The following is a 54,927-nucleotide window of genomic DNA, read 5'->3' as shown; positions in this document are numbered from 1 at the left end:
GCCGCAGCGACGGGAACCGCTCCCCCGACAGGACGGGCGCCAGGTCGTCCATCGACACGTCGCCGCCGTAGGCGTTCACGCCGATCCACAGGTCGAGACGCCGCAGGTTCGGCAGGCCGCACGCCGCCACCGTCCGGACGGTCGACGCGGGCAGCCCGCCGGATTCGAACCGCAGCACCTCCAGTGCGTCGCTCTCGAACGGTTCGAAGACGAGCCCGTCGGAGCCTCGGACGTCCAGGCGCCGCAGGCCCGGGAAGGCGCGCACGATCGGCGAGATGTCCCCGTGCACGATCCAGGAGATCTCCGATTCCCCGGCCGTGATCTCGCCGAAGAACAGGGAGTCGAGCTTGGGGAAGGAGGCGGCGGCCTCGGCCAGGAGCAGCGCCGGGTAGGTGACGTCGTCGGACTCGCCCCAGTAGCCGATGAGCAGCGCCGTGACCTCGGTCGTGTCGACGGACGCGCGGAACATCTCCCACACGTCGTCGAACCGTTCCTCGTCGAAATCGGACGTCACGCGCCAGGCCGCCGCACCGGCGGCGGGCAGGTCGGGGAGGTCCGCCGCGTCGGCACCGAGCCGCTCCTGGTCGAACCGGAACACCGGCAGCCCCGCGTACTCTTCCCGCTCGTCCCAGATGCCCATCTTCGCTCCTCAGCCGCTCACGGGGTCATTCCGACACTTCGATGTAGGGCTCGTCGCGGCTCGCCGCCTCCAGGTGGATCTCGACGCCCGGCAGCGCCGCCTTGATCCGCGTCTGGATCGGCTCGGAGATGAAGTGGTGGTGCAGGTCGAGTTCCCGCAGGTGGGTGAGGGGCTGGCCCGCGAGCAGCGCCTCCGCGCCGCGGTCGGTGAGGGTCCCCATGGCCAGGCTCAGCGACTCCAGCCGCGCCACCACCGGCGCGCCCGCGACCGCCTCGGCGATCTCGTCCTGCATCTCCGAGTCCTCCAGGCCGAGGCGCCGCAGCGACGGGAAGCGGTCGCCGGACAGGATGGGCGCGAGGTCGGCGACGGTCGCGTCACCGCCGTAGTTCTCGGTCCCGAGCCACAGGTCGAGGTGCGCGAGGTTCGGCAGGTCGCTCGCCGCCACCGCCCGGACGATGCCCGCGGGCAGCCCGCCGGACTCGAACCGCAGCGTCCGCAGCGACTCGCTCTCGATCGAGTCCAGCGAGAGCCCGCTCTCGCCCTGGCCCACCGCGCCCCGGACTTCCAGGCGTTCCAGGTCCGGGAACGCCCGGAACAGCGGCGAGATGTCCTCGTGCTCGATCCAGGAGATCTCGGCTTCCTCGAATGTCATGTCGCCGAGGAAGAGCGACCGCAGGTTGGGGAACGACGCGGCCGCCTCGGCGAGGAGCGGCACCGGGTAGTCATAGTTCTCGTCGTAGCTCGCACCCCAGTAGCCGATGACGAGCGCGGTCACGGCGGACGTGTCGACGGTCGCGCAGAAGCGCTTCCACACGTCGGCGAACGGTTCCTCGTCGAACGCGGTCGCCACCCGCCACGCCACCGGCCCGGCGGGCGCGCCCGCGTCGTCGTCCTCCCCGAACACGACCACCGGAAGGCCGACGTACTCGTCCAGGTTTTCGCCGATCATGCTGTCCCTGCCTTCTTTTCGTTCCGTCCGCCATGTCCTACCAGGCGGGACGGACAGTTCACGACTCGTCCGATCATTCCGACACCGCGACGTAGGGCGCGGCCTCGTCGTCGTCCGGGTCGTCGTACGGGTCCTCGTCGTCCTGGTCCTCTCCGGCGGACAGGTCGACCTCGACGTCCGGCAGTGCGGCCCGCACGCGCGCCGTCATCGCCTCGGACAGGAAATGATGATGCAGGTCGAGTTTCCGCAGATGGGTGAGCGGCTGCCCCGCCAGCAACGCCTCCGCGCCACGATCGGTGAGCGTCCCCATCGCCAGGCTCAGCGACTCCAGCCGCGCCACCACCGGCGCGGCCGCGACCGCCTCGGCGATGTCGTCCTGGATCTCCGCGTCCTCCAAGCCCAGATGCCGCAACGACGGAAACCGCTCCCCCGACAGGAACGGCGCCAGATCGTCCACGGTCGCGTCGCCGCCGTACCAGTCGATGCCCAGCCACAGGTCGAGATGCTCCAGGTTCGGCAGGTCGCTCGCCGCCACGGCCCGCACGACCTTCCCGGGCAGCCCGCCGGACTCGAACCGCAGCGTCTTCAGCGACGCGCTCTCGAACGGATCGATCTCGAGGCCGGCGGCGCCGCGGACCTCGAACCGCTCCAGGCTCGGCAACGCCTTGAAGATCGGCGCGAAGTTCGCGTGCTCGATCCAGGAGATCTCGGCTTCCTCGAACGTGAGGTCGCCGACGAACAGGGCCTTGAGGCGGGGGAACTCCGCCGCCTCGGTCATGAACGTCGGGCTCATGGCGCAGCCGCCGCCCCAGTCTCCGATGACCACCGCGGCGACCCGGGCGGGGTCCACCAGCTCCGCGAACCGCGGGAAGATCTCGCTGCCTTTCAGGCCGTAATCGCCCTCGATGCGCCAGGCGACCTCGTCCGGCGCCGCCGTTCCGGCGCCCGCACCGGGCGCCTCCGGATCGAACCGCACCACCGGCAGGCCGGCGAAGACTCGCAGATGGTCACCGACGGTCATTCGGACACTTCCACGTAATACCAGTTCTCGCCGTCGTAGTTCTCTGCTTCCTGCCGGTCGCTCAGGTCGACCTGGACGCCGCGCAGCGCCGCTTCGACCCGCCGCGTCATGTCCTCGGACAGGAAGTGGTGGTGCAGGTCGAGTTCCCGCAGGTGGGTGAGGGGCTGCCCCGCGAGGAGCGCCTCGGCGCCGCGGTCGGTCAGCGCGCCCCTCGCCAGGCTCAGCGACTCCAGCCGCGCGACGACCGGCGCGGCCGCGAGCGCCTCGGCGAAGTCGTCCTGCTCCTCGCTGTTCTCCAGGCCGAGGCGCCGCAGCGCGGGGAACCGCTCCCCCGACAGGACGGGCGCGAGATCGTCGGCGGACACGTGGGTCGCCCCGAACCACACGTCCAGGTGTTCCAGGTTCGGCAGGTCGCCCGCCATCACCGCCCGGACGATCGCGGCGGGCAGCTCGCTCGACTCGAACCGCAGGACCTTCAGCGACCCGTGCCCGACCGGATCGAGGGCGAGGCCGTCGGAGCCGCGGACGTCCAGGCGTTCCAGCGCAGGGAACGCCGGGAGCAGCGCCGACATGTCCTCGTGCTGGATCCACGACATCTCGGCGAGGTCGTAGGTGATGTCGCCGAAGAACAGGGACCGCAGGTTCGGGAACGCTTCGGCGGACTCCAGCAGCATCGGCAGCGGGTAACTGAACGTGCCGGGCCCCCAGTGGCCGATCACCAGGGCGGTGACCCCGGCCGGGTCGACGGTGCGGAGGAACTTCTCCCATTCCTCCGGGAAAATGTCGTCGTGGCCGGTTCCCACTTTCCACGCCACCGGCCCGGTGGGCGGATCGTCATCGGCCGTGACGACGGGCAGGCCCGCGTACTCGGTCAGGGACTCGGAGATCACTCTCCGACCTCGACGTAGAACTCGCCCTCGTCCGACTCCTGCCGGTCGTCCACGTCGACTTCGACGCCCGGCAGCGCCGCACGCACGCGCGCCATCATCGGCTCGGACAGGTAGTGGTAGCTCAGGTTGAGTTTCCGCAGGTGGGTGAGGGGCTGGCCGGACAGGAGCGCCTCGGCGCCGCGGTCGGTGAGCGTGCCCATCGCCAGGCTCAGCGACTCCAGCCGCGCCACGACCGGCGCGGCCGCGACCGCCTCGGCGATCTCGTCCTGGAGTTCGGAGTCCTCCAGGCCGAGGTGCCGCAGCGACGGCAGGCGTTCGCCGGACAGGATCCCGGCGAGGTCGTCGACGGCCGCGTCACCGCCGTACGCCTCCTCGCCGAGCCACAGGTTCAGGTGCGCGAGGTTCGGCAGGTCGCTCGCCGCCAGCGCCCGGACGACGCCCGCGGGGAACCCGCCGGACTCGAACTGCAGCGCCGTCAGCGACGCGTGCCCGACCGGCTCCATGACCAGGCCGTCCGCACCCCGTACCTTGAGCCGCTCCAGGTTCGGGAACGCTTCGAGGAGCGGGGTGATGTCGCCGTGGTTGATCCAGGAGATCTCCGACTGCTCGGCCGGGATGTCACCGAGGAAGAGGGAGTGCAGCTTGGGGAAGGACGCGGCGGCCTCCACCAGCAGCGGCACCGGGTACTCGTAGATGGTGTCGTAGTCGGCACCCCAGTAACCGATGGTCAGCGCGCGACCCGCGTGGTGTCGACCGATTCGCAGAAGCGCTTCCACACCTCGCCGAACGGATCGCCCTCGAACACGGTGGCCACCGTCTCGTGCGTGCCGTCGCCGCGCCGGAACGCGGAGAAGTCCGCGGCGTCAATCTCCTGCATGTTCTGGGGTTCCCCTCGATGAATGCGCTGGTTCGCTCTATCAAGACGGCGAGACGATCAAGCCGGTTCCGTCCGTTCCGGATCGCGCGCGTCACTCCGACACCGAGACGAAGAACTCGCCTTCGTCCGGCTCGTGCCGGTCGGAGAGGTCGATCGGGACGCCGGGCAGCGCGTCTCGTACGCGCGCCATCATCGGCTCGGACAGGTAGTGGTGGCTCAGGTCGAGTTCCTGCAAGTGGGTGAGGGGCTGGCCGGACAGGAGCGCCTCGGCGCCGCGGTCGGTGAGGACGCCCATCGCCAGGCTGAGCGTGGCCAGCCGCGCGACGATCGGCGCGCCCGCGACCGCCGTCGGCGATCTCGTCCTGGAGTTCGGAGTCCTCCAGGCCGAGGTGGATCAGCGCGGGCAGCCGTTCGCCGGACAGGACGGGCGCGAGGTCGGCGACGGTCGCGTCGCCGCCGTAGCGCTGCTCGCCGAGCCACAGGTCCAACTGCTCCAGGTTCGGCAGGTCACTGGCGGCCACCGCCCGGACGACGCCCGCCGGGAGCCCGCCGGTCTCGAACCGCAGCAGCTTCAGCGACGCGTGCTCGACCGGCTCCATTTCGAGCCCGTCCGCACCGCGGACCTCGAGGTTCTCCAGGTTCGGGAGTGCCCGGAGGAGCGGCGTGAGGTCGCGGTGGTCGATCCAGGAGATCTCGGATTCCTCGGGCGTGATGTCGCCGAGGAAGATCGACCGCAGCTTCGGGAACGAGGCGGCGGCCTCCGCGAGCAGCGGTACCGGGTAGGTGAAGTCGGCGTCGTACTCGACGCCCCAGAAACCGAAGACGAGCGCCGCGATCTCCGTGGTGTCGACGGACGCGCGGAACGCCTCCCACAGGTCGCGGAACGGCGTCTTGGTGCAGCCGGTCGAAAGGCGCCACGCCACGTCGCCGGGGGCGGGCAGGTCGGGAAGCTCCGTCGCGCCGTCGTCGAGACGGTCCGGCCCGAACTCGAATACGGGCAGGCCCTCGTAGTCGCCCAGATGCTCCCAGAGCGCCATCGAACCCCCTTGAACGAATTTGTCCGCCCTGTCCTATCAGGACGGGCGGACAAATCGCGGCGCTTCAGGAGAACGCGGATTCAGGATCGGATGATCAGGAGGTGGCGGCCGTTTCCCCGGTCGCGATCAGGACCGAGCCGTTGTACTTGCCCTCCACGAACTCGGCGACCTCCGGCCCCTGCAGCAGCTCGACGAGCTTCTTGACGCGCGGGTCGTCCTTGTCCTCCGGCAGCGTGACGACACCGTTGGCGTACGGGTTGCCCTCGGCCTTCTCGGCGGCGAGCGCGTCGTTCTTCGGCGTCAGCCCCGCCTCGATGGCGTAGTTGCCGTTGATGACGGACAGGTCGACGTCCGGCAGGGAGCGGGGCAGCTGCGCGGCCTCCAGCGGCTTGATCTCGAGCTTCTTCGGGTTGTCGGCGATGTCCTGCTCGGTCGCGCTCGTCGGGGCGTCCGGCTTCAGGGTGAGCAGGCCGTTGTCGGCGAGCAGCTTCAGCGCGCGGCCCTGGTTGGCCGGGTCGTTCGGGACGGCGACGGTCGCGCCCTCCTTCACGGCGTTCAGGTCCTTGACCTTCTCGGAGTAGATCCCGAGCGGCTCAAGGTGGACCGGCGCGATCCACTCCAGGTCGTCGCCCGCCTTCTTCTCGAACTCCTCCATGAAGGGGACGGTCTGGAAGTAGTTGGCGGTGACCTGCTGCTCGACCAGCGCGGTGTTGGGCTGGTTGTAGTCGTTGAAGGTGACGATCTCCAGTTCGAGCCCGGCGTCGGCGGCCAGCTCGTCCTTGACGTACTGGAGGATCTCACCGTGCGGGACGGGGTTGACCGCGACCTTCAGCGGCGCGTTCGGGTCGTCGGACGCGCCGGACGAGCCGCAGGCGGTCAGGCCCGCGAGCAGCCCGAGGGAGGCGACGGCGACGGAAATCTTGCGAAGCACGACGAGTGCCTTTCTCTAGCGGTGGGTGAGGCGGCGGGCGACGAAGTCCCCGACCGCCTGGATGATGAGGACCAGCACGATCAGCAGCACCACGGTCGCGACCATCACGTTGGTCTCGAAGCGCTGGTAGCCGTAGACGACGGCGAGGTTGCCGAGGCCGCCGCCGCCGACCGTCCCGGCCATGGCGGTGTAGCCGATCAGCGCGATCACGGTGACGGTCAGCCCCGACACCAGCCCGGGGCGCGCCTCGCGCAGCATCACCTTGCGGACGATCTCGCGGCGCGTCGCGCCCATCGCGTCCGCCGCGGCGATCACCCCGGGGTCGACCTCGCGGAGCGCGATCTCGACGAGCCGCGCGTAGAACGGGATGGCGCCGATGGTGAGCGGGACGATCGCCGCCTCGTTGCCGATGCTGGTGCCGACCACGATCCGGGTGAACGGGATGATCGCCACCATCAGGATCAGGAACGGCAGCGACCGCCCGATGTTGACGATGACGCCGAGCACCTTGTTGACCGGCGGCGCGGGCAGCAGGCCGCCGCGTTCGGTGACGACCAGCAGGACGCCGAGCAGCAGCCCGAACACGGCCGTGAACAGGGTGGCGACGCCCGTCATGTAGAGCGTCTCCCAGGTGGCCGGCCACAGCAGCGGCATGACCTCGTCCCAGCTCATCGGGCGTCCTCCTCGGCGGTCGGGGACTCGGCGGTCGGGGACTCGGTGGCCGGGGACTCGGGAGCGGCGGGTTCGCGGACTTCGACCGACAGGCCCGCCTCGCGCAGGAACGCGAGCTGCGCCGCGTTCGCCGACGGTTCGCCGGGCAGTTCGAGCTGCAGGCGGCCGACGCGTTCCCCGGCGACCGTCTCGACGGCGCCGCCGAGGATGTTGACGTCCAGCGAGTACTTGCGGGCCAGCGCGGACACGAACGGCTCCTCGGTGGCGCCGCCGACGAACGTGACCTCGACGACGGTCGACCCGGCGCGGGGCTCGGCGGGCGGCAGCGGGAACAGGCCCCGGGCCAGCTCCGAGCCCGGACGGGCGAGCAGTTCGGTGACCGGGCCGGACTCGGTGAACCGGCCCGCGTGCATGACGGCGGCCGAGTCGCAGATCCGCTTGACGACCTCCATCTCGTGGGTGATCAGCAGGACGGTGAGGCCGAGCCGCCGGTTGAGGTCGCGCAGCAGTTCCAGGATCGAGGCGGTGGTCTCGGGGTCGAGCGCCGAGGTCGCCTCGTCCGACAGCAGCACCTTCGGGCGTCCGGCGAGTGCGCGGGCGATGCCGACGCGCTGCTTCTGCCCGCCGGAGATCTGCGCCGGGTACGCCTTGGCGTGCTCGGTGAGCCCGACGAGGTCGAGCAGCTCGGCGACGCGCGCCGTCCGCTCGGCGCGCGGGACGCCCATGACCTCCAGCGGGAACGCGACGTTCCCGGCGACCGTGCGGCTGCCGAGCAGGCCGAAGTGCTGGTGGATCATGCCGATGCCCTGGCGGGCGCGGCGCAGCCCGGCGCCGCGCAGGGCGAGCAGGTCCGCGCCGTCGATCAGGACGCGGCCCGAGTCGGGACGCTCCAGCAGGTTGACGCAGCGCAGCAGGGTGCTCTTCCCGGCGCCGCTGCGGCCGAGCACGCCGAACACCTCGCCTTCGCGGACGGTGAGGTCGACGCCGTCGACGGCGGTCACCTCGCGTCCTCGGGCGCGGTAGACCTTTCGGAGTTCTTCGATCTGGATCACAGAGAATCAACCCGTGCGGACAGGCGCCGCCGGTGGGCGGCGGGTGCGTGCGGATGGGGCGTGCTGATCGGGGCCTGCTGGCCTGGGCGTGTCGGCCTGGGCGTGTCGGCCGGGCCTGTTCGACCGGACGGCGGGCGCGCGAGGTTCCCGGAGCCCGCGGCGGACGCTCGTCCGCTCGTCCGGCCCGGTCAGGCGAGGCCGGGCGGGTACGGGGCGTGGCTCAGCAGGTGGCGTTCGATGATCATGCGTGACTCGGGGTCGGAGTTCGCTCGCTTCGGGGCGCGAGGCTCAGGCGGGGGCCCTCAGCGGTCACACATTCGACGGCAGCGCGCACACCGCGGGGCCCGCGACATCTGCGGGCGGTGCTCTCGGCACGGGCGTACGGCGGTCATGTCAGCAGTTAATCCGGGAAACGCGGATGACGCAAATCAACCAGAAAGCACCACGAACCAGCTATCCGCCGGACATCCCACTATCGAGCCGCCATCGAGGGACACTCCACGTGAGCACCATCACAGCAGGAGAGGATCGTCACAAACCCCCACATCGACACCCGAACAACGATTTGGTGACGGACGGCTTGCGAAGCGCTGACGGGAGTGGGCCAGACGGATGAAACCAGACGAGCCGGACCTCTAGAGTGATGCAGGCGCGGGAGCCCGCTCGCACGCGGACCCCCGGGCCCTGCTCGCAACTGCCTTGCCTGCAGCCCCCACCTGCAAGAACGCCACGCCCGCACGATCAGAGGTCCCCCACATGTACGACCACAAGGTGCACGAGGAGTGCCTGCGGCTCCTGCGGGACGGCCTGCCCGACCCCGCCCCCCAGTCCGTCGACGACGGACTGGACTTCCTTCCGCTCGGGGTCGACCGCGACGGCGACGTCGCCGTCGTCACGTTCCTGCAGTGGGGCGACGGCGGGACCGTTCCACTCATCGAGGGCTGGACCTTCCACCAGCGCGACGGCGAGTGGATGGAGATCGGCGGCGCCGCCGGCTCGGCCCCCGACGAGCCCCTCGCCCGCCGCTCGTCCGGTGAGATGGGCCGCCACCTGCAGAAGTACGGGACGGGACGGACGGTCCGCAACGCCAACCGGCTGCTGCCGTGGGGCGCCAAGTGGGTGAGCGAGGCCCGGCTGCGCGCGTCCGCCGACGTCGTGCGGGTGCGGGTCGGCAAGCGGCTCCTGGACGTGCCGCCGCACGGGCACGTCGCCGTGGTGTGGGGCGCCCGCCGCGCGCCGGTCGCCGAGGCGCTCGCCGACGACGGCTCGGCGCTCGTCACGCTCGACCTCGCCCCGCGCCCGCCCCCGCCCGCGCGCAGTCCTGAGCCGGGCGCGCGCACCCCGTCCCCGCGCACCCCGTCCCCGCGCACGCCGTCCCGACGCACGCCGTCCCGACGGCGCGGCGACGCTTCCCCGCGCCCCGGGCCGGGCAGACTTCCGGCATGGCCGTGGACGCCGACTACGACGCCGATCCCGAGCGCTTCCGCCTCGCCGCGCGGGTGACCCGCCGGTACCTGATCGGCGCGCGCAGCCTGCACGATCACGTCGCCGCGAAGCTGCGGGCGGCGGCCCCGTCGCGCGTCCTGGACGTCGGCTGCGGGGAGGGCGCGCTGAACGGCGCGCTGCCCGGTTCGCCGCCGTTCCGGCTCGTCGGCCTGGACGCGTCGGCGGAACTGCTGCGCGCCCATCCCGGCCCGGCGGTGCGCGGCGACGCGGCGCGACTGCCGTTCGGCGACGGGACGTTCGACGCGGTCACGGCCGTGAACATGCTGTACCACCTGGACGATCCGGTCCCGGCGCTGCGCGAGGCGCGGCGCGTGCTCGCGCCCGGCGGGCTGCTACTGCGTCCGCGATCAGCCGCGCCGACAGCCCGAGCTGGCGCCCGTCTGGTGCCCGCCGCGCACCCCGTTCGACGCCGAGGACGCGCCCGCGCTCGTGTGCGCGGTGTTCGAGGAGGTCGAGGTCGAACGCTGGGACGCGCCGCTGATCACGCTGCCGCACCGCGCCGCCGTCCGCGACTACCTGATCGCGCGGCAGGTCGCGCGCCCGGACGCGGAGGCGGCCGCGGCGCGGGTGCCGACGCCGCGGCCGGTCACCAAGCGCGGCGCGCTGATCGTCGCGCCGGGGTTGAGCGGCCCGCGAGAGCCTCCGGACGTCAGAGCCAGCCGAGGTCGCGGGCGGCGCGCACGGCGGCGTGCCGGTTGTCGGCGCCGAGCTTGGTGACCGCCGCCGACAGGTAGTTGCGGACCGTCCCCTCCGACAGGCCGAGGCTCCGCGCGATCTTCGACACCGGGGCGCCGTCCGCCGCCGCGCGCAGCGCGTCCAGCTCGCGCGGGGTCAGCGGGCACTCCTCGGCGGCGAGCGCGTCCACGGCGAGCTGCGGGTCGATGTACCGGGCGCCGTCCGCGACCTGCCGGATCACCTCCGCGAGCCGCGCGCCCGGCGCGTCCTTGCCGAGGAACCCGCGCACCCCGGCGGCCATCGCGCGCCGCAGGTTGCCCGGCCGGCCGTGCGCGGTGACGATCACCAGCCTGCAGGCGGGCAGGTCGCGGGCCAGCCGCTCGGCGGCGGCGAGCCCGTCCAGCCCCGGCATGTCGATGTCGAGGACGGCGGCCGTCCGGTTTCAGCGCGAGCGCCCGGTCGACGGCCTCGTCGCCGCGGCCGACGTCGGAGACGACCTCGATGCCGTCCTCGGTCTCCAGCAGCAGGACGAGCGCCTCCCTGATCAGCAGGTGGTCGTCGGCCAGCAGGACCCGGATCACGCGTCTCCCTCCACCGGCGCGGCGGGCAGCGCGGCCGTCACGCGGAACGTGCCGTCCCCGGCCGGGCCCGCGCGGAACTCGCCGCCCGCCGGCGCGCGATCCGCTCGGCGAGGCCGGGCAGGCCGCTGCCCGCGTCCCCGGTGGAGCGGCGCGCGGCGCCGTCGTGACGATCTCGACGTGGACGCCGCCGCCGTCCGCGCGCACGCTGATCTCGCACCAGCTCGCGGTGGAGTGCCGCAGGACGTTCGTGGCGGCCTCCCGCGCCACCCACCCGAGCGGTTCGTGCACGTGGGCGGGCAGCGCGGGCGACACCTCCGGCGGCTCGCACCGGATGCCCGCCGCGCGCAGCACCGCCGACATGCCGTCCAGCTCGGCGGCCAGCGACGTCGCCCGGTAGCCGCGGACGACCTCGCGCACGTCGCGCACCGAGTCGCGCGCCATCCGCTGGATCTCGGCGAGTTCCTTGCGGACGCGCCCGCCGTCGCGGTCGAGGTACCGTTCGGCGACCTCGGCGCGCAGCGCCACCGCCTGCAGGCTGTGGCCGAGCACGTCGTGCAGGTCGCGGGCGAACCGCTGCCGCTCCGCGCCGACCGCCGACCGGGCCAGCTCGCAGCGCGCCTCGCGGAGTTCCTGCACGACATGGAACAGCCAGACCGTGACGTATCCGGAGAAAGCGGCGAGCGGCACGCCCAGTGCCTCGTACAGCAGCGCCAGCGCGGGCATGCCCAGCAGCAGCCCGTAGACCGGCGTCAGGACGGTCGCCGCCGCGGCCACCGGGACCGCCTCGCGCACCGGCAGCACCACCGCGATCAGCCCGGACGGGACGAGCAGCGCGTTGCCCCACCCCTGGTCGACGCCCAGCAGCGGGGCCGTCCAGCACGCCAGGACGATCGCGGCGAAGCCGGCCCGGTGCGCGGGACGGGTGCGGCGCATCAGGTTCAGCCACAGCAACCGGGCGTATCCGGCGAAAACCGCCGCGACCCCCACGAGACCGGCGGTGAACCCGGCGGCGTCGCGCGCGCCGACCGCCTCGTCCCACAGCGCTGGCGCCATGAAGCCGCTCAGCGTGAGCACCGTCATCCCCACGATCGTCGCGGCGATCACCGTGGGCCGCGGAATCCAGGGCTGCACGCGCCCAGCGTACGTGCCCGCCACGCGACCGGGTCAGGCCGCGCGCGGGCGGGCGGCGAGCCGGGCGGAGTCGCGGCCGGTCACCAGCCGTCCCTCGGCGAGGACGCGACCCGATCGGCGCGGCACGCCTCGCCGGGGTCGCGGGTGGTGAGCACGACGGTGGTGCCGTGCGCGGCCAGGCGGCGCAGCACCGACCGCACCTCGCGGGCCGCACCGGCGTCGAGGCCGGCCGTCGGCTCGTCCAGAAGCAGCGGGTCGGAGCGGCCGACGAGGGCGAGCGCCAGGTCGAGCCGCCGCCGCTCCCCCGGCGCCAGCCGCTCGAACGGCATGTCGGCGGCGTCCGCGAGACCGACGCGGGCGAGCGCGTCCGCGCGGTCAGCTGGGTCGAGCGTCCAGCGCCGCCACGTGTCGACGATCTCGGCGACCGTCAGCCCCGGGAACAGTCCGCCGTCGCGCCAGACGGCCCCGCCGCGCGCCGCGCCACGGTCGGCGTACGGGTCGGCGCCGTGCACGCGGACGGTCCCGGCCGTGGGCCGCCGCAGGCCCGCGAGCAGTTCGAGCAGCTCGGTCTTGCCCGCGCCGTACCGGCCGAGCACCGCGTAGACCTCGCCGGACGCCACGGTGAAGGCCACGTCACGCGGGCTCCGGTGGGCGGCGTCGCTCAGTTCCAGTCCGCGTACCTCGATCACGGGTGCCTTCATGCCGTCCATGCTTCCCGCGCGGGACGCGGGCGGCAGTCACGGGCATCAGGAATCGCCGGTGAGGAACCCACGGGCGACCCGTGACATTTGTCAGGGTCCGGCGAGGATCTGCGGGCCGATCTCCTCGGGACGGGCGATTCCGGCGAGCGCCATCGTCAGCTCCATCTCGGCCTGGAAGCACCGCAGGACGTGCTGGACGCCGGCCTGCCCGCCCAGCGCGAGCCCGTAGGCGTACGGGCGCGCCAGCAGGACGGCCTTCGCGCCGAGCGCGAGCGCCTTCACCGCGTCCGCGCCCGTCCGGACGCCGCTGTCGAACAGCACGGTCGTCCGGTCGCCGACCGCGTCGACGACGCCGGGGAGCGCGTCGAGGGACGCGATCGCCCCGTCCACCTGCCGTCCGCCGTGGTTGGAGACGATCACGCCGTCCATCCCCGCGTCGACGGCCCGCCGCGCGTCGTCGGGGTGCTGGATGCCCTTGAGGGCGATCGGGCCGTCCCAGTTCTCGCGGAGGAACACCAGGTCGTCCCAGGTCAGCGACGGATTCCCGAAGTTGGCGATCCAGTGCAGCAGCGCGGTCTCGCGGTTGGCGTCGGTGACCGGCCCGCCCACCGCCCGCTGGAAGACGGGATCGCTGAAGTAGTTCGCGACGCCGATGCCGCGCAGGAACGGCAGGTATCCCTGGTCGAGGTCGCGGGGCCGCCACGCCATCGTGAACGTGTCGAGGGTGACGACCAGGGCCGTGTAGCCCGCGGCCCTGGCCCGTCCGAGGAAACTGGCGGCGAGGTCCCTGTCCTTGGGCCAGTACAGCTGGTACCAGCGCGGACCCTCGCCGTTCGCCTCGGCCACCGCCTCCATGTCGTAGGACGCCGCCGTGCTCAGCACCATCGGGACGCCTTCGGCCGCCGCCGCGCGCGCCACGGCCAGTTCCCCGTCGGGATGCATGATGGACAGAACGCCGATCGGTCCGAGCAGTACGGGGGACGGCATCTCGGTGCCGAACACGTTCACGGACAGGTCACGTTCTGCGACGTCCCGGAGCATCCTGGGGACGATCCGGTGACGATCGAACGCGTCCCTGTTGGCACGCGCGGTCGCCTCGCTCCCGGCCGACCCCGCCACATAACCGAATGCTTGGGCCGACAGCGCGCGCTCTGCACGACCCTCCAGTTTCGTGAGGTCGGTGGGCAGGGACGGGGTGACGTCACCGAGACCCTGCAGATAGATCGAGTTCTGGAAGTCGGCCAGTCCGCTCACGAAACGTCCTCCTCGCGGTTCGTTCCACCCGGAATGATCGCAGACCGGCGTGGTCGCGATGCCCGCTCCGAACACGCTCGTCCACAGGCGAAAGATGACAGGATCCCCGAGACGTCCGGGTGGCATGTGCACAACTGTCTCTGGGACCGGCCACAATAAGGCGCATGGCACGACGCGGATCCCAAGCCCCTCCACCGCCGCCGGACTTCGAAGAGAACATCGTCGACGTCGATGTCTCCGAGGAGATGCGCGGCAGCTTCCTCGAGTACGCCTACTCGGTCATCTACCAGCGGGCGCTTCCGGACGCGCGCGACGGGCTCAAGCCCGTCCAGCGGCGCATCCTCTACTCGATGAACGAGATGGGGCTGCGTCCCGACCGCGGGCACGTCAAGTGCGCCCGCGTCGTCGGCGAGGTCATGGGCAAGCTGCACCCGCACGGCGACAGCGCCATCTACGACGCGATGGTGCGGATGGCGCAGCGCTGGGCCATGCGGATGCCGCTCGTCGACGGGCACGGCAACTTCGGCTCGCTCGGCGGCGACGACATGCCGGCCGCCATGCGGTACACCGAGGCCCGCATGACCCGCGAGGCCATGCTCATGGTCGGGTCCATCGACGAGGACACCGTCGACTTCCGGCCGAACTACGACGGCCAGGAGCAGGAACCCGAGGTCGTGCCCGCGGCGTTCCCGAACCTGCTGGTGAACGGCGCGTCCGGCATCGCCGTCGGGATGGCCACCAACATGGCCCCGCACAACCTCGACGAGGTCGTCGCCGCCGCCCGGCACCTCATCGACCACCCCGACGCCACCCTCGAAGACCTGATGAGGTTCGTCCCCGGACCCGACCTGCCCACCGGCGGCAAGATCGTCGCCTGGACGGCATCCGCGACGCCTACGAGAAGGGCCGGGGCACCTTCCGCACCCGCGCCACCACGACGATCGAGAACGTCACGCCCCGCCGCAAGGGCATCGTCGTCAGCGAACTCCCGTACGCGGTCGGGCCGGAGCGCGTCAAGGCCAAGATCAAGGAACTGGTCAACGCCAAGAAGCTGCAGGGCATCGCCGACCTGAAGGACCTCACCGACCGCAACGTCGGCCTCCGCCTGGTCATCGAGATCAAGAACGGCTTCAATCCCGAGGCCGTCCTCGCCGACCTCTACAAGCTGACGCCGATGGAGGAGACCTTCGGCATCAACAACGTCGCCCTGGTCGACGGGCAGCCCCGCACCCTCGGCCTCCGCGACCTCCTGCAGGTCTACATCGACCACCGCGTCGAGGTCGTCCGGCGCCGCTCGCAGTTCCGCCGCAAGAAGCGCGAGGACCGCCTCCACCTCGTCGACGGCCTCCTGGTCGCCCTGCTCAACATCGACGAGGTCATCCGGATCATCCGGGAGAGCGACGACGCCGCGCAGGCCAAAGAGCGCCTGATGCAGACCTTCGAGCTGTCGGAGATCCAGTCGCAGTACATCCTCGACACGCCGCTGCGCCGCCTCACCCGCTTCGACAAGCTCGAACTCGAGAAGGAGAAGGAGCAGCTCGCGAAGGAGATCGCGAAGCTGACGGCGATCCTGGAATCGGAGCGCAAGCTCCGCAACCTCGTCTCCAGGGAACTCGCCGAGGTCGCGAAGGAGTACTCGACGCCGCGCCGCACGGTCCTCATCGAGGCGTCCGGACAGCAGGCCGTCGGCGCCGTCCCGCTGCAGGTCGCGGACGATCCGTGCACGGTGCTCCTGTCGTCCACGGGCCTCCTCGCCCGCACCCACGACGCGTCCCCGCTTCCCGACAGCGGACCCCGGGCGCAGCACGACGTCCTGATCTCCGCGGTCCCCGCGACCGTCCGGGGCCAGGTCGGGGCCGTGACGTCCCTCGGCCGGATGATCCGCATCGAGGTCGTGGACCTCCCGACCCTGCCGCCCACCGCCGCGCCGCCGTCGCTGGCCGGAGGCGCCCCGGCGACCGAGTACGTCGACCTCGAACCGGACGAGACGATCGTCGGCATCGCGTCCGTGAACGAGGTCGGCGGAGGTCTCGCCCTCGGCACCGTCCAGGGCGTGGTCAAACGGGTCGTCCCCGACTTCCCGCACAACCGGGACGAATTCGAAGTCATCACCCTCAAGGACGACGATCGAGTCATCGGCGCCGTCCACCTGCAGTCCGAGGACGATCACGTCGTCTTCATCACGAACGACGCACAACTGCTGCACTTCGCCGCCTCGCTCGTCCGCCCGCAGGGCCGGATGGCGGGCGGCATGGCGGGCATCAAGCTGGGCGCGGACGCGCACGTCCTGTGGTTCGGCGCCCTCGACCCGTCCCGCGAGGCGCGGGTGATCACGATCTCCGGTTCGTCCTCGGCCCTGCCGGGCACGCAGACCGGCGCGATCAAGATCGCCGATTTCGCGGACTTCCCGTCGAAGGGAAGAGCCACCGGAGGCGTCCGCTCGCACCGGTTCCTGAAGGGCGAGGACGTCCTGCTCCAGGCGTGGGCGGCCCCGACACCGCTCCGGGCGGCGGGCCCGAACGGCAAGCCCGCCAACCTCAACGCCCCGCTCGGCCGCCGGGACGGCTCGGGCGACGAACTCGACACGACGATCACCACGATCAGCGGCCCCCTCGGGCCGCCCCCGGAGAACTCCGAGGAGTGACGCGACGGGCCGGGCCGAAAGGCCCGGCCCTTTCCGTGTCAGTCGACCGGTGACGCCTGCGCGTGGTGGTCCCGCAGGCGGGTGAGCAGCCCCACGAACTGGGCGCGCTCGTCGGGGAGCAACGGGGCGAGCAGTTCCTCGTGGAGATCGTCCATGACCCCGTCGAGGCGGCGCAGGTGCCGGCGGCCCTGGGCGGTGATCGTGATGACGTTGCGCCGCCGGTCGCCGGGATCGGGCGCCCGCTCGACGAAACCGCGCTCGGACAGCTCGTTGAGGACGCCGACCATGTCGCTGCGGTAGATGCCGGTGCGCCGGCTCAGCGTCGCCTGGCTGCCGGGACCGTATTCGTGCAGCGAGGCGAGCACGGCGTAGTGCCACTTGCGGGCGTCCACCCGGGCCAGCCCCTCGCTCACCAGCCGATCCGACTGTCCGGACACCTGTGCCAGCAGCCGGCTGGCCCGCCGCCGCAGCCTGTCCGGAGTCCGGATCTCGCTGTGGTCGGGCATGTCCCCTGCTTCGACTCTGCCGGTCATGGCGCCGATCCTACCCTCTTGCGTTAGTCGGACTAACGATGTAACTTCGTTCATGCCATAAACGTTAGTGGGACAAACGTTAGTCACGGAAACAAACCTGGAGGCATCATGACGACCACCGCCCAGACCTTCGGCTCCGCGCTCATCGGCCAGACCGAGAAGGCGCTCAACGCGATCCTGGACCGGCAGCTCGCCGGGTCCGGCATCACCGAGCCCCAGTGGGTGACCCTCACCCTGACCGTGACCGGCGGCGGAGCCGTCGACCGCGCCGAACTCGTCCGCCGGGTCAGCGGCGCGACGCAGTTCGACCGGGCATCGGTGGCCGAACGCATCGCCGAGCTGACCGCCGCGGGTTTCCTGCGCGACGACGACGGCGGCGTCCAGGCCACCGACGAAGGACGGGCGCGCTGGACGCAGGTCCGCACCGCGCTCGGCCCGATCACCCAGGGCCTGTGGGGCGACCTCCCGCCCGAGGACCTGGCCGCCGCGGGCCGCGTCCTGAACACCGTCCTGGCCAGGGCAAACGCGACCCTGGCCGCCTCCTGAACGAAAGGGAAGACCATGCCCACCGACACACTGATCACCGACCGCATCGAGATCGCCGACCTGCTCACCCGCTTCGCGCTCCTGCTCGACGAGAAGCGGTGGGACGACGCCGACACCGTCCTCGCCGAGGACGTCACGGTGCACTCCCCGCGCGGCGGCGAACTCAACGGCCTGGACAAGGTCGTCGGCTTCATGCGCCAGGACGAGGTCGACGGAGACCACACCCAGCACACGACCACCGACCTCTTGGTGGACGTCGACGACGACCAGGCGACCGCCTCGGCGAACTCGACCGTGTACTACTACCGCGACGGCCGGGCGCCGCACTTCACCGGCGGCCTGCGCCAGCGCTACGCCACGACCCGTACCCCGGCGGGCTGGCGCATCCGCGAGGTCTGGATCAACCCCGTCTGGACCCGCGAGAGCTGACCGTTCCGGGCCGGAGGCGGCTCGGCCGCCCCCGGCCCCTCACGCGTCGAGATCCTCCCCGCACCGGACGATCTCCTCGGCGACATCGGCGAGGTCGGACATCGCGAACTTGCGCGTCCCCACCGGCGGCAACGTCACCGAGACTCCCCCGTCCCGCGCCCACGCGGTGATCCCGGCCCGAACCGACAGGACGGCCATCCCCCACCCGACGCTGAGGTGCGTGCGCTCGATCCCCTGCGCGGCCAGCATCCGCGCCAGCTCCCGGACGGTCCGGATGCAGTCGTCGACGGGCGCCACCGGCAGGCGTCCGGGCAGGCCGAAGTAGACGACCTTCCCCGGCACCGGCGCGAGCCCCAGCGACGATCGGCTCCGATGGAGCCCCCACCGGCCCCCGTGCTCGCGCACCAAGGCATCGACGATCTCCAGCCCTCGCCCGCCCTCCGCCCCGGCCTCCGGCCGGAGCGCCCCGCGGGGCGGTGCCCCGATCCACGACCCGGAGTCGAACACCTTCACGACGAGCTCCGTCCCGCTCTCCCGCCCGTAGATCCGCACCTCCGGCAGCCCGACCGTCGGGGTGATGCTGAGGACGCGACCGCCCAGCGTGTGCACGAAGACGTTCGTCGCCAGCTCGGAGACCATCGTCACGGAGTCCTCGACGAGCCCGTCCGGAAGGCGGAGTTCGGCGAGGACGTCCCGCACGAACCGTCGCGCCACCGCAGCGCACGTCCCGTCCACCGGCAGCGTCCGCACGGCGCACCCGCCCCGCCGCACCACCTCCGCCCCCGAGCCTGCATCACCAGACCCCTGCCACACCATGACCACCACCCGTACTCGGTCCCTGCGAAGCGAACACACTAAGAGTCATCGTCCGATCGCCCCTCGTGATAGAGGGGACTATTCACGATCGCGAACCATGACACAAGTCCTTTGGAATAATTCCTTGCCGGGGCGTCCAGCCAAGCATGAGATCAAGCCATAGAGTGAGGTGTTGATGTCCCGAGAGCACAGTCCGACCTTCCGCCGCCGGTTGCTTGCCCGCGAGCTACGGAAGATTCGCCGCGACCGCCGACTGACGAACACCCAGGTCGCCCAAGCCATGGACGTCCAACAACCGTGGATCAGCCGTATCGAAACAGGCACACGGGGCATCCAAGTTAAAGATCTCAAACGCCTTCTCGACTTCTATGAAGTCGAAGCGGGTGAATATCGGGACAAACTAGTCACTCTCGCCAAGGAAGCGCGCCAACGAGGCTGGTGGCACGCATACCTTGACGTACTTCCACCCCAGTACGCCGAGTACATCGGACTGGAGGCCGAAGCCTCCGAAGTCATGAACTTCGAGCCGCTGTCCGTCCCCGGCCTCCTCCAGACCGCCGACTACGCACGAGCGATGATGTCGGGCGCCTTGACCGAGATGAGCGAGGAGGAGATCGAGCGACGCGTCGAAGTCCGGACCGCCCGGCAAACCCTGCTGACCGAGACCCCCTCGCCTCGCCTTTGGTTCATCATCGACGAGGCCGCCCTTCGCCGCGTCGTCGGTGGCCCGGTCGTGATGCGCGCCCAACTGCGCCACATCCTCGAACGTGCCAGGCTCCCCCGGGTAAAGGTCCAAGTACTGCCGCTGGCCGCTGGAGCGCACCCTGGGACCGCCGGTTCGTTCGCGATCATCCGCTTCGCGGAGACGTCGGAGCCGATCTCCTATATCGAAACCATTGCGGGCGATCTATATTTGGACAAACCCGAGGAAATGCAGACATGCAACCTGGCCTGGTCGTTTCTGACCGCCAAGGCGATCGGCCCGGCCGAGTCACTCGACCTGATATCCAGAGTCGCGGAGGAGTACTAGCCATGCCTCAGCCCCCCATCGACGCCACCTCTCTCACCTGGCGCACGAGCAGCCACACCCAGGCCAACGGACAGTGCGTCGAACTCGCAAAAACTCCCGGAGTCCGCCTCGTCAGGGACTCCAAGGACCCGGACGGCCCGATACTCACGTTCACCCCACGCGCGTGGTCGTCCTTCCTCACCACCATCAAGACCGGCATCCACAACCTCCACTGACCACGTCAGAGGGAAAGCATGACCACTCCGGCCGAGTCGGCACTCAACTGGCGCAAGAGCTCTTACTCGGCGCAGGGCGCCACGTGCGTCGAGGTTGCGGAAATTTTCGCAGTCGGACACGTCGTTCGCGACTCCACGGATCCCAATGGGCCCACGCTAGCCCTCACCCCGCACGCCTGGACCGCCCTCCTCACCACCGTCAAAACCGGCGCCCACGACCTCCCCTGACGACGTTCGCTACAGGTAAAGAGCATGGTCGACCAATTGACATCGCCGTTCGCGGCTTCAAAGCCCACCTGGCGCAAGAGCAGCTACTCCCAAGGCGGCGGCACGGAGTGTATCGAGGTCGCGGAGATAGTCGGGCAACACCTGGTACGAGACTCGAAGGACCCGAACGGCCCCTGTCTCACCGTCACCCCTCATGCCTGGGCCACCCTTCTCACCCGCATCAAGACCGGTGGTCACGACCTCCCGTGACCCCGCATCGCTATAGGGAAACCAGCGTGGCCAAGCGCTCGCAACCGTTTTTCGCTACTTCGAAACCCAACTGGCGCAAGAGCCATCACTCCGCGCAAGGCGCAGATTGCATTGAGGTCGCGGATATCGCGGGGCGGTGTGCGGTGCGGGACTCCAAGGATCCCAAGGGGCCCACGCTCGCCCTCACCCCAAGCACCTGGGCCGCCCTCCTCTCCCAGATCAAGTCCGGCGGCCACGACCTCGCCTGATTCCCCACTCGCGGCCTTGGCGTGCGGAGCCGTCCGACAGCCGGGCCACGGCGGGCGCGGGCTGCGATACTGCACGCGTGGACGTCAGGCTCGCCGGTGAACGGGACGAGCCCGGGTTCGTCGCCTTGGCCGCACAGGTCGAGGACTGGTTCGGCCCCATGGTCGAGGACCCGGGCTTCCACGCGGCCGTCGCCAAGCACGTTCGCCGGGGCACGGCCCTGGTCGCCACCGAAGGGGCCGATGTTCTCGGCGGGTTGTTCATGGGAGGCGAGCACCCGACCTACCACGTCCACTGGCTCGTCGTTTCCGAACGGGTGCGCGGGCGAGGCGCCGGTCGGGCGCTGATGGCGGACGCGATGGGACGGTTCGTGCGCGTCCCCGCGACCGTGGAGGTCGTGACCTTCGGGGCCGACCACCCCGGCGCGTCCGCGAGCGGCGCCCGGGTCTTCTACGAGCGGCTCGGCTTCGCCCCCGCCGAGACCGCGGAGCCGGGCCCCGAGGGCGGTTCCCGCCAGGTCTACCGCAAGACGATCTCCTGACGACCGGCCCGGACGCGACGCGCGGGATCGGGCACGATCATCCATCCCGCCCGGTTATAGATGCAGGTATTGGACGCTGAAACCGGCCGTCGGAGAGGCTTGCCGCCGTGAGCGAGCAACGGGCTCGCCGTTCTCTCCCCGATGGGCAGGAGCAGCCATGCCGGTCTTCATGATCAAGTACCAGGTGACCGAAGAAGGCGTCACCGAGGTGGTCCAGGCGATCGAGAAAGCGTTCGCCGCCGTGCGCGCCCAGCGGCCGGACGGCGTCCGGTACGCCTACCTCCGCCGGGCCGAAGGCACCGAGTTCGTCGCGCTGCTGGAGCTCGCCGACGGCGTGGAGAACCCGCTGCCCGGTATCGCCGAGGCGCGCGAGTTGCTGGCGACCGTGGCCAGATGGGCGGTGGAAGCGGCTCCCGCGCCCCAGCCCCTTGAGGTTCTCGGCGACTACCGCATGCTCAGCTGACAGGACGCCCCGGCGCGATCAAGAGGAGTCGGCGGGCGGGAAGAGGGTGTGGACGGCTCGGACGACGGCGGCGCGGCGGGCGACCGTGGCGGGGTCCGTCGCGTCCCGTGGGAGGCATCCGAGTTCGGGCTGGTCGAGCCAGGTGGTGGCGATCTGGGTGACGAGGGCCAACACGTCGGTCGGGTCCCAGGTGGGGTCGAGGTCGCCGGCCTCTTGGGCCTGGCGGATCCACTCGGCCTTGCAGCGGATCGCCTCGCCGTAGGGGTCGGCTTCATCGGCGGACGGTTCGGTGTCGGACCCGAGTTCGAGACGTCCCCAGGCGATGAACCGGTAGCGGTCGGGGTGCGCGGCGAAGTAGTCGAACATCTGCCCGGCGTAGGCGGGCAGATCGGTCGGGTCCAGATGGATGGCCTCGGCGGCCACCGCCAGTTCCCGTGCGGCCACGAAGCCGTACAGCTTCTCCTTGCTGCGGAAGTACGCGTAGACGCGTTCCTTGCTGGTGCGGGCGGCCTTGGCGATCCGGTCGACCCGGGCGCCGGCGATCCCGTGCCGGGCGAACTCGGCCTGGGCCGCGGCGACGATCCGGTCGCGCGTGGAGTCGGTGCTGGCCATGCCCCCACCTTAGCCAACCGAACCGTTCGGTTTGACGTCGGAGACAGGGCGGCTATCGTTCATACCGAACGGTTTGGTTTGTTCTCTCTGCGGAGGTTTCCACCATGCAGCAGCGCACTCTCGGCCGTCAGGGTCTGGTCACCTCGGCGATCGGCTACGGCGCGATGGGCATCTCGATGGCCTACGGTCCCGGCGACGAGGCCGAAGGGGCCGCGACGATCCGGCGCGCCCACGAGCAGGGCGTCACCCACTTCGACACCGCCGAACTCTACGGGTGGGGCGCCAACGAGAAGATCGTCGGCAAGACCGTCGCGCCGTTCCGGGACGAGATCACGATCGCGACCAAGTTCGGGTTCACCCGCGAGTTCGGCACCGACTCGCGGCCCGAGCACATCCGCGAGGTGCTCGACAACAGCCTGCGCTACCTGGGCGTCGACCACGTGGACGTGCTGTACCAGCACCGCGTCGACCCGACGTGCCGATCGAGGACGTCGCCGGGACCGTCAAGGAGCTCATCGAGGCGGGCAAGGTCAAGTACCTCGGCCTGTCGGAGGCCGGGCCCGAGACGATCCGGAAGGCGCACGCCGTCCAGCCCGTCTCGGTCCTGCAGACCGAGTACTCGCTGTTCGAGCGGGACGTCGAGGAGCTGCTCCCCGTCCTGCGCGAGCTCGGCATCGGCTTCGTCGCCTACTCCCCGCTGGGGCGCGGCTTCCTCACCGGCACCGCGAAGCCCGCCGGGGAGTACGACGCCACCGACATGCGCAACGGCGACCCGCGCTGGCAGCCGGGCAACTTCGAGAAGAACATCGAGGCCGTCCGGCAGCTCACCGATCTGGCCGCGGCCAAGGACGCGACCGTCGCCCAGCTCGCCCTCGCCTGGCTCCTCGCCCGGGGCGACGACATCGTGCCGATCCCCGGCACCCGCAGCGTCGCACGGGTGGAGGAGAACAACGCCGCCGCCGACCTGACCCTCACCACGGACGACCTGGACGCCATCGCCCGGATCCTGCCCACCGGCGGCTTCGGCGCCGCTATGCGGGCGGCCGAGTGCCCACCTGGGTCTGATCGGCCGGGCGGCCTGCGACCTCCGCATTCCCAAAGTCGCAGCGGGTGGCCCCATCCCCGGGGCCATCCGCCGTTGACCCGGTCGAACGACGACTTCAGAGGACGGGGATGAGTTCCTCGCGGATCCAGCCGCGCAACCGGGCGGGGGTGGTGGTGACCGTCGAGCGGCCCTGCTCGGGTGTGAAGCCGTCCCGCAGTCCGGTAGACATCCCCAGCATCGCGTCCGCCGTAGCCGGTGGCATGCCCGCGTGGATGTACTGCTCACGCATCCGCTCGTCGGCGATCCGCGCGACGCGTACTTCCCGTCCGAGTTCTTCCGCAAGGATTTCCGCGACCTGCGTCCAGGTCAGGTCCTCAGGGCCGTGGACGGCCTGGACGCGGCGTCCGCCCCAATCGCGATTGAGCAGGGTGAGCGCGGCCACCTCAGCGATGTCGCGCGGGGCGACCCAGCTCATCGGAGCGTCGAGAGGCAGCACGGTCTCCAGTCGTCCGGCCTTCACCGACTCCGCTTCGAACAGCAGGTTGGTGAAGAAGTAGCCGCACCGCAGATGCGTGACGTCCACGCCCGAGTCGTCGAGAGCGACTTCTGTTTCCGCGAGCCCGTCGATCTCGCCCGCACCGTGACGCTTCTCCGCGCCGACACTGCTTTGGAAGACGACCCGTCCGATCCGGTTCGTCTCGACCGCGGCCACGATGGCCTCCGTCGCGCGACGGTAGTCCGCCAGCGGGTCGGCCGACTCGGCGGGCGGGTCGACCCAGTAGACGGCGTCGACGCCGGCGGTCGCGGAGGCGACCTGTTTCAGCTCCCGCGAGTCCGTCTTGATCGGCTCGACGTGTTCGGCCACCGCCGCGGGGATGTTCTCTGGGTGCCGAGTGAGCAGCACCGGTGTGACACCGGCCCGGATGAGCATCCGTACCAGGTGGCGGCCCACATTGCCTTGAGGTGTCGTGACGGCGATTCGCATGGAGTTCCTTCCCTCGGGTCGCCCTCCACGCTATGAGGGGATGCGGCCGGATCCTGGCCGCATCTTGGGCGATCATGGATCGATGGACTCGCCCACGACCCGGTCATTGCAACTGCTGGCGCTCCTTCAGTCGGCGCGGGAGTGGACCGCCCACGACCTCGCCGCCCGCCTGCGGGTCAGCGAACGCACAGTGCGCCGAGATGCGATGCGTCTTCGCGATATGGGCTACGAGGTGCACTCCCGCCCAGGTCCAGGTGCCACTTACGCACTGCGGCCGAGTATGAGGATTCCGCCGCTGCTGCTCAGTTCGGACGAGGTCTCGACGATCATCACGAGCCTGATGATCCTGGAAGCGTGGTCGCCCCACGACACGTCCGTTGCAGCAGCCCGGGCGAAGCTCGAACTGGTGCTGCCGGGGAACCTGCGACGGCGTGCCGCGGCGATAGCGCTGTCGACGCAAGTCCTCCGCGAGGCCCCGGCGCCAACGGACTGGGAACTCGTCGGCACGATCGCCGATGCCGTTGCGATGAGCGCACGCCTCATGTTCGACTACACGGATCAGCACGGCCGCGGTTCACGCCGCACGGTCGAGCCATATCGACATCTCCTGCGGCACCGGCACTGGTACCTCATCGCCTATGACCTCGGCCGCGACGACTGGCGTCTCTTTCGACTCGACCGGATACAGGCCCCCACGACCATGCCCGGGCCGTACGGACGCCACGCTTTCCCGTGGGATTCGATCGAGGACTGGCTCGCAAGCGACTTCGGTGCGAGCGACCGACGCTCGTAGGCGGGCGGCCGAGTGCCTGCCCGGGTCTGATCAGCCGCTCCGGTCCAGGCGGCGTGCGGCCGCGGCGCGGACCTCGGGCGTCTCCATGGGGTCGTCGCGCAGGTAGGCGAGGCAGCGGCGGGTGCGGTCGGTGAGCTCGACGTGGGCGACGGCCAGTTCCCGGACGTCCGCCTCGCAGTCCTCCAGTCCTTCGATCAGGTACCGGGGATGCTCGTCCGCCGGGGCGAACGTCAAGAGCGCGTGCAGTACGGCTGCGCGCTCGTAAGTATGCGGTGTGAACCACAGCGACCGCAGGCGCGGGACGACCTGGGCCGCCTCGTCTCCGCCGATGCGGGCCAGCCCTTCGATCAAACCGCGATAGCACCGGTCGAGGCCCTCCGTGCGCGTGGGTACCCGGTTCACCACCTCCAGGAGAGCCGGGACGTCGCGTTCCTCGCCGTCGCCGGCCAGGACGTGCGCGGAGGGCCAGTACCGGGGATGATCGGGCACCGTCGTCCAGCGGCGTGCTTCCGCCAGCGTGGGGTCCGGGACCGGTGCGGGGGGCCTTTCGCCGGGTGCGGCCTCGATCGGGTGCGGGCCTTCGGGGGTGTGGCGGCGTACGGCTTCGGTGGCCTCCCGGTTTCCCGCGCGGCCGAGCACCTCCAGGACTTCCAGGGTCAGGCCCGCGGCGTTCTCGTCGTCTTCGGGAGGCGTAGCGTCCAGCACCGCCAGAACCTGGGCGACGGGAATCTCCAGGTCGCGGACCAGACGGGCCAGGTAGACGGCGCGCTCGTCGACCGTCCACCACCAGCGGTGATCGCGCCGCAGGCAGGACAGCACCGCCGGACGGGCGGCGTCCGGGTCGTGCATCGCGCGGGTCACGCCGCGGCCGAGACCGCGCTGCAGGGCACCGAGGAGGGTGCCGGACGAGGCGTAGAACTCTTCGTCGTTCATCGCCCGGCAGCATGGCGGGCCGGTCGCCCGGGACGCGACGGGTTTTCCGGCGGGCTCAGAAGCCGACGATCGCGAAGACGATGCCGCCGATGATGTGCGCCAGGGCGGTCACGGCGAGAACGGCGATGAGGACGTACTTGGCCGTGGGGTGGTCGAACTGGGAGCCGGGGGCGGCACGGTGGGCCGATCGGTCTTGGGCCTGCTGCTCCAGTTCGTCCAGGGACGGCAGGAAGGACGGTCGTCTCATGGGCATGCGGTCTCCTCAGTGGGCCAGGACGGCGAGCAGGACGCCTCCGATGACGTGCGCGGCCACAGTCACGACCGCCATGACGATGAACAGGTACTTGGCGGTGGGCTGGTCGAACTGGCTCTTGCCGCGCGGGCGGGGGTCCAGCTCGGCCTGACGGCGGGCGATGCGCTCTTCGATCGGGGCTCTGCCGAACACGGCACCTCCATTGCGGCCAAACGATTGGTGCACCAATCATTGCGGTACCATCAGGTTAACCGAAGAGCGATTCGTCCGGAGGACCCGTGGCGCGTGATCTGAGCGACGTTCCCGACCCGCTCGCCCTGGAGAACCAGGTGTGCTTCGCCCTGGTGGTCGCCTCGCGCACGGTGCTGGCGCACTACCGGCCGATCCTGGAGCCGATGGGGCTGACGCACCCGCAATACCTGGTGATGCTGGCGCTGTGGGAGCACCGCAGGTTGTCGGTCAAGGAGCTCAGCCGCCTGCTGGAACTCGACCCCGGAACGCTCTCTCCCCTGCTCAAACGCCTGGAGGGGGCGGATCTCATCCGCCGCGAGCGCGACAGCCGGGACGAGCGGCTGCTGGCCGTCACCGTGACGCCCGCCGGGGAGGCCCTCCGGGCACAGGCCGAGAAGATCCCCGCCACGATCATGGAACGCCTCGGCATGAGCCTCGACGAGCTGCAGGACCTGCACCGCACGCTCACCCGCGTCATCGCCGCCGCGAGCGGCGGCTCCGCCTGACCGGGCACTGCTAGAATTCGATCATGGTCTACTTCATCCGGCTCCGGACCCGCTGAGACGGGACGTTCTGCCGATCGCTCGACGATCGGCGGCCGAGGCGCGCCTGTGAACGGCGCCCGGTCTTCCCCGTCTCGCGACAGGCCCGTCGCCGACCGCCCCGCCTCCTTCCTGCGCGGGTGACGCGGTCCGGGACGGCGCAGCCGACGCTCCGCAGAACGTGCCGTCGGCCGACCTCCTCTCGACTCCGGGCATGTCCGTCATGCCTCGATCCGAACGGACCGCATTCATGCCATCCGATTCCAGCAGCACCATCACCGATGCCGCTCCGACGTTCGTCCTGGTCCACGGCTCCGGGACCAGCTCCTTCATGTGGGCGCCCGTCCAGCGCGAACTGGCGTTGCTCGGCCACCGCGGCTTCGCCGTCGACCTGCCCGGCCACGGGTTCGACGCGCAGTACCCCGTCGCCTACCAGGCCCCGCAGGACCTCGAAGCCTGGGCGGACGAACCGTCCACGCTGGAAGGCGTCACCTTGCAGGACAACGTGGACGCGGTCACCGGCGTCGTCCGTCGCCTGGCGGCGCACGGGCCCGTCGTCCTGGTGGGCGCCAGCCTCGGGGGGACGACCATCACCGGCGTGGCCAACCAGGCCCCGGAGCTGGTGAGCCGGCTCGTCTACATCTCCGCGTGGTCGTGCGTGCAACGGTCGAACCCGATCGAATACATGCAGGAACCGGAGTACGCCGACAACCTCATGGGCCCGCTGGCCGCGCTGAACGTCGGGGACCCGCAGCGGCTCGGCGTCGGCCGGGCCAACTACCGCACCGCCGACCCGGAGCTGCTCGCCGCGCTCAAGGCCGCCACGATGGCGGACGTCGACGACGCGCGGTTCCGGGCGTTCCTCAACATCCTGCAGCCCGACGAGTCGATGGCGGTGATGATGTCGGACGCCCGCGTCCGCGCCGACACCTGGGGCACCGTCCCCCGGACGTACGTCCGGCTCACCGAGGACCGGTCCATTCCGGTGGCGATGCAGGACAGGCTGATCGCCGAAGCGGACGCCCTGACGCCGGGCAACCCCTACGACGTGCACACCCTCGACACGTCGCACGTGGGCTTCCTGTACAGGGCCGGTGAAGTGGCCGCCATCCTCGACGGCCTGGCGGTTTAGCGCGGATCGGGCGGTTCCGTGTCCGGTCCGCCGGACACGGAACCGCCCGGTACCGATAATGACGAGCATGGTGGCACCCCCCGGGCAGGCTTCGTCCTGGCGCGAACGATGTCCCGATTGCGGCGAAACGGTCGAGGTCAGCGCGAGCCAGGACTTCTTTCTCGACGAGGTGCACTGGCACGTCCAGCGTCAATGCACGTCCTGCGAGTTCCTCACCGTCGCCTGCGGCGTGGGAGAGACCCCGGACGAGCTGAGGCGACTGATCCTGGCGGAGCACGGACCGGCCGTCCTGACGATCACCGGGGAGCCGCTGGGGTCGCTGCGCACCATGAAGGCGGTCCGCGACGTTCTCGGGGTGCCGTTCTCCGAGGTGAGACGCAGTGCGGAACGTCTGAGGTCGGACGGGGTCGTCGGAACTCTCGCCGAGATGGAACGGCTCGGGAGCCGGCTGGAAGACGCGGGGCTGGAGATCGCCGTCGCCACGGGGTGAGGAACGGGCCGTCAGGTCGCCGGGCGGGGCCAGGCGGCGTCGAGGGTGGTGGCGAGCATCTCGAACTGGTCGCGCAGGTCGAAGGTGGCGGGGTCGAGCTGGTAGGCGAGGAAGAGGCCGTCGGCGGCGCCGAGGGCGAACCGGGCGAGCCTGTCCGCGGTGTCTTCGCGCCGGTCGTCCGGGGCGTCGGCCAGCAGGTCGCGGAACTCGCGGGCGACGAAGGCGTGCACCTCGGCGCGGATGTCGATGAACAGCTGGCGGGCCTTGGCCTCGACGGGGCGGCGTTCGAGGGTGAGCATCATGCCGAGGCGGAGGAACTCGGGCTGGTCGAGGAGGCTGACGGCGACTGCGTCGGTCAGCTCGCGCAGCCGTGCCGGACGGTCCAGGCCCGGGGTGCGGTCGAACGCGCGGAGGCGTCCGCGCCAGAGCTGGTAGCTGCGCTCGATCACGGCGGCGAGCAGGTCGTCCTTGTCGCGGAAATGCCAGTAGATCGAGCTGCGCGGCAGCCCTGAGCGTTCGCTGACCAGGGCGATGCTGGTGCCCTCATAGCCGCGCTCGGCGGCGATCTCGACGGTCGCGTCGAGGATGCGCTGCCGGGACTGCTCGCCGTGCTGCTGCCGGCGCTCGGTCTTGGGGGCCATCCGTGTCCTTTCCGGCCGCTCTGCCCCTCCAGTGTCGCAGCCCCGCGGGGTCCGACTGTTGACGTGCCGTCTCACATCCGCCTACTCTCTGGACTGATCGTTCCGGAGTGTACCGGTCGTTCCGTAGGGCATTGTGGAGGTGGGCGGATGTCGCTGGCAGAGACCGCGCGGCGGCTCGCGGACGAGCTCGCCGGTGCGGCGGACGAAGGGGATCGGCTGCGTCGGCTCCCGGACGAGACGTGGCGACTGCTCGTCGAGTCCGGGCTCGTCCGGGGGCTGCAACCGGCCCGCTGGGGCGGCGGGGAGGTTCCGCTGATCGAGTTCATGGACGCGGTCGTCGAGGTGTCGCGGGTGAACGCCTCGGCGGGCTGGGTGCTGGGCGTCATGGGCGTCCACCCGTGGCAGCTCGCACTGTTCGGCGAGCGCGCCCAGCGGGAGATGTGGGGCGACGATCCCGCGCGGATCCACTCGTCGTCGTACATGCCGACCGGCAGGGCGACGCCGGTGGACGGCGGGTTCCGGCTGGACGGCCGGTGGTCGTTCTCGTCGGGGTGCGACCACGGGCACGGGGTGAACCTGGGCGCGATCGTCGGGTTCCTCGATCCGGGCGAGGGCCGGAAGGTGCCGGACTACCGCTCGCTGCTCGTCCTGCCCGGCGAGTACGGGATCGACGACAACTGGCACACGGCGGGCCTGCGCGGCACCGGCAGCAAGGACATCGTGGTCAGCGATGTCTTCGTCCCCGCGCACAGGGTGCAATCCCATCTGGACTACGCGGCGTGGGCGCCGCTGCCCGGCCGGGAACTCAACGACGCGCCGCTGTACCGGATGTCGTGGTCGGCGGTGTTCAACCTGGTGCTGGCCGCGTCGGTGCTGGGAATGGCGCGCGGCTTCATGGACAGGTGGACCGAGGTCACCTCGACCAGGGTGGTACCGCCGAAAGCGGCGCAGCGGGACGATCCGCTGACCCAGATCCGGCTGGCCGAGGCCGAATGGACGATCGACGCGGCCACGTCCAAGCTGCGGCGCGCGGTGATCGAGATGCAGGCGATGGCCGAGCGGAACGAGCACCCCGGCGACGAACACTTGGCGCGGATCCGCTGGGACGTCGACCACGGGTGCGAGGTCGTCGGGACGGCCGTGCACGGGCTCTACCACGCCACGACGGGACGCACCGCGTTCGTGGATCACCCGCTGCACCGGTCGTTCCAGGACGTGCAGACGGCGCTCGGCCACGCCTACCTCACGCCCGAGGGGCACGGCCGCAACTACGCCGGGCACCTGCTGGGCGCGGGCCCGCAGGTCCTGACCGCCTGACAGGAGAACAGACGAGATGATCGACACGAGCGACGTGCCCGTCGGCGGCTAGCGCTTCCGCGTCCACACGTCCGGCACCCCGTCGAACGAGGCGGTGCTGTGGCTGCACGGGTCGGGGCCGGGCGCCACCGCGCTGTCCAACTGGGAACGGGTGCTGGGCGACCTGTACGACATCGCGTCCGACATCGTCGGGTTCGGCGACTCCAGCCACCCGGACCCGCCGCCGCCGACTTCACCCGACACCGGATCGACACCCTCTTCGGGCTGCTGGACGAACTGGGCATCGAGCGCGCGCACCTGGTGGGCAACTCGATGGGCGGCATCATCGGCCTCGGCATGGCGCTCCAGAATCCGGAACGCATCGGGCGGACCGTCCCATGGGCAGCGGCGGCGCGCCCGTCCCGCCCACCGGCGACCTGCTGAAGCCGATCACCTACTACGACGATCCGACCGTCGAGGCGCCGGCCGAACCGATGCGGGCGATGACGCACGACGCGTCCCGGCTCGGCGACGACCTGGCGACGTTCGCCCACGACCTCCCCGGCCTGTACGAACCCGAACAGCTCGCCGCGGCGATCGTCCCGCGATGGGGGTCCCGCGGCCGACCCGCGTCCGGCTATATTGGTCGAGTGACCAATTTAAGCGATCGACCAAAAGGGGAGCGGCGACGGCGGCAGCTCGTCGACGCGGGCGTCGCGCTGCTCGCCGAGGGCGGCTGGCCCGCGGTCACGACGCGGGCCGTGGCCGAGCGGGCGGGCGCCAACGTGGGGCTGATCCACTACCACTTCGGCGGCCTCGGGGCGCTGCACGAGGCGGTCGCCCGGCAGGCGGGGAACACGGTGGTGGCACCGTTCCTGGACGAGCTGTTCGCCGCGCCCGACGAACGCGCCGTCCTCGCGGCCGCGCGCAGGCTGCAGGCGGCGCCGGTGGACCCCGGGACCGTCCGGCTGTCGGTGGAGCTGATGGCCGGGGCGCTGCGCGAACCCGCGCTCGGCGAGGCGCTGCGCGACGAACTGCGGATCGCGCGCGAGGGACTCGCCGAGTGGCTCGGGCGCGTGCATCCGGACTGGCCGCCGGGCCGCCGCGCGGGCATGGCCGCGGTGATCGCCGCGCTCATCGACGGCCTGCTGCTGCACCACATGGTCGACCCGGAACTGTCCCTCGACGACGCGCTCGGCGCGCTGGAGGAGAGCCTGTGAGAATCCTCGTCGCGGGCGGCGGAGTCGCCGGACTCACGCTCGCCTACTGGCTGCACCGCCGCGGCATGACCCCCGTCGTCGCCGAGCGGTCGGCGGAGGGACGGCTCGGCGGCTACGGCTTCGACCTCGTCGGCACCGGCCACGACATCGCCGCCCGCATGGACCTCGCCGGACGGCTGGCGGCGCGCACCCTGCCGATCGACTCGGTCGACTTCGTCGACGGCTCCGGCCGCACCCTCGCCCGGCTCGGCGCGCCGCTGCTCGACCGGATCACCCGGGGACGCAACCTCGCGCTGCTGCACAGCACGCTGGAGGACGAGCTCATCGAGGCCGTCCGCGACGACGTCGAGATCCGGTTCGACCTGCCGGTCGAGTCGCTCGTCCAGGACGCGGACGGTGTGACGGCCCGGTTCCCCGGCGGCGGCGAGGAGCGGTTCGACCTGGTCGTCGGCGCGACGGCGTCCACTCGGCCGTCCGCCGGGCGGTCTTCGGCGCCGACGGGCACGCCCGGCACCTGGGCTGCACCATGGCGTGCTTCCCCGTGCCGGACCGCTACGGCGCCGGACGGGTGCGCACGCACTACACCGAACCGGGACGCCAGGTCGTCACCTACGGCACCGGACGACCGGACGAGCTCATCGCGCTGTTCCTCTTCCGGGACGGGCCGGGCCCGGTGCCGCGCGCCGAGCGGCTGGACCGGCTCCGCGACGTCTTCGCGGGGGCGGGCTGGATCACGCCGCGGCTCCTCGCCGACGCGCCCGAGCCCAACGAGATCTTCATGGACGCGATGACCCAGATCGAGCTGCCCGCCTGGCACCGCGACCGGGTGGCGCTGATCGGGGACGCCTGCGGCTGCCTGACGCTCGTCTCGGCGCAGGGCGTGTCGATGGCGATGGCGGGCGCCTACGTCCTGGCCGAGGAGCTCGCCGCCGCCGACCATCGCACCGCGTTCGCGCGCTACGAGCGCCGTCTGCGCCCGGAGGTCGTGCGGCGGCAGCGCAACGCGCGGCTGTTCGCCGGCGCCCTCGTGCCCGCCACCCGCACCGGCCTGGCGGCGCAGAACCTGATGTCCCGGTTCGTGATGCGCGACGCCTTCGCGCCGCTGCTGCGCCGCCGGTTCGGCGCCGATTCCATCCTGCCCGCCTGATTCGGGAGACCCTCATGGAGATCGTCAAGACGCCCGCGCCGCCGTCCGGCGTGCGCCGCCTGCTGTGGCGGCTGCCCATCCACTTCTACCGGCGGGGCCTCGGGGTGCTCATGCCGCCGCGGATCATGCTGCTCACGCACGTCGGCCGCAAGTCGGGGCTGCCGCGCCGGGCCGTCATCGAGGTCGTCGAACACGGGCCGGACGGGTACGTGGCGGCGTCCGGCTTCGGCGTCCGGGCCGACTGGTACCAGAACGTCCTCAAGACCCCGGACGTCACGATCCAGGTGGGGCGGCGCGTGCTTCCGGTCACCGCGGTCGTGCTGTCGAAGGAGGACGGCGCGGACCTGATGGCGCGGTACGGCCCGCGGAATCCGCGCACCGCCCGGCGGCTCTGCTCGATCATGGGCTTCTCGATCGACGGCAGCGTGGACGACTTCCGCGCGGTCGGCGAGCGGATCCCGTTCGTCCGGTTCGTTCCCCGTCCGGACGGGCCCGGAGCCGGGTGAGCCCGGGGACGGCCCGCGGCCGTCCCGCGCGCTCAGGACTCGACGTCGGCCGGTCCCCAGTGGGCGCGCATGGTGGCGATCAGGCCGTCCTCGTCGAAGGTCATGACGTCGATGACGCGAATGCGCATGTTCGGCATCTCGACGGTGAACGCCATGGCGGCCGCATTGCCGTGCGAGCCGCGGACGGGCGTGTCGAGGCTGAGCTTGGCCCCGGACGCGATCGTGCCGGTGTAGAACTCGGTGATCGCCTCCCGCCCGGCGATGGGCGGGTTGCCCACGGGGTCCTCGATGGTCGCGTCGTCGGCGAAGAGGGCGACGACGGCCGCCGGATCGCCGGTGTTGAAGCCGTCGACGTACGCCTGCAGCGCGGCCTTCATGTGCTCTTGGGTGGGCATGGCGCGAGATTAGCAAGCGACCGGCGGCCCGGTCCGGGCCGTTTCCCGCTGGGCGGGCACTTTCGCACGGGTTACAAGGCCTGTAATCACACCGGCCGAGTTACAGCACGCGAGTTACGGCGGTGTGGTCAGCCCGCGAGGCCGTGCTTGAAGGCATAGGTGACCGCCTGGGCGCGGTCGCGCAGGTTCGCCTTGGCGAACAGGTTGTTGATGTGGGTCTTCACCGTGGCCTCGCTGATGAACAGGTCACCGGCGATCTCGGCGTTGGACCGTCCCTGCGCGATGAGCACCAGGACCTCGGCCTCGCGGCGGGTGAGGCCGTCGGGCAGCCCGGCGCGGGACGGCCGCGGGCGGTCGCCCGTCGCCACCGCCTCGATCAGCCGCCGCTGCACGGACGGGTCGAGCTGGGCGGCGCCGCCGCGGACGGCGGCGACGGCCTGCGCGATCTCGTCGGCGCCGGCGTCCTTGGTGAGGTAGCCGCGGGCGCCCGCGCGGAGCGCGGCGAAGATCGACTCGTCGTCGGCGTAGGTGGTGAGGACGACGACCTCGGTGCCCGGATGCTCCGCCCGGATGCGGCGCGTCGCCTCCACGCCGTCCATCCGGGGCATGCGCAGGTCCATCAGGACGACGTGCGGGCGCTTGTCGGCGACCATGGCGAGGGCCTGCTCGCCGTCGGCCGCCGAACCGGCCACCTCGATGTCGGGCAGGAGTTCGAGGAGGAGGACCAGCCCCTCGCGGACCACGGTCTGGTCGTCCACGACGAGGATTCGCGTGCTGCTCACCGTCTCCCTCACCCCACCGGCACGCGGAGGGCGACCCGGAAACCCTTGCCGTCCGGGCCCGTCTCCAGGGTTCCGTCGATGAGTTCCGCGCGTTCGCGCATCCCCACGAGGCCGTATCCGCCGCCGCCCAAGTCTAGGCCCGGCTCCGTTCCACCGGTGTCCGTTACTTCCAGTTCGACCGTGTCCTTGAGGTAGCGCAGACGGACGTGTGCGCGCGCGCCCGGCGCGTGCTTGCGGACGTTCGTGAGCGCCTCCTGGGCCGTCCGGACGACGGTGAGGCCCGCCTGCGGCGACAGTTCGAGGGCCGTCCCGGTGACCTGCACGTCGCAGGGACGGCCCGTGCTGACGTAGAAGTCCTCGGCGAGTTCGGCGATGACCTCGCGGGGCTCGGGGATCTCGCCGCGCAGCGTGGCGAGGGCGCGACGGGTCTCCTCAAGGCCGGAACGGGCCAGGTTGCGGGCGCGCTCGACGCGGTCGAGGGCCTGCACGCGGTCGCCGTCCCGGGACAGCAGGAGCCGCGCCCCCTCCAGATGGACGACCTGGGCGGACAGCGAGTGCGCGAGGATGTCGTGGATCTCGCGGGCGATGCGGGAACGTTCGGCGAGCACGGCGTTGGCGGCCTCGGCGCGGCGGGCGGCCTGCTGGGCGGCCATGCCCTGGCGGGTGGCGACGCCGCCGAGAATGATGCCGGCGTACGCGACCAGCAGGCCGAGGTCGACGCCGTCCCCGGCGAAACGGCCGAGGGCGGCGAGGGCGGCGATCATCGTGGCCCCGGCCGCCAGCCCCCAGCGCAGGGACAACCGCGTGCTCAGCGCCCAGAGCGCCGGCATGCACAGGTAGAGGGCGCCGTCGAAGTCGGGGTTGACGACCACCAGCGCCATGGCGACCGGGAAGGTCGCCAGGAGACAGGGGACGAGCGGAGTGCGCCCGCGCGGGCAGTCCGCCCGCCGTCCCCGCAGTCCGATGATCAGCAGGGTGAAGAGGGCGATGTTGAGGACGGCGATGACGGATCCGGCACCGCTCAGCCCGGGTGCCGGGTCGGTGGTGAACAGGCGGTAGAGGTAGCTCCCCACGCCCCACCCGATGAGGCCGCCGACGACGACCGTGCGGGCGATCAGGTCGGCGCGCCGGGCCCAGCCTCCACAGCTCACGGGCTCGTCCATGGCACGACGGTATGCGCTCGGGGCGGCGGCGGCCATCGGCGCGTGGCTGGACCCCGGTCTCCACCGCCGGGTGGAGATCAACTTGGCCGGATGCGGCCACGCCGATGATCTTGTTTGAGAAACTCTCAGGTTTTTGAATCATGCCAGTAGTCATGGACCGCTCCAGGCATGACTCCCCTCCCTCACCTCACGGAAGGCCGACGAAAAGTCTTGAAGAAGCGATTCCTCGCCGCCCTCATGGCGGCTCCGCTCGGCATCGCCCTGGCGGCACCGCCCGCCCAGGCCGCCCCCGCGGCCCCGGCGGCGACGGCGCCCTCGATCGACCTCGGCACCGAATGCCCGCCCCTGCCCGCAGGGCAGGACCCCGCCCTCACCACCTGCATGGTCATCGTCGTGGCGGGCGGGTCGATGAAGCTCGGCGGCATCACGCAGGAGATCAGCGAGGAGATGCGGATCGTCGCCCAGGCGACCCAGACCTCGGTGAGCGCGCCGCTCGAATTCACGAACGTCCGGCTCAGCGGCAAGCCGATGAAGATCCCGGGCGGGGTGTTCGGGCTGCTCGGCTACCCGATCCCCGCGATCGAGGACTGGCCGCTGGTCAAGATCGAGGTGCAGCCGGAGTACGTCGGCAACTTCGGCTTCAACCTGCCGTCGGTCACCCTCGACATGAAGATCGGGGTGCTCAACACCCTCGCGCCCGAGGGCTGCGCGATCGGGTCCGACCAGGACCCGATGAAGCTCGACCTCGGCGTGGACATCACCGGGCTGGAAGTCGTGGACCCGGGCGACCCGAGCAACCCGTACGAGCGGCCCACCATCCTGCGCGCGCCGGCGAACGACTCGACGTTCGCAGTGCCCAAGACGTCCGGGTGCTGGCTGCTCGGGCCGATCACCGACGCGCTGGCCGGGCTGCCGTCGGCGTCCGGGAACAACACCGCGACGTTCGACACCTACCTGGCCCTGGCCAGCTACGACTCGGCCCCCGGCCAGTCGGCGGACCCGGTCCAGCGGCTGAAGAACATCCGCAGCGCGGGCTGACCCGCCGCGAGCCCGGGGCCGCGACCGGCCCCGGGCTCGCACACGAACCGGCTCAGACGTCGATGCGTTCGGCGTCCAGTTCGGACGCGCCCGCGGTGATGAACGCGCGGCGCGGTGCGACGTCGCTGCCCATCAGCAGGTCGAACGTCTTCGCGGCCTCCTCGGCGTTCTCGACGCGGATGCGGCGCAGGATGCGGTGCCGCGGGTCCATCGTCGTCTCGGCGAGCTGGTCGGCGTCCATCTCGCCCAGGCCCTTGTACCGCTGGACGGGCTCCTTCCAGCGGCGGCCCTTGCGCTCGAACTCCACCAGCTTCTGCCGCAGCTCCGCGTCGCTGTAGCAGTAGACGTACTTCTCCTGGCCCTTGCGGGGCTTGATCAGCTCGATGCGGTGCAGCGGCGGGACGGCCGCGTAGACCCGGCCCTCCTCCAGCATCGGCCGCATGTACCGATAGAGCAGCGTCAGCAGCAGCGTCCGGATGTGGGAACCGTCGACGTCGGCGTCGGCCATCAGGATGATGCGCCCGTAACGGGACGCCTCGATGTCGAAGGTGCGGCCCGAACCGGCCCCGATCACCTGGATGATCGCGGCGCATTCGGCGTTCTTCAGCATGTCGGCGACGGACGCCTTCTGCACGTTCAGGATCTTGCCGCGGATCGGCAGCAGCGCCTGGAACTCGGAGTCGCGGGCGAGCTTGGCGGTGCCGAGCGCGGAGTCGCCCTCGACGATGAACAGCTCGCTGCGGTCGTCGGCCGTCCGGCAGTCGACGAGCTTGGCCGGGAGCGCCGAGTTCTCCAGGGCGTTCTTGCGGCGCTGGTTGTCGCGCTGGGTGCGGGCGGCGATACGGGTCTTGGCCGCACCGACGATCTTCTCCAGAACCGCCCGCAGCGCCTGCTTCTGCGCACGCGGCGGGTTCTCGAAGATGGCCCGGAGCTCGCGGTCGGCGACCTTGGACACGATGCGCGTCGCGGCGGACGTGCCGAGGATCTCCTTGGTCTGGCCCTCGAACTGCGGCTCGGGCAACCGGACCGTGACGACCGCGGTCATCCCCTCCTGGACGTCGTCGCGGATGACGTCCTCGTCGCCGTTCTTCAGCAGCCGGGCGGCGCGCAACTGCTCGTTGATGACCTTGACCACGGCCTTCTCGAATCCGCGCACGTGGGTGCCGCCCTTGGGGGTGGCGATCACGTTGACGAACGAGCGGGTCACGGTGTCGTAGCCGCTCCCCCAGCGCAGCGCGATGTCGACCTCCAGGTCGCGCTCCACGTCGGTCGGGGTGAGGTGGCCCTGGTCGTCCAGGACGGGGACGGTCTCGGTGAAGTGGCCGCGGCCCTGCAGGCGCAGGACGTCGATGAGGGGGTTGTCCTTGGACAGGTAGGTGCAGAACTCGCCGATGCCGCCGTCGAACCGGAACGTCTCCTCGACGACCTCGTCGCCGCGCTCGTCGCGGACGTCGATGGTGAGGCCGGGGATGAGGAACGCGGTCTGGCGCATCCGGTCCATGACCAGGTCGCGCTCGACGGTCGCTTCCTTCAGGAAGATCTGCAGGTCGGGCCAGAACCGGGTACGGGTGCCGGTGACCTTCTTGGCGACCTTGCGGACCTGCCGCATCCCGGACCGCTTCTTGAACCGGGCGTTCGGGCGGCCGTCGTCGGCGAACTCGCCGGGCAGCCCCCGCCGGAAGCTGATCGCGTGGGTGTGGCCGTCGCGGTCGACCTCGACGTCCAGGCGGGCCGACAGGGCGTTGACGACGGACGCGCCGACGCCGTGCAGGCCGCCGGACGCGGTGTAGGACACGCCGCCGAACTTGCCGCCCGCGTGCAGCCGCGTCATGACCAGCTCGACGCCCGGCAGGCCCGTCTTGGGTTCGAGGTCGACGGGGATGCCGCGGCCGTTGTCGCCCACCTCGAAGGACCCGTCGCGTGCATCACCACGCCGATATGGGTGCAGTATCCGGCCAGGGCCTCGTCGACGCAGTTGTCGACGATCTCCCACAGGCAGTGGGCGAGGCCGCGGCTGTCGGTCGACCCGATGTACATGCCGGGTCGCTTGCGCACGGCCTCCAGCCCCTCCAGCACCGAGAGGTGCCGGGCGGAGTAGCCGTGCGGATCTTCGGTCGTCACTTCGGCGGTCGCGGCGGTCAACGTGCGTGTGCTCCTCGGGGGTAGGACATTCGGCACGAGGGTACCGTCCCTATAAGACAGAACATGAGTTGCATTATTCTGCCGCGTGTCCCGAACGGTGTTGGGCACGCTGGTTCCCCTCCCGGCCCAGCGCGCCGACGACAGCGTGGTCAACTCCCGCTTACGCGCCGCCCACCGGGCCGAATCATGCCCCAGGCCATCGGCGCACCGGGTCTTCAGATCCCGGGCGGCCAGCGACCCCAGATGTTCGCCTGCCGCTCGCAGCAGCTGCTCGTCCTCAGGCGTTAGGTCTTTGAGGCGGGTGCGGACCGCCACCCCCGCCGGGCCTGCCGCCACGAACGACGGCGCGACGGGCCGCCACCCGTTATTCCCGGCCCCTTCGGCCCGGTCGTGCACATGGCGGTAAGTCGCCCCGGCGGTAACACCACCAACTTGAACGACCGGTTGCGACATGGCGAACACTCTAAGTGAAAGCATTCGAACGTGCAATCGAATCTCGTCGCCTCGCCGATTCACGGCGCCCGGCCACGCCTCCGCCCGCGGGAACCTCGCCCGTCGGGCGGTGGTCGGCCCCAGGGTGGACATTGGAAATGTCCACCTTTGGTCGGGTGTGCCCGACGGGGCGTCTCCGTAGTGTCCCCGGCATGGCGCACACCATCGAGGTCGCGGGCCTCCAGAAACGATACGGCGACGTCCAGGCCGTCGACGACGTCACCTTCGACGTCGGCGAGGGCGAGTTCTTCGGGATCCTCGGGCCGAACGGGGCCGGGAAGACGACGACCCTGGAGATCATCGAGGGGCTCCGGCAAGCCGACGGCGGCACGGTGTCGATCCTCGGGGCGTCGCCGTGGCCTCGCAACTCCGCGCTGCTGCCCCGCATCGGCGTCCAGTTGCAGGCCTTCCTCGTTCTTCGAGCGGCTGACCGCGCGCGAGCAGCTGCGCACGTTCGGGTCGCTCTACGGCGTCCCGGCGCGGCGCGCCGACGCGATGCTGGAGACGGTCGGGCTGACGGACAAGGCCGACGTGCGGGTGGAGAAGCTGTCGGGCGGGCAGGCGCAGCGGTTGTCGATCGCGTGCGCGCTCGTCCACGATCCGGAGCTGGTGTTCCTGGACGAGCCGACGGCCGCGCTCGACCCGCAGGCGCGCCGCAACCTGTGGGACCTGCTGCGCGACATCAACACCGGCGGCCGCACGATCGTGCTGACCACGCACTACATGGACGAGGCGGAGATCCTCTGCGACCGCGTGGCGATCATGGACGCGGGGCGGCTGCTGCGGCTCGGCCCGCCGGCCGTCCTGGTGCGCGGGCTGGACTCCCCGGCGCGGATCAGCGTGCCGAGCGGGGTGCTGCCCCTCGCGGACGCGCGGTCGCTGCCGGGCGCGGACGAGGCGGCCGACGACGGCGTGTCGCTGACGATCTCCACGCGGGAGCCGTCCGCCGTGGTCGCGGCGATGGCGGCGAAGGACGCGCTGGACGGCGTCCAGATCCACGGCGCCACCCTCGAAGACGTTTTCCTCCAGGTCACCGGACGGGAGTACCGGGCATGAGCACGTACGCGAGTTTCCGGAGCCTGTCACGGGCGATGCTCCTCGGCTTCGTCCGGGACAGGGGCGCGCTGGCGTTCACCATCCTGTTCCCGCTGATGTTCCTGGTGATCTTCGCCGGGATCTTCGGGAACCAGACGACCTCGAAGGTCGAGGTGCTGCGGGTCGGCCCGGTGCCCATCGTCGAACGCGCGGTGGCGGCGGCGCCGGACGAACTCGGCGAGGTCATGGAGCTGACCGCGGCGTCCGACCGGGCCCAGGCGCTGCGCGACGTCGAGAAGGGCGACGTGTCCGCGGTGGTGGAGCAGCGCGGACACGAGCTGATCGTCCACTACTCCGCCGCCGACCAGGTCCGGTCCGGGACGGTACGGAGCCTGATGAACCAGATCGTGCAGTCGTCGAACGTCGCGGCGACCGGCAAGGCGCCCACGTACTCGATGTCGGCCCAGCAGGTCGAGGACGACTCGCTCAACGCGATCCAGTTCTTCACCCCGAGCCTGCTCGGCTGGGCGCTCGCGTCCGCGGGGGTGTTCGGCGCCTCGCAGACGCTCGTGTCGTGGCGGACGAAGGGCATCCTGCGCCGCCTGCAGCTCTCGCCCGCCCCGATCCCGACGGTGTTCGCGGCGCGCGTCGCGGTGAGCCTCGCGTCGCGCTCGTCCAGTTCGCCCTGTTCGTGGCGGTGGCGACGCTCCCGATGTTCGGCCTGCGGTTGAGCGGGGCCTGGTGGATGGGCGTCCCGATGGTCCTGGCCGGCGTCCTGGCGTTCCTGTCGATCGGGATGGTGGTCGGCGCGTGGGCGAAGACGCAGGAGACCGCGCAGGCCGTCACGCAGCTGATCGTCCTGCCGATGGCGTTCCTCGGCGGCTCCTTCTTCCCGCTGGACGCGTCGCCCCAGTGGATGCGGACGCTCTCGTACGTCTTTCCGCTGCGCTATCTGAACGAGGGCATGCTGAACGTGATGGGACGCGGTCTCGGGCCGATGTCCGCACTGCCGCAAATCGGCGTTCTGCTGGGCGTCGCGATCGTCGGCGCACTGATCGCGGTCCGCCTGTTCCGATGGGACGACGCCTAATGTGACGTCGGTCACTTATGGGCCCATTCTGCTGTGGGCGTACGAACAAGCAGGTTGGGAACGTTCGCGTCGGGTTAGATGTTCTCCTAAGTACCGACCCCGAGCATGAGGAAGGTGCCGTGACTGGAGCCCTTGCCCCGACCAAGCCGCTGACCGTCGCCGACCGATGCGACCGCTGTGGCGCCCAGGCCTACGTCCGTGCTGTCCTTGTAGGCGGCGGCGACCTTCTGTTCTGCGCCCACCACGGGCGCAAGTACGGTGAGGCCCTCCGCGCCAATGGGGCCGACATTCAGGACGAGACCGACAGGCTCACTGAAACCCCGGCTAGCGCTCGGGACGACGAGCGGTAGGCATGTCCATAGAACGTCCTCGAGAGCGGCGGCCACCGGAGACGGTGGCCGCCGTTCACCTTTCCCGCACTTCGCGAACAAATTGACCACGCAGTGTAATTATTCGATCACCGGACGCATTTCCCGTGCCGAAGTGACGCTCTTCACCCGATAGCGATATCCGCCCGTTTCACGCCCCCGCCGGACGTCCCGGCCCGAGGCGTCGGGGATGCTTCCGGCCACGTCCGGCCACGCCGCGCCGTCCATCGGAGCCACCACGCCTTTCAGGAGGAACGTGCACATCCTGCTCCCGCCGTCGGAGAAGAAGGCCGCCGCGGGCGACGGTCCGCCGCTCGACCTCGGATCCCTGAGCTTCCCCGGCCTCACCGCCGTACGCGAACGCGTCCTGACGGCGCTCGGCGAAGCGTGCGGGCGCGACGACGCCGCGGACGCCTGGGGTTCCCCGCCGGGCAGAAGGACGAGGCGCTCGCCCGCAACCGGGGCCTGCGCACGGCCCCGACGCTGCCGGTCGCGCGGCTCTACACGGGCGTCCTGTACGACAACCTGGACCTGCCGAGCCTGGACGAACGCGCCGCCGCCGACCGGATCATCGTCTTCTCGGGCCTGTGGGGCGCCCTCCGGCTCACCGACCGCATCCCGCCGTACCGGCTGGCCATGGCGGTGTCGCTGCCGCCGCAGGGCCGCCTCGCCGCGCTCTGGCGTCCCGTCATGCGCGACGCGCTGCGACTCGACGACGGCCTCGTCGTCGACATGCGCTCCGGCCCGTACGCGTCGGTGTGGAAGGCTCCGCGGCCGACCGTGGCGGTGCGGGTGTTCCGGGAGCGGATCGTCCGCGGCGTGCCCCAGCGGTCGGTGGTCAGCCACATGGCCAAGGCGACCCGCGGCGAGATCGCCCACGACCTCCTCGCCGCCCGCGCGGACCCGCGCACCCCCGAAGACCTCCTCAAGGCCGTCGTCGGCCTCGGCCACACGGCGGAGCTCAACGGCACCAACCTGGACGTCATCCTGCACACCTGAGGAGATCGGGTCGGCCTGCGCTCGCAGAGCTCGCTCCGGCCGCCCCGGGAATCAGGCCGTCCCCACGAGGCAACGCACCCGGGGCTTCCCCGGTGCGGCCCACTCGCAGAACTCGTCCCGTGGGCGGGCAGGCGTTCGGGCCCCGCCGCGGGTGCGGCGGGGCCTTCGCGGGTGTCCGTCAGTCGAGGTAGTCGCGCAGGACCTGGGAACGGGACGGGTGGCGCAGCTTCGACATCGTCTTGGACTCGATCTGGCGGATGCGCTCACGGGTGACCCCGTACACCTTGCCGATCTCGTCCAGGGTCTTCGGCTGGCCGTCGGTGAGGCCGAACCGCATCGAAACGACGCCCGCTTCGCGCTCGCTGAGGGTGTCCAGCACCGAGTGGAGCTGCTCCTGCAGGAGGGTGAAGCTGACCGCGTCGGCGGGGACGATGGCTTCGGAGTCCTCGATGAGGTCGCCGAACTCGCTGTCGCCGTCCTCGCCCAGCGGGGTGTGCAGGGAGATCGGCTCGCGGCCGTACTTCTGCACCTCGACGACCTTCTCCGGGGTCATGTCGAGTTCCTTGGCCAGCTCCTCCGGGGTGGGCTCGCGGCCCAGGTCCTGGAGCATCTGCCGCTGGACGCGCGCCAGCTTGTTGATGACCTCGACCATGTGCACCGGGATACGGATGGTGCGGGCCTGGTCGGCCATCGCGCGGGTGATCGCCTGCCGGATCCACCAGGTGGCGTACGTGGAGAACTTGTAGCCCTTGGTGTAGTCGAACTTCTCGACGGCGCGGATGAGACCGAGGTTGCCCTCCTGGATCAGGTCCAGGAACAGCATGCCGCGGCCGGTGTAGCGCTTGGCCAGCGACACCACCAGGCGGAGGTTGGCCTCCAGCAGGTGGTTCTTGGCGCGGCGCCCGTCCTCGGCGATCCACTCGAAGTCTTCGAGGTCCTCCTCGGACATCGCCGGGCCGTCGGCGGCCAGGCGCTCCTCGGCGAAGAGCCCGGCCTCGATGCGCTTGGCGAGCTCCACCTCCTGCTCGGCGTTCAGCAGGGGGACCTTGCCGATCTGCTTGAGGTAGTCCTTGACGGGGTCGGCGGTGGCGCCCGCGGCGGCGATCTGCTGCGCGGGTGCGTCCTCCTCGTCGTCGCTGAGGGTGAAGCCCTCCTCCTCGGACGACGACGACGCGGCGGCGGGCTTGGCGGCGGCCGGGGCCTTCGCGGGGGCCTCTTCCTCCTCGGCCTCCGGCGTCTCGTCGGCGTCGGACGCGTCGTCCACGAGCTCGACCTCCAGGTCGTCGCCCATGTCGTCGAGCTCGACGTCGACGTCGTCCTCGAGCTCGGCGTCGTCGCCGGCCTTCTTCGCCGGGGCCTTGGCGTCCGCCTTCTTCGGGGCGGCCTTCTTCGGCTTGGCGGCGGCGGTCTTCTTCGGCTTCGCCTGCTTGGCCGCGGGCTTGGCGGGCGCCGGACGGACGGGACGTGCGGTCTCGGCGGCCTCGCCCTCGGCGTCACCGACGACGGCGGTCACCGTGTCGGGCTGCTCCTTGGCCGCGGCGGCCGTCCGGGGCCTGCGGGCCGCAGGCGCCGCGCGCTTGCGCGAACGCTTGGGCGCCGCGGAGTCGGCAGCGCTCACCATGACGGTCACACCCTCCTTGCTGAGGCTCCGCAGGATCGAGGAGGCGGCGGACACCGGGATGTCGGCCTCTTCGAACGTGCGGCGGACGTCGTCGGCATCGAGGCGATTTCCCTGGGACCGTCCACGCTCGATCAGTTGCGCGATGACGTGATCGTGCAGATCCGACGCTTTCGAGGTCGAGCTAGCAGGCGACACAAATACCTCTCGAACGAACGTGTGGCTTGGATACCCAAGTGCCCTGACGGGCCCGGCCTCACACGAGGTGGGACCTCACACTGGGCGGGACCCCCGGTGCGGAGGCAGCGTACCCGCTCTGACTGGGTCAAGCATTCCGGTACTGCTGCGCGTTCCACCCCTGATGTCCTACCCGGTAACTCTCCACCTTAGAGGGCGCGAGGCGGTCCTTCGTACGTACGGCTCCGTCTTGTCGACGTCTTCGCGTCGTGTCCGGACGATCTCACGCGGGTTCGGGCGGGACGTGCAGGGCGAGCACGGTCACATCGTCTACCTGCTCGTATCCGGCAAGCATCCGATCGACCAGGAAGTCGACGAGTCTCTCGGGATCTCCTACCACTTCGGTGGGGGCGTCCTCGGCCACGGCGACGAGCTCTTCCAGACCTGCGTGCACCCCGCGTCTACGGTTCTCCACAAGTCCATCGGAATAGAAGACGACAGTGTTGCCGGTTTCGATGGAAAAACTTGTCTGCTCTCGTTCACTGGGCCATCCGAGCGGGGTCCCCGCCTCCTCCTCGCTCACCTTCGCGGGCGCGTCCGGGGAGATCAGCAGGGCCGGCGGGTGCCCGGCGTTGCTGAAGGCGCCGCGGCCCGTCTCGGGGTCGATGACCGCGTAGGTGACGGTGGTGAACTGCTCCTCGTCCTCGGTGGCGCTGAACAGCCGGTCGAGGCCGGAGAGGACGGCGGCGGGGCTGGGGTCGTTGAGCGCGAGGGCGCGCAGCGCGTTGCGGACGCGGCCCATGCCCGCGGCGGCGAGGACGCCCTTGCCCATGACGTCGCCGACCGCGATGGCGAGCCGGTCGTCGGGCAGCCGGAACACGTCGTACCAGTCGCCGCCGACCTGCACGTGGCGCGTCGCGGGGTTGTAGCGGGCGGCGAGCACCATGCCGGGCAGTTGCGGCAGGTCGCTCGGCAGCAGGCTGCGCTGCAGTTCCTCGGCGGTCTTGTGCTCGCGTTCGAACAGCAGCGCCCGCTCGACGGCGAGGGCGCACTGCCCGGCGAGGGCCTCCAGGAAGACCCGCTCCTCCTCGGTGATCTCGCGGGGGCGGGTGAAGGAGAACCGCAGGGCGCCGATCGGCGCGCCCGCGGCCAGCAGCGGCAGGCCGACCCAGGCGCGTTCCTCGGTGTGCCGGGCGAACAGGCCCTTCTCGTCGCGGCCGAGCTGCAGGCGGAGGCTGTCGGGGTGCTCGGCCAGGAACGGCCGTCCCTCCCGGACCGCGATCGACATGACCGTCTGGTCACCGACCTTGATCTCGGCGGGGGCGGCGTGCCCGGCGTCGTCCTCGGCGCCCGGCTGGGACGGCGTGACGATGCTGAGCCGCAGCTTGTCGTCGTCCAGCAGCGCGACGGCGGAGTAGTCGGCACCGATCGCCGACCGCCCCACCTCGGTGATCACCTGGACGACCTGGGAGACGGTGAGCGCCTCGGCGAGCATGGAGGTGGCCTGCTGGAGCCGGGCGGTGCGCAGCGCGGCGGCCGACAGCTGCTCGGTCAGCCGGCCGCGCATCTCCTCGGCCTCGCGCTGCCCGGTGACGTCGGTGTTCGCGCCGACCCACTCGATGACCGCGCCGCCCTCCCAGATCGGCACGGCCCGGACGCGAAGTGCCGGTAGGCGCCGCTCTTGGTGCGGATGCGGTAGTTGGTCTCGAAGACCCGGTTCTCCTCGACGGCGCCGGCCCAGATCGTCTCGATGCGGGGGCGGTCCTCGGGGTGGACGACCGAAAGCCAGCCGCCTTCGGCGTACTCGTCGGGCGCCTGGCCGGTGATCGCGCGCCACTCGGGCGCGTCGTCGATCGCCTCGCCGCTCGCCGCGGCCACCCAGACGACCTGCTCGCCGGCCTCGACGAGCGAGCGGTAGCGCTGCTCCTTGCGGCGGACGACCTCCTCGGCGCGGCGCCGCTCGGTGACGTCCAGGACGGCGAGGACGACCCCCGGCGGCTCTCCGCCGGGGCGTTCGCCGCCGGGGCCGCGGGCGGGCATCCAGTAGCACGCGAGGACCCGCTCGGCGACGGCGCGGCGGCCGGCGCGTCGACGGCGCCGGGCGCCTCCGCTCCGCCCGCGCGGACGCCGCCGCGGGCGTGTCCGGGTCCGCTCGGGGACCGGGACGACCAGCTCGTCGTCCAGCGGTTCGCCCTCGGCGAGGACGGTGCGCAGCGCCGTCTCGAACGCGGTCGCCACGGGCTCGGGCAGGCACTCGGCGGGGCGGCGCTGCTGCAGGTCGCGGACGGGCCGGCCGAGCAGCGCGGCGAGCCCGTCGCTGGCCCGGTGGCAGCGCAGCTCCGCGTCGAAGAAGGCGAGCCCGCCGGGGGCCTCCTTCAGTAGCGTCGCGTAGAGCGCGGCGTCGGACGCATCCATGGGCTGCCCCTCCACCCCTGAAACGCGGGGATGCGGGACGGACGTCTCAGTGCTCACGGACACCACCTCCGCCCCGAAGATCCCGTACGCGCGGCAAGTTTTCATCACTATGAGTGAATGGGAGCAGGTTAGCGCTCCCGCCTCCATCACAACACCGGTCGGAGTCAGGTACTCATCATCCCGATGGTCGGCCGCCTGCGGAACCCCCGGTGACATCGTCGTCCTCCGGCCATGGGCGACCTCCTCGGGCTCGTGCGCCGTCCCGCGGCGCGCCGGCGGCGCTCCATCGGGTCGGCGAGTAGGGAATGTTAACGGTGCGCGGGCGCCGAACGAGGGCATCTCGGGTCCTTCGGCGAGTCCGCGCGGGCGCGGGGCCGCGCCGTCCGGCCGTCCGCCCTGCCGGGGCGCCTTACTCGGACGCCTTAGCGGACGCCTTGGCGGCCTTGGCCGCGGCCTTCGCCTGCTGTTTGAACGCGCGGACCTCGGCCAGCGAGTCGGGCCCGGTGATGTCGGCGACGGAGCGGCGCGATCCTTCCGCTCCGTAGTCGCCGGCGGCCTCGCGCCAGCCGTCCGGGCGGACCCCGTACTGCTTGCCGAGGAGCGCCACGAAGATCTGCGCCTTCTGCTTGCCGTAACCGGGGAGCGCGTTCAGCCGCTTGAACAGCTCCTTACCGCTGTCGGCGTCCTTCCACAGCCGCTCGGCCTCCCCGTCGTAGTGCTCCACGAGGTACTGGCACAGTTGCTGGACGCGCTTGGCCATCGACCCCGGGTACCGGTGCACGGCCGGTTTCTCCGACAGCAGCGCCGCGAACCGCTCGGGGTCGCAGGCGGCGATCTCGTGCGCGTCCAGGTCGTCCGCGCCGAGGCGCTCCATGATGGTGTGGGGGCCGGAGAACGCCCACTCCATCGGCACCTGCTGGTCGAGGAGCATGCCGATCAGCGCGGCGAGCGGGCTCCGCCCCAGCAGTTCGTCGGCCTCCGGCCGCTGTGCGAGATGAACCTTCGTGGCCATGCCCCTCAGCTTAGATCTGTCCGAAGTCTTACGTGGGGCCGCACGGGCCTGTTCGTCCCCCGCGCGTCCTGTTCCAATGAGGGCGTGAACGAGGAGGAGTCGGTAGAAGGCACGCCGGTCGGGCGGCGGATCGTCCTGGGCATGCTCGGCCTGGGCGCGGCCGGGGTGGCGGTGGGCGCGTCGCTGCAGGACCGGGTGAGCCGGGCGCTGGCGCCGGTCGGGAGCATCCAGAACGTCCTCCCCGCGGCGGGCGGTTTCCGTTACTACTCGGTGACGCCGGGCGTCGACCGGCGCACCGCCGCGTCGTACCGGCTGCGGGTCGGCGGGATGGTGCGGCGGCCGCGGGCGTTCCGCATGGCGGATCTGGCCCGGCTGCGGCAGACGTCGCTCACCCGCGACTTCCAGTGCGTGACGGGCTGGCGCGTCGCGGACGTGCAATGGGCGGGCGTCGCGCTTCCCGACCTGCTGGACGCGGTCGGGGTGTCGCCGCGTGCGCGCGCGGTGCGGTTCACGTCGTTCGACGGCGTCTACACCGAGTCGCTGACGCTGGAGCAGGCGCGCCGCAGAGATGTTCTGGTCGCGACCCAGATGGAGGGCGGGCCGGTCACGCACGATCACGGCGGGCCCACGCGCCTTTACGTAGCGCCCATGTACGGCTACAAGTCCCTCAAGTGGCTGGACGGCATCGAACTCACCGACGAGGTCGAACCCGGTTACTGGGAGGAACGCGGATACGACGTCGACGCCTGGGTGGGTCGGTCGAACGGACGTGACGATGTCCCCACCTGAGCCGACGGTCCCGCGGTGGCTGGTGCGGTTCTCCATGGCGGAGCGTTCGATCCATCACGCGACCGCCCTGCTGATGCTGGTGTGCCTGGTGACCGCGGCGCTGCTGTACTTCCCGTTCCTGACGACGCTCGTGGGCCGCCGCGAGTCGATCAAGACCGTCCACGTGTGGTGCGGGTTCGCGCTGCCCGTGCCGATCGTGCTCGGGCTGCTGTCGCGGGCGTTCCGCGCGGACGTCCGGCGGCTGAACCGGTTCGCGCCGCACGACTGGGAGTGGCTGCGGCGCCGCGACCGCCGGGACGCGCGCGGCGGGCGCGGGATCCTGCCGGTGGGGAAGTTCAACGCGGGCCAGAAGCTGAACGCGTCGTTCACGGCCGGCGCGATCCTGATCATGCTCGGGACCGGGGAGGTCCTCACGTTCCCCGGGCCGTGGCCGGACGAGTGGCGGACGGGCGCGACGTTCGTCCACGACTGGCTCTTCCTGATCGTCCTGGTGGTCACCGCCGGGCACCTGTGGATGGCGTTCGGCGACCGGGGGGCGCTCACCGGGATGCGCACCGGGCGCGTCGACCTCGGCTGGGCCCGGCGGCACCACGCGGGGTGGGCGGACGACGCCGCGAAAGCGCAGGCCGGACGGGTGGACGGCGCGGGCGACGACGAACCCGAGCGAACCGGTACAGAATTTGCGAAACGACCACCCGGCATGTCTTGACTCTCCCCGCAAAAAGGCTGGAATGGGACATCGAGGCAAGGTGTGGGCGGTGGCCCGCGGGCCGGTGATCGGCGGCGGGCCGCGCGGTGGCGCGCCGCGCCTCGCCCGACGGGCCGACCCCGCCCGCCGGAACCCCGTGCGCGGAGGTGTGCGCAGATGCCTGCACAGTTGCCTGCACCGGTCGGTCACCCGGGCGAGGCCGGAGACGCGCTCGCGCGCCGGCTCTCGGACGAGTTCGCGGACTTCCCGCCGGACGCCGTGCTCCGCTGCGTGGCCGACGTCCAGGCCCGCATGTCCCACCTCGGGCTCGAACCCACCCCGCCGCGCGTCGAGCGGATGGCGCGCGAGCACCTGACGGGCATGCTGAAATCCGAGCCCCCGTCCGGACGCTCCCCGGGCGGCGTCGACGGCTGATCGCGGCGGCCCCGGCGGACGGCGTGTCCGCGTTGGGCGAACCGGCGCCGTTACGCAGACCGGCCGCGCGGAATCTGACAAGCTGGGAACGTGAATCCCCGCAGCCGCCACCGCTCCCCCGGGGAACCGGCGCAGCACGATCCCCCGGGCGAGGTCGCGGAGATCTTCGACGGCATGCTGCACCACGCCCGCGAACTGCTGGCCGTCCGCAGCCCGCTGGACGCCGAACTGATCGTCAGCGAGATCCTCGGATCGTGGTGGGGGCACCGCGTCCCCGGCGGCGACGTCGAGGAGGTCATCGGCGAGGCCCTGATCGGGCACGCCGAGCGGGCCGCGACGCCCGCCGCGCTCGCCCTGCTGACCGGCATCGCCTACCTGGGCACGCCCCGGCAGGCCGCGCGGGCCGAACGCGCGGCGCTGGCGCTGATGCGGCGCGGCGTCGCCCGTCCGGGCTGGGCCGACCGGGTCGGGACGGTGGCGCCCGAGCAGTGCTTCGTGTCCCGCGACGTCTACGGCGACCAGGACTCGATCGTCTGCGTCTACGCCTACGGCGGCTCCGAGCGGCACGCGCTCGTCGTCCTGGTCGACCGGACGAAGGCCGAGACCGTCCCGGAGCCCGGCGAGCCGCGGGGCGCGCGCCGGGGGCGCCCGCCCGCGAGCGGGATGGTGCGGGACGCGTGGGTGTCCTCGCAGGTCGACAAGCTGCTCGACCACTGCCGCACCGAGGGCCGCGACAACCCGCTGATGCGGTTCGAGCAGCTCGACCCCCGCGACACCAAGGCGCTGCTGCAGAGCGCCCTGGAACTCACCAACGGCGTCGACGACCCGCCCGTGAACGACAACTTCGGCTCCTACCACGCGTTCGTCCGCGCGCGCGCCGGGATCCTCCCGCCCGGCGGCCGCCTCCCGCAGCCGCCGGTGTACGGGCGGGACCGGCGCGCCACGCTCGCCGCGCGGTTCCTGGCGTCCGACGAGGCCGAGGACCTGTCGGACCGGTCCGCCGCCAGCCGCTGCGTCGACCGGATCATCGAGTACGGCTGCGAGCACGACTTCGGCCGTCCGCTGCGGGTCAGCCCGGTCAAGTGCGAGATGTTCCTGCTCGACTGGCTGCCCCGCAAGGTCCTGCTGTCCCCCAGCGAGCAGGAGGCCGCCCCGCACGTCCTGGCCGCGTGGGTGCGGTGGGCGGGCCGCCGCACCGGGCTGCCCGACGCGGGCGTCCGCGCGACCCTGGACGCCGTCTGGGACGCCACCGTGACGTTCGCCGACGCCTACCGCGACCCGTCCGCGTTCGGGCTCGACCGCGAGATCGTCGGGCGGCTGCTGCCCGACGGCGACCTCGAAGCGCTCCCCCGGCGCGCGTTCGCGCTGCCGTTCCTGACCGGCACCCACCGCAGTTCGGGACGGCACGGCTCGATCGACCTGTCGGTCCTCGACCCGTCCGACCCGGACGACCGCCGCGTCATCCTCGAATTCGAGCATCCCAGCGCGGGCGACGAGCACCTCGACGCCCACGAGCGCATCACCGCGCGGCTGTGGGACGGCGATCCCCCCGACCTGTGGGAGACCGCCCAGGCGCTCCTGGACGACGGCTGGCCCCGGCACGAGATCCTGCACCGCCTCATCGACGTCCTCGACGACCACGGCGGCGACCCGCGGGCCCTCCGCGACGCCCTGAGTGGGCTGCGTCACGAACCCCCGCCGGGGTGACGCGCCGGTTTGCGCGCGACGTCCCCGGCGACAATCATCGGTTTCCGGGCACGGTCTCCGGGGGGCGAGACCGGCCCCCGGCCGTAGGGAGTGATCTTGTTGGAGTGGTCCGAGTTCGGCCGGCGGCTGGCGCGCGAGCTGGCGGCGCTCGAACGGGACACGATCCTCATCGTGCGCGAGCGGGACGAGAGCCGGCACTACGTCCAGGCCATGCGCGAGCCCGACCGGCTCTACGCGGAGGCCGTCAGCAACAACTTCCTCGTCGGCCCGCTGCTGCTCACGCCCGCCGACGAGGAGGTCATGAGCGAGGCGGGCTGGCGGCCGCCCGCCGAACCGGCCCCCCGCAACTGGTGGACCGAACTGCCCGGCGGCGGCCTGCCCGGCGACTTCGCGCGGCTCGCCGAGGTGATGGTCACCGCACTGCGCGACGTCCAGGGCGTGCGGCGCCCGTCCGAGCTGGTGTACGAGTCGTTCCACCGGCACGGCACCGGGCTGATCGAACTGCCCGGCTTCGGCATCGACATCGCCGACCCGTCCCGGATCACCCGCCGCCGCGACGCCCGCCCCGACACCGCGGCGGAGGCGCCCGCGGGCGACGGCGCGCTGGAGGCGCGGCTCGCCGACGCCAAGGAGCGCGGCGACAACGGCGCCTACTTCTCCCTCCTCGGCCGCGCCGACCTCGTGCTGCCCGCCACCGGCCCCGCCGTGGAGGACCCCGACCGCGCCGAACTCCCGACGATCACCATCGGCGGCGGCACCTACGTCACGGTGTTCACCTCCCCCGGCGCCCTCGCCGGCACCGGCGACCGCCACCCCGGCCTGTACCGGCGGACGTCGTTCGCCGCGCTGTCGGCCGGCTGGCCCGACCCGTCCTGGCAGCTCGCCATCAACGCGGGGCTGCCGAGCGAGGTGCTCCTGGACGTCACCGCCCTCGCCCGGCTCAGCGCCGAGCACGGCTCGCCGTCGGTCAACGGGGAGCAGGAGGTCCCGCAGACGACGATCGACGCGTACTCCGTCGAAGACCTGCAGAAGGCCCTCGACGCCGGAACCCCCTACTTCGACACGGCCCCCGAACCGGAACCCGAGCCCGAGCCGCTCGCGCGCCGCCGCGCCCCGCCGAACCCGCGGGCGTCCCGATCCGGCCGCCGCACGGCACCCGGCTGTGGCGGTGGAACGGCGTCAACGACCAGGCCCCGGTGGCCGTCTACGACGCCGTCGGCGGCGTGTGGGCGCCCGCGCGCGCCGACGCGGTCCCGGCGCCGCGGAGCGACTGATCCGCTAACGTCTTACTACCGCCGGGTACGGCGGGCCCCCGCCCCCACGGACGTGAGAGTGGACCCGAGTGGACTGGAACGACTTCGCCAAACGGCTGACCCTGGAACTCTCCCGTCTTCCTGTGGGGTCGTTCATCATCGTGCAGGCGCCGTCCGGCATGCCCTACGTGCAGGCGATGCGCGCCGACCAGGGCATGGACTCCGAGGCCGTCGGCAGCGCGTTCCTCCCCCGCCCCCTCGGCCACCTGCAGGAACGCCGCCTGCGCTCGCTCGGCTGGGAGCCGCCGGACGACGCGCGGCGGCGCAACTGGTGGGACCACTTCGACGTGCGCGACCCGGGCCGCCGCGACCGCGACGGCCGCGCCGCCGCCGAACGCCTCGAAGCCTGCGCGATGCTCGCGGGCCGCATGGTCGGCGCGTTCCGCGACGTCTACGGCATCGACTCCCCGCTCGAACTCGTCTACCAGGCCGCCCGCATCGGCAAGGACGGCGGCCCGATGGCCCTGCCGGGCCTCGGCATCCCCGTCGCGATCCCGGAAGGCGGCGAGCGCCGCACCGACCGCCCGTCCGGCTCCGCCCTCGAAACCGCCCTCGCCGACGCCCGCGAGCAGGGCGACCAGCGCGGCTACCTGGAGCTGCTGGCCCGCGCCACGCTCTACCTCCCGTCCCCGGGCGACCCCGGCGGCGCCGACCACCAGTACGCGACGGCCCAGTTCGGCGACGGCACCTTCATCCTGGCGTTCACCTCCCCGGCGGCCATGGAACGGTCGCTGCAGGGCCAGGCCGTCCATCACCGCGAGGCGTCCCTGGCCCAGCTCGCCCGCCGCTGGCCCAACCCGCGGTGGCAGCTCGCCGTCAACCCCGGCCTGCCCAGCGCCTCGTACCTGGACGCCACGCCCTGTTCGAGCCCGACGCCCCGACCCGCCGCGCCCGTCCGCCCGTCGCGCCCGCAAACCCGCGCCGCCGCCGGCGCGGCCCCGAGCGAAACCCCCGTCGACCCGGTGCCCGCGCAAACCGACGACCACCCCGCCCGTCCCCCCGAAGACCCGCCGGGCATGGACGGCACCAAGCCGGGCGGGTCTGGCGCGCCCCGCCCGGCCACCGCCCCGGCCGGCACCGCGCGAGGTCGACCTCCTCGCCGAACCCCCGCGCACACACGGCGGGCCCCCACACCCCACCGCCGCCCCAAGCCCGCGCGGAGACGCACCGCACGCCCGTCCGACCGAGACCCGCTGGGCATGGGCGGCACCAAGCCAGGCGGGCCGGACGCGCCCCGCCCGACCACCGCACCAAGCGCGCGCGAGGACACCCCATACGGCGGGCCGTACGCATCCCGCCAGGCCGACAAGCCAAGCGCGCGCTGCGCCCGCCGCTCGTCCGGCCGAAGACCCGCTGGGCATGGGCGGCACCAACCCGCCCCTGCCAGACGCGCCCCGCCCGACCACCGCACCGAGCAGGCCGAGCACCCCATACGGCGGACCGTCCGCATCCCGCCAGGCCGACAAGCCAAGCGCGCGCGGAGACGCACCGCACGGCCGTCCGGCCGAGGATCCGCTGGGCATGGGCGGTGCCAAGCCGGGCGGGTCTGGCACGCCCCGTCCGACCACCGCGAGCGGGCCCGGCGA

Annotated in this window: 57 protein-coding genes and 8 pseudogenes (1 of these 65 only partly in view); 36 read left to right on the top strand and 29 right to left on the bottom strand. The window is 71.6% G+C overall.

From position 1 onward, the window contains the following. The 10 genes from BJF79_RS28580 to BJF79_RS28540 form a co-directional block, all read right to left on the bottom strand. Window positions 1-640, bottom strand: the 5' portion of a protein-coding gene (locus BJF79_RS28580) for an STM4015 family protein (RefSeq protein WP_075901995.1). It extends 299 nt beyond the left edge of the window; the window shows 640 of its 939 coding nt (coding positions 1-640); the start codon lies at window positions 638-640; its stop codon lies off the left edge, out of view. Between the two features lie 25 nt (window positions 641-665). Then, window positions 666-1,589: an STM4015 family protein gene (locus tag BJF79_RS28575; protein WP_075901993.1), complete on the bottom strand. Its 924-nt coding sequence runs from the start codon at window positions 1,587-1,589 to the stop codon at window positions 666-668. A gap of 73 nt (window positions 1,590-1,662) precedes the next feature. Further along, on the bottom strand, window positions 1,663-2,610 hold the full coding sequence (locus BJF79_RS28570) for an STM4015 family protein (RefSeq protein WP_075901991.1): 948 nt from the start codon (window positions 2,608-2,610) through the stop codon (window positions 1,663-1,665). Continuing rightward, entirely contained in the window at window positions 2,607-3,500 is an 894-nt protein-coding gene (locus BJF79_RS28565; protein ID WP_075901989.1) for an STM4015 family protein, read from the bottom strand. The genes BJF79_RS28570 and BJF79_RS28565 overlap by 4 nt, the downstream gene beginning before the upstream one ends. After that, window positions 3,497-4,276 carry an STM4015 family protein gene (locus tag BJF79_RS28560; RefSeq protein WP_158079318.1) on the bottom strand — a complete coding sequence of 260 codons (780 nt, stop codon included), beginning with the start codon at window positions 4,274-4,276 and terminating at the stop codon, window positions 3,497-3,499. The genes BJF79_RS28565 and BJF79_RS28560 overlap by 4 nt, the downstream gene beginning before the upstream one ends. After that, the gene (locus BJF79_RS55970; protein WP_158079317.1) at window positions 4,228-4,377 is read right to left on the bottom strand and encodes a hypothetical protein; all 150 of its coding nucleotides are present in this window, start codon (window positions 4,375-4,377) and stop codon (window positions 4,228-4,230) included. The genes BJF79_RS28560 and BJF79_RS55970 overlap by 49 nt, the downstream gene beginning before the upstream one ends. A gap of 91 nt (window positions 4,378-4,468) precedes the next feature. Further along, complete coding sequence (locus tag BJF79_RS65865) at window positions 4,469-4,672, bottom strand: hypothetical protein (RefSeq protein ID WP_316043462.1); 204 nt, start codon at window positions 4,670-4,672, stop codon at window positions 4,469-4,471. 836 nt (window positions 4,673-5,508) lie between these two features. Beyond that, window positions 5,509-6,345, bottom strand: a complete 837-nt coding sequence (locus tag BJF79_RS28550) for a MetQ/NlpA family ABC transporter substrate-binding protein (RefSeq protein WP_075901985.1) — start codon at window positions 6,343-6,345, stop codon at window positions 5,509-5,511. Between the two features lie 15 nt (window positions 6,346-6,360). After that, complete coding sequence (locus BJF79_RS28545; protein WP_075901983.1) at window positions 6,361-7,017, bottom strand: methionine ABC transporter permease; 657 nt, start codon at window positions 7,015-7,017, stop codon at window positions 6,361-6,363. Then, complete coding sequence (locus BJF79_RS28540) at window positions 7,014-8,069, bottom strand: methionine ABC transporter ATP-binding protein (protein ID WP_075901981.1); 1,056 nt, start codon at window positions 8,067-8,069, stop codon at window positions 7,014-7,016. Before BJF79_RS28540 ends, BJF79_RS28545 begins: the two co-directional genes overlap by 4 nt. A 756-nt stretch (window positions 8,070-8,825) precedes the next feature. On the opposite strand from BJF79_RS28540, the gene BJF79_RS55965 reads away from it, so the two are divergent. Both BJF79_RS55965 and BJF79_RS57430 read left to right on the top strand, forming a co-directional pair. After that, on the top strand, window positions 8,826-9,572 hold the full coding sequence (locus BJF79_RS55965; RefSeq protein ID WP_075901979.1) for a hypothetical protein: 747 nt from the start codon (window positions 8,826-8,828) through the stop codon (window positions 9,570-9,572). Then, complete coding sequence (locus BJF79_RS57430; RefSeq protein WP_075901977.1) at window positions 9,512-10,309, top strand: class I SAM-dependent methyltransferase; 798 nt, start codon at window positions 9,512-9,514, stop codon at window positions 10,307-10,309. The genes BJF79_RS55965 and BJF79_RS57430 overlap by 61 nt, the downstream gene beginning before the upstream one ends. On the opposite strand, the pseudogene BJF79_RS28525 reads toward BJF79_RS57430, so the two are convergent. The 4 genes and pseudogenes from BJF79_RS28525 to BJF79_RS28510 all read right to left on the bottom strand — a co-directional run bounded on the left by BJF79_RS28525 (window position 10,225) and on the right by BJF79_RS28510 (window position 13,917). After that, a pseudogene (locus BJF79_RS28525) lies at window positions 10,225-10,831 on the bottom strand (response regulator). The gene BJF79_RS57430 and the pseudogene BJF79_RS28525 sit on opposite strands and share 85 nt — an antisense overlap. A gap of 441 nt (window positions 10,832-11,272) precedes the next feature. After that, window positions 11,273-11,554: pseudogene (locus BJF79_RS62015) on the bottom strand (histidine kinase); the annotation flags it as partial. A gap of 488 nt (window positions 11,555-12,042) precedes the next feature. Further along, a complete protein-coding gene (locus BJF79_RS28515; RefSeq protein WP_262402702.1) occupies window positions 12,043-12,663 on the bottom strand; it encodes an ATP-binding cassette domain-containing protein in 621 nt (206 codons plus the stop codon). 90 nt (window positions 12,664-12,753) lie between these two features. After that, the gene (locus BJF79_RS28510; RefSeq protein WP_075901974.1) at window positions 12,754-13,917 is read right to left on the bottom strand and encodes a lactate 2-monooxygenase; all 1,164 of its coding nucleotides are present in this window, start codon (window positions 13,915-13,917) and stop codon (window positions 12,754-12,756) included. Window positions 13,918-14,081: 164 nt separating this feature from the next. On the opposite strand from BJF79_RS28510, the pseudogene BJF79_RS28505 reads away from it, so the two are divergent. Continuing rightward, window positions 14,082-16,561: pseudogene (locus tag BJF79_RS28505) on the top strand (DNA topoisomerase (ATP-hydrolyzing) subunit A). A gap of 38 nt (window positions 16,562-16,599) precedes the next feature. Here BJF79_RS28505 and BJF79_RS28500 read toward each other — a convergent pair. Further along, on the bottom strand, window positions 16,600-17,094 hold the full coding sequence (locus BJF79_RS28500; protein WP_075901972.1) for a MarR family winged helix-turn-helix transcriptional regulator: 495 nt from the start codon (window positions 17,092-17,094) through the stop codon (window positions 16,600-16,602). Window positions 17,095-17,202: 108 nt separating this feature from the next. On the opposite strand from BJF79_RS28500, the gene BJF79_RS28495 reads away from it, so the two are divergent. Together BJF79_RS28495 and BJF79_RS28490 are read left to right on the top strand one after the other, a co-directional pair. Continuing rightward, complete coding sequence (locus BJF79_RS28495; protein WP_075901970.1) at window positions 17,203-17,640, top strand: MarR family winged helix-turn-helix transcriptional regulator; 438 nt, start codon at window positions 17,203-17,205, stop codon at window positions 17,638-17,640. A 15-nt stretch (window positions 17,641-17,655) separates the two neighbouring features. Next, window positions 17,656-18,069, top strand: a complete 414-nt coding sequence (locus BJF79_RS28490; RefSeq protein ID WP_075901968.1) for a nuclear transport factor 2 family protein — start codon at window positions 17,656-17,658, stop codon at window positions 18,067-18,069. 39 nt (window positions 18,070-18,108) lie between these two features. Here BJF79_RS28490 and BJF79_RS28485 read toward each other — a convergent pair whose 3' ends face one another. Beyond that, window positions 18,109-18,885, bottom strand: coding sequence for an ATP-binding protein (locus tag BJF79_RS28485; RefSeq protein ID WP_262402705.1), 777 nt, complete (start codon window positions 18,883-18,885; stop codon window positions 18,109-18,111). Window positions 18,886-19,060: 175 nt separating this feature from the next. Here BJF79_RS28485 and BJF79_RS28480 point away from each other — a divergent pair, with 175 nt between their 5' ends. The 7 genes from BJF79_RS28480 (at window position 19,061) to BJF79_RS28450 (ending at window position 21,857) form a co-directional block, all read left to right on the top strand. Continuing rightward, the gene (locus tag BJF79_RS28480; protein WP_075902011.1) at window positions 19,061-19,915 is read left to right on the top strand and encodes a helix-turn-helix domain-containing protein; all 855 of its coding nucleotides are present in this window, start codon (window positions 19,061-19,063) and stop codon (window positions 19,913-19,915) included. A gap of 2 nt (window positions 19,916-19,917) precedes the next feature. Further along, complete coding sequence (locus BJF79_RS28475; protein WP_075901964.1) at window positions 19,918-20,130, top strand: DUF397 domain-containing protein; 213 nt, start codon at window positions 19,918-19,920, stop codon at window positions 20,128-20,130. Between the two features lie 18 nt (window positions 20,131-20,148). Beyond that, the gene (locus BJF79_RS28470) at window positions 20,149-20,358 is read left to right on the top strand and encodes a DUF397 domain-containing protein (RefSeq protein ID WP_075901962.1); all 210 of its coding nucleotides are present in this window, start codon (window positions 20,149-20,151) and stop codon (window positions 20,356-20,358) included. 24 nt (window positions 20,359-20,382) lie between these two features. After that, window positions 20,383-20,607, top strand: coding sequence for a DUF397 domain-containing protein (locus BJF79_RS28465; RefSeq protein ID WP_075901960.1), 225 nt, complete (start codon window positions 20,383-20,385; stop codon window positions 20,605-20,607). Next, on the top strand, window positions 20,604-20,855 hold the full coding sequence (locus BJF79_RS28460) for a DUF397 domain-containing protein (protein WP_316043461.1): 252 nt from the start codon (window positions 20,604-20,606) through the stop codon (window positions 20,853-20,855). The genes BJF79_RS28465 and BJF79_RS28460 overlap by 4 nt, the downstream gene beginning before the upstream one ends. A 77-nt stretch (window positions 20,856-20,932) precedes the next feature. Next, on the top strand, window positions 20,933-21,394 hold the full coding sequence (locus tag BJF79_RS28455; protein WP_075901958.1) for a GNAT family N-acetyltransferase: 462 nt from the start codon (window positions 20,933-20,935) through the stop codon (window positions 21,392-21,394). A 157-nt stretch (window positions 21,395-21,551) separates the two neighbouring features. Beyond that, on the top strand, window positions 21,552-21,857 hold the full coding sequence (locus BJF79_RS28450) for a hypothetical protein (protein ID WP_075901956.1): 306 nt from the start codon (window positions 21,552-21,554) through the stop codon (window positions 21,855-21,857). Between the two features lie 18 nt (window positions 21,858-21,875). Here the strand turns inward: BJF79_RS28450 and BJF79_RS28445 are convergent, their stop codons facing one another. Next, window positions 21,876-22,469: a TetR family transcriptional regulator gene (locus BJF79_RS28445; RefSeq protein ID WP_075901954.1), complete on the bottom strand. Its 594-nt coding sequence runs from the start codon at window positions 22,467-22,469 to the stop codon at window positions 21,876-21,878. A gap of 104 nt (window positions 22,470-22,573) precedes the next feature. Between BJF79_RS28445 and BJF79_RS62005 the strand changes: the two are divergent. Beyond that, window positions 22,574-23,646 (top strand): annotated as a pseudogene (locus BJF79_RS62005) (aldo/keto reductase). Here the strand turns inward: BJF79_RS62005 and BJF79_RS28435 are convergent. Next, window positions 23,630-24,499: an NAD(P)H-binding protein gene (locus tag BJF79_RS28435; protein ID WP_075901952.1), complete on the bottom strand. Its 870-nt coding sequence runs from the start codon at window positions 24,497-24,499 to the stop codon at window positions 23,630-23,632. The pseudogene BJF79_RS62005 and the gene BJF79_RS28435 sit on opposite strands and share 17 nt — an antisense overlap. Window positions 24,500-24,581: 82 nt before the next feature. On the opposite strand from BJF79_RS28435, the gene BJF79_RS28430 reads away from it, so the two are divergent. Beyond that, window positions 24,582-25,292: a helix-turn-helix transcriptional regulator gene (locus BJF79_RS28430; protein WP_075901950.1), complete on the top strand. Its 711-nt coding sequence runs from the start codon at window positions 24,582-24,584 to the stop codon at window positions 25,290-25,292. 30 nt (window positions 25,293-25,322) lie between these two features. Here the strand turns inward: BJF79_RS28430 and BJF79_RS28425 are convergent, their stop codons facing one another. Genes BJF79_RS28425 through BJF79_RS28415 form a run of 3 tightly spaced genes read right to left on the bottom strand, consistent with a single transcriptional unit; the run spans window position 25,323 to window position 26,670 of the window. Next, entirely contained in the window at window positions 25,323-26,225 is a 903-nt protein-coding gene (locus BJF79_RS28425; protein WP_075901948.1) for a hypothetical protein, read from the bottom strand. A gap of 55 nt (window positions 26,226-26,280) precedes the next feature. Continuing rightward, window positions 26,281-26,478 carry a hypothetical protein gene (locus tag BJF79_RS28420; protein WP_075901946.1) on the bottom strand — a complete coding sequence of 66 codons (198 nt, stop codon included), beginning with the start codon at window positions 26,476-26,478 and terminating at the stop codon, window positions 26,281-26,283. A 9-nt stretch (window positions 26,479-26,487) separates the two neighbouring features. Beyond that, on the bottom strand, window positions 26,488-26,670 hold the full coding sequence (locus BJF79_RS28415) for a hypothetical protein (RefSeq protein ID WP_075901944.1): 183 nt from the start codon (window positions 26,668-26,670) through the stop codon (window positions 26,488-26,490). Between the two features lie 86 nt (window positions 26,671-26,756). On the opposite strand from BJF79_RS28415, the gene BJF79_RS28410 reads away from it, so the two are divergent. From BJF79_RS28410 to BJF79_RS28400, 3 genes are all read left to right on the top strand, one after another. Continuing rightward, window positions 26,757-27,215, top strand: coding sequence for a MarR family winged helix-turn-helix transcriptional regulator (locus BJF79_RS28410; RefSeq protein ID WP_262402700.1), 459 nt, complete (start codon window positions 26,757-26,759; stop codon window positions 27,213-27,215). A 286-nt stretch (window positions 27,216-27,501) separates the two neighbouring features. Beyond that, entirely contained in the window at window positions 27,502-28,383 is an 882-nt protein-coding gene (locus BJF79_RS28405; RefSeq protein ID WP_075902005.1) for an alpha/beta hydrolase, read from the top strand. Between the two features lie 67 nt (window positions 28,384-28,450). Beyond that, window positions 28,451-28,873 carry a hypothetical protein gene (locus BJF79_RS28400; RefSeq protein WP_075901942.1) on the top strand — a complete coding sequence of 141 codons (423 nt, stop codon included), beginning with the start codon at window positions 28,451-28,453 and terminating at the stop codon, window positions 28,871-28,873. Between the two features lie 11 nt (window positions 28,874-28,884). Here BJF79_RS28400 and BJF79_RS28395 read toward each other — a convergent pair whose 3' ends face one another. After that, a complete protein-coding gene (locus BJF79_RS28395; protein ID WP_075901940.1) occupies window positions 28,885-29,514 on the bottom strand; it encodes a TetR/AcrR family transcriptional regulator in 630 nt (209 codons plus the stop codon). A 147-nt stretch (window positions 29,515-29,661) separates the two neighbouring features. On the opposite strand from BJF79_RS28395, the gene BJF79_RS28390 reads away from it, so the two are divergent. The 6 genes from BJF79_RS28390 (at window position 29,662) to BJF79_RS28370 (ending at window position 33,683) form a co-directional block, all read left to right on the top strand. Then, entirely contained in the window at window positions 29,662-30,831 is a 1,170-nt protein-coding gene (locus BJF79_RS28390) for an acyl-CoA dehydrogenase family protein (protein WP_075901938.1), read from the top strand. 99 nt (window positions 30,832-30,930) lie between these two features. Then, window positions 30,931-31,254: an alpha/beta fold hydrolase gene (locus BJF79_RS53875; protein WP_075901936.1), complete on the top strand. Its 324-nt coding sequence runs from the start codon at window positions 30,931-30,933 to the stop codon at window positions 31,252-31,254. Further along, a complete protein-coding gene (locus BJF79_RS28380; RefSeq protein ID WP_262402699.1) occupies window positions 31,209-32,030 on the top strand; it encodes a TetR/AcrR family transcriptional regulator in 822 nt (273 codons plus the stop codon). Before BJF79_RS53875 ends, BJF79_RS28380 begins: the two co-directional genes overlap by 46 nt. Further along, on the top strand, window positions 32,027-32,821 hold the full coding sequence (locus tag BJF79_RS28375; protein WP_262402698.1) for an FAD-dependent monooxygenase: 795 nt from the start codon (window positions 32,027-32,029) through the stop codon (window positions 32,819-32,821). Before BJF79_RS28380 ends, BJF79_RS28375 begins: the two co-directional genes overlap by 4 nt. Continuing rightward, the gene (locus BJF79_RS62000) at window positions 32,809-33,177 is read left to right on the top strand and encodes an FAD-dependent monooxygenase (RefSeq protein WP_262402697.1); all 369 of its coding nucleotides are present in this window, start codon (window positions 32,809-32,811) and stop codon (window positions 33,175-33,177) included. The genes BJF79_RS28375 and BJF79_RS62000 overlap by 13 nt, the downstream gene beginning before the upstream one ends. Before the next feature lie 14 nt (window positions 33,178-33,191). Beyond that, a complete protein-coding gene (locus BJF79_RS28370) occupies window positions 33,192-33,683 on the top strand; it encodes a nitroreductase family deazaflavin-dependent oxidoreductase (protein ID WP_075901934.1) in 492 nt (163 codons plus the stop codon). Between the two features lie 32 nt (window positions 33,684-33,715). Here BJF79_RS28370 and BJF79_RS28365 read toward each other — a convergent pair whose 3' ends face one another. From BJF79_RS28365 to BJF79_RS28355, 3 genes are all read right to left on the bottom strand, one after another. Continuing rightward, the gene (locus BJF79_RS28365) at window positions 33,716-34,078 is read right to left on the bottom strand and encodes a steroid Delta-isomerase (protein ID WP_075901932.1); all 363 of its coding nucleotides are present in this window, start codon (window positions 34,076-34,078) and stop codon (window positions 33,716-33,718) included. 128 nt (window positions 34,079-34,206) lie between these two features. Further along, complete coding sequence (locus tag BJF79_RS28360; RefSeq protein WP_187357072.1) at window positions 34,207-34,860, bottom strand: response regulator transcription factor; 654 nt, start codon at window positions 34,858-34,860, stop codon at window positions 34,207-34,209. A gap of 8 nt (window positions 34,861-34,868) precedes the next feature. Further along, a complete protein-coding gene (locus BJF79_RS28355; RefSeq protein ID WP_075901927.1) occupies window positions 34,869-36,023 on the bottom strand; it encodes a sensor histidine kinase in 1,155 nt (384 codons plus the stop codon). A 210-nt stretch (window positions 36,024-36,233) separates the two neighbouring features. Here BJF79_RS28355 and BJF79_RS28350 point away from each other — a divergent pair, with 210 nt between their 5' ends. Next, window positions 36,234-37,061: a hypothetical protein gene (locus BJF79_RS28350; protein WP_075901925.1), complete on the top strand. Its 828-nt coding sequence runs from the start codon at window positions 36,234-36,236 to the stop codon at window positions 37,059-37,061. 52 nt (window positions 37,062-37,113) lie between these two features. On the opposite strand, the pseudogene BJF79_RS28345 reads toward BJF79_RS28350, so the two are convergent. Then, window positions 37,114-39,203 (bottom strand): annotated as a pseudogene (locus BJF79_RS28345) (type IIA DNA topoisomerase subunit B). 590 nt (window positions 39,204-39,793) lie between these two features. On the opposite strand from BJF79_RS28345, the pseudogene BJF79_RS61995 reads away from it, so the two are divergent. The 6 genes and pseudogenes from BJF79_RS61995 to BJF79_RS28320 form a co-directional block, all read left to right on the top strand. Continuing rightward, window positions 39,794-39,997, top strand: a pseudogene (locus tag BJF79_RS61995) (ATP-binding cassette domain-containing protein); the annotation flags it as partial. 124 nt (window positions 39,998-40,121) lie between these two features. Then, on the top strand, window positions 40,122-40,751 hold the full coding sequence (locus BJF79_RS28340) for an ABC transporter ATP-binding protein (RefSeq protein ID WP_262402704.1): 630 nt from the start codon (window positions 40,122-40,124) through the stop codon (window positions 40,749-40,751). Then, window positions 40,748-41,461, top strand: a complete 714-nt coding sequence (locus BJF79_RS67395; RefSeq protein ID WP_410050152.1) for an ABC transporter permease — start codon at window positions 40,748-40,750, stop codon at window positions 41,459-41,461. The genes BJF79_RS28340 and BJF79_RS67395 overlap by 4 nt, the downstream gene beginning before the upstream one ends. Then, window positions 41,428-41,820, top strand: a complete 393-nt coding sequence (locus tag BJF79_RS61980) for an ABC transporter permease (RefSeq protein ID WP_262402703.1) — start codon at window positions 41,428-41,430, stop codon at window positions 41,818-41,820. The genes BJF79_RS67395 and BJF79_RS61980 overlap by 34 nt, the downstream gene beginning before the upstream one ends. 119 nt (window positions 41,821-41,939) lie before the next feature. After that, window positions 41,940-42,170 carry a hypothetical protein gene (locus BJF79_RS61975; protein WP_075901923.1) on the top strand — a complete coding sequence of 77 codons (231 nt, stop codon included), beginning with the start codon at window positions 41,940-41,942 and terminating at the stop codon, window positions 42,168-42,170. Window positions 42,171-42,575: 405 nt separating this feature from the next. After that, entirely contained in the window at window positions 42,576-43,187 is a 612-nt protein-coding gene (locus BJF79_RS28320; RefSeq protein ID WP_316043460.1) for a YaaA family protein, read from the top strand. A gap of 178 nt (window positions 43,188-43,365) precedes the next feature. On the opposite strand, the gene BJF79_RS28315 is transcribed toward BJF79_RS28320, so the two are convergent. The 3 genes and pseudogenes from BJF79_RS28315 to BJF79_RS28305 all read right to left on the bottom strand — a co-directional run bounded on the left by BJF79_RS28315 (window position 43,366) and on the right by BJF79_RS28305 (window position 48,409). Next, complete coding sequence (locus BJF79_RS28315; protein WP_075901919.1) at window positions 43,366-45,003, bottom strand: RNA polymerase sigma factor; 1,638 nt, start codon at window positions 45,001-45,003, stop codon at window positions 43,366-43,368. Between the two features lie 262 nt (window positions 45,004-45,265). Further along, window positions 45,266-47,397, bottom strand: a pseudogene (locus BJF79_RS67390) (SpoIIE family protein phosphatase). 409 nt (window positions 47,398-47,806) lie between these two features. Beyond that, window positions 47,807-48,409, bottom strand: coding sequence for an HhH-GPD-type base excision DNA repair protein (locus tag BJF79_RS28305; protein WP_075901917.1), 603 nt, complete (start codon window positions 48,407-48,409; stop codon window positions 47,807-47,809). A gap of 84 nt (window positions 48,410-48,493) precedes the next feature. Between BJF79_RS28305 and BJF79_RS28300 the strand changes: the two genes are divergently transcribed. The 6 genes and pseudogenes from BJF79_RS28300 to BJF79_RS28270 form a co-directional block, all read left to right on the top strand. Beyond that, window positions 48,494-49,198: a molybdopterin-dependent oxidoreductase gene (locus tag BJF79_RS28300; protein WP_262402694.1), complete on the top strand. Its 705-nt coding sequence runs from the start codon at window positions 48,494-48,496 to the stop codon at window positions 49,196-49,198. Next, window positions 49,185-49,907: a cytochrome b/b6 domain-containing protein gene (locus tag BJF79_RS28295; protein WP_083734058.1), complete on the top strand. Its 723-nt coding sequence runs from the start codon at window positions 49,185-49,187 to the stop codon at window positions 49,905-49,907. Before BJF79_RS28300 ends, BJF79_RS28295 begins: the two co-directional genes overlap by 14 nt. A gap of 156 nt (window positions 49,908-50,063) precedes the next feature. Then, window positions 50,064-50,321: a hypothetical protein gene (locus BJF79_RS28290; RefSeq protein ID WP_075901913.1), complete on the top strand. Its 258-nt coding sequence runs from the start codon at window positions 50,064-50,066 to the stop codon at window positions 50,319-50,321. A gap of 174 nt (window positions 50,322-50,495) precedes the next feature. Then, a complete protein-coding gene (locus BJF79_RS28285) occupies window positions 50,496-52,028 on the top strand; it encodes a hypothetical protein (protein WP_075901999.1) in 1,533 nt (510 codons plus the stop codon). Between the two features lie 90 nt (window positions 52,029-52,118). After that, window positions 52,119-52,904, top strand: a pseudogene (locus BJF79_RS67385) (TY-Chap domain-containing protein); the annotation flags it as partial. A 466-nt stretch (window positions 52,905-53,370) separates the two neighbouring features. Continuing rightward, window positions 53,371-54,927: TY-Chap domain-containing protein (locus BJF79_RS28270; RefSeq protein ID WP_075901907.1), on the top strand; the 1,557-nt coding region annotated here is incomplete at its 3' end.

The organism is Actinomadura sp. CNU-125, assembly GCF_001942465.1.
Lineage (GTDB): Bacteria > Actinomycetota > Actinomycetes > Streptosporangiales > Streptosporangiaceae > Spirillospora.
This window is presented reverse-complemented; position numbering and strand designations above follow the sequence as displayed.

Excerpts from the sequence above, each read along its gene's own strand:
- BJF79_RS28575 (WP_075901993.1), bottom strand. The coding sequence starts at position 1,589 with ATGATCGGCGAAAACCTGGACGAGTACGTCGGCCTTCCGGTGGTCGTG.
- BJF79_RS28570 (WP_075901991.1), bottom strand. The coding sequence starts at position 2,610 with ATGACCGTCGGTGACCATCTGCGAGTCTTCGCCGGCCTGCCGGTGGTG.
- BJF79_RS55970 (WP_158079317.1), bottom strand. The coding sequence starts at position 4,377 with ATGCAGGAGATTGACGCCGCGGACTTCTCCGCGTTCCGGCGCGGCGAC.
- BJF79_RS65865 (WP_316043462.1), bottom strand. The coding sequence starts at position 4,672 with ATGGGCGTCCTCACCGACCGCGGCGCCGAGGCGCTCCTGTCCGGCCAG.
- BJF79_RS28545 (WP_075901983.1), bottom strand. The coding sequence starts at position 7,017 with ATGAGCTGGGACGAGGTCATGCCGCTGCTGTGGCCGGCCACCTGGGAG.
- BJF79_RS55965 (WP_075901979.1), top strand. The coding sequence starts at position 8,826 with ATGTACGACCACAAGGTGCACGAGGAGTGCCTGCGGCTCCTGCGGGAC.
- BJF79_RS57430 (WP_075901977.1), top strand. The coding sequence starts at position 9,512 with ATGGCCGTGGACGCCGACTACGACGCCGATCCCGAGCGCTTCCGCCTC.
- BJF79_RS28515 (WP_262402702.1), bottom strand. The coding sequence starts at position 12,663 with ATGAAGGCACCCGTGATCGAGGTACGCGGACTGGAACTGAGCGACGCC.
- BJF79_RS28500 (WP_075901972.1), bottom strand. The coding sequence starts at position 17,094 with ATGACCGGCAGAGTCGAAGCAGGGGACATGCCCGACCACAGCGAGATC.
- BJF79_RS28495 (WP_075901970.1), top strand. The coding sequence starts at position 17,203 with ATGACGACCACCGCCCAGACCTTCGGCTCCGCGCTCATCGGCCAGACC.
- BJF79_RS28490 (WP_075901968.1), top strand. The coding sequence starts at position 17,656 with ATGCCCACCGACACACTGATCACCGACCGCATCGAGATCGCCGACCTG.
- BJF79_RS28485 (WP_262402705.1), bottom strand. The coding sequence starts at position 18,885 with ATGGTGTGGCAGGGGTCTGGTGATGCAGGCTCGGGGGCGGAGGTGGTG.
- BJF79_RS28480 (WP_075902011.1), top strand. The coding sequence starts at position 19,061 with ATGTCCCGAGAGCACAGTCCGACCTTCCGCCGCCGGTTGCTTGCCCGC.
- BJF79_RS28475 (WP_075901964.1), top strand. The coding sequence starts at position 19,918 with ATGCCTCAGCCCCCCATCGACGCCACCTCTCTCACCTGGCGCACGAGC.
- BJF79_RS28470 (WP_075901962.1), top strand. The coding sequence starts at position 20,149 with ATGACCACTCCGGCCGAGTCGGCACTCAACTGGCGCAAGAGCTCTTAC.
- BJF79_RS28465 (WP_075901960.1), top strand. The coding sequence starts at position 20,383 with ATGGTCGACCAATTGACATCGCCGTTCGCGGCTTCAAAGCCCACCTGG.
- BJF79_RS28450 (WP_075901956.1), top strand. The coding sequence starts at position 21,552 with ATGCCGGTCTTCATGATCAAGTACCAGGTGACCGAAGAAGGCGTCACC.
- BJF79_RS28445 (WP_075901954.1), bottom strand. The coding sequence starts at position 22,469 with ATGGCCAGCACCGACTCCACGCGCGACCGGATCGTCGCCGCGGCCCAG.
- BJF79_RS28435 (WP_075901952.1), bottom strand. The coding sequence starts at position 24,499 with ATGCGAATCGCCGTCACGACACCTCAAGGCAATGTGGGCCGCCACCTG.
- BJF79_RS28430 (WP_075901950.1), top strand. The coding sequence starts at position 24,582 with ATGGACTCGCCCACGACCCGGTCATTGCAACTGCTGGCGCTCCTTCAG.
- BJF79_RS28425 (WP_075901948.1), bottom strand. The coding sequence starts at position 26,225 with ATGAACGACGAAGAGTTCTACGCCTCGTCCGGCACCCTCCTCGGTGCC.
- BJF79_RS28420 (WP_075901946.1), bottom strand. The coding sequence starts at position 26,478 with ATGCCCATGAGACGACCGTCCTTCCTGCCGTCCCTGGACGAACTGGAG.
- BJF79_RS28405 (WP_075902005.1), top strand. The coding sequence starts at position 27,502 with ATGCCATCCGATTCCAGCAGCACCATCACCGATGCCGCTCCGACGTTC.
- BJF79_RS28400 (WP_075901942.1), top strand. The coding sequence starts at position 28,451 with ATGGTGGCACCCCCCGGGCAGGCTTCGTCCTGGCGCGAACGATGTCCC.
- BJF79_RS28395 (WP_075901940.1), bottom strand. The coding sequence starts at position 29,514 with ATGGCCCCCAAGACCGAGCGCCGGCAGCAGCACGGCGAGCAGTCCCGG.
- BJF79_RS28390 (WP_075901938.1), top strand. The coding sequence starts at position 29,662 with ATGTCGCTGGCAGAGACCGCGCGGCGGCTCGCGGACGAGCTCGCCGGT.
- BJF79_RS28380 (WP_262402699.1), top strand. The coding sequence starts at position 31,209 with ATGGGCAGCGGCGGCGCGCCCGTCCCGCCCACCGGCGACCTGCTGAAG.
- BJF79_RS62000 (WP_262402697.1), top strand. The coding sequence starts at position 32,809 with ATGGACGCGATGACCCAGATCGAGCTGCCCGCCTGGCACCGCGACCGG.
- BJF79_RS28370 (WP_075901934.1), top strand. The coding sequence starts at position 33,192 with ATGGAGATCGTCAAGACGCCCGCGCCGCCGTCCGGCGTGCGCCGCCTG.
- BJF79_RS28365 (WP_075901932.1), bottom strand. The coding sequence starts at position 34,078 with ATGCCCACCCAAGAGCACATGAAGGCCGCGCTGCAGGCGTACGTCGAC.
- BJF79_RS28355 (WP_075901927.1), bottom strand. The coding sequence starts at position 36,023 with ATGGACGAGCCCGTGAGCTGTGGAGGCTGGGCCCGGCGCGCCGACCTG.
- BJF79_RS67395 (WP_410050152.1), top strand. The coding sequence starts at position 40,748 with ATGAGCACGTACGCGAGTTTCCGGAGCCTGTCACGGGCGATGCTCCTC.
- BJF79_RS28305 (WP_075901917.1), bottom strand. The coding sequence starts at position 48,409 with ATGGCCACGAAGGTTCATCTCGCACAGCGGCCGGAGGCCGACGAACTG.
- BJF79_RS28295 (WP_083734058.1), top strand. The coding sequence starts at position 49,185 with ATGTCCCCACCTGAGCCGACGGTCCCGCGGTGGCTGGTGCGGTTCTCC.
- BJF79_RS28290 (WP_075901913.1), top strand. The coding sequence starts at position 50,064 with ATGCCTGCACAGTTGCCTGCACCGGTCGGTCACCCGGGCGAGGCCGGA.
- BJF79_RS28285 (WP_075901999.1), top strand. The coding sequence starts at position 50,496 with ATGCTGCACCACGCCCGCGAACTGCTGGCCGTCCGCAGCCCGCTGGAC.